Source organism: Acidithiobacillus albertensis, from assembly GCF_001931655.1.
GTDB lineage: Bacteria > Pseudomonadota > Gammaproteobacteria > Acidithiobacillales > Acidithiobacillaceae > Acidithiobacillus > Acidithiobacillus thiooxidans.
This window is the reverse complement of record NZ_MOAD01000001.1, coordinates 789,701-832,258: the sequence shown is the minus strand read 5'-3', so window position 1 is coordinate 832,258 and position 42,558 is coordinate 789,701. Positions and strand designations below refer to the sequence as shown.

Genomic DNA, 42,558 nt, shown 5'->3' with positions numbered 1-42,558 from the left:
CGTGAAAGTCACATGATCCACCAACCACGGCGGAACCAATCCTAACGCGAGAGAAAACAGCTCTTCAGGGACCATCAGCTAACTCCAATTCAGGGCACGACCGCTCCACAGCATTCTACCCCCTACCCACTCAATCTGACGAAGAGCCAGAAATGGCTGGAGAAATGTCTTTTTTTGACCGGCAACCACGTAGCGCTCGCATTCTCGCCAAAAGCGAAGACACCCAGGTTCTGGTCCTGACTCGCGCCCGTTATCAGCGCCTGAAAGTAGAGAAACCTTATATCACGGTCAACATTCTGGAACAGGCTATCATCAGTCTGGATCACCTGTTTCGTAATCTTTCCCAGAATTATACGGATTTTTCTACCTACATTTACGGCAAGGGCAAGCACTAGGCTCCACTACGCCGCTGCAGCAGGTGATGAATGCGCTGCAATCTTTCGAGGGGGTCCTGCAGCAGAAGCAGATCCTGCTTTTCCTCTGGAGAAGCCGGTAGTGCCTGAGCGAGCACCATACCAGCAGTACTGGCATCCAGGTCCCGGGCCGCTTCTTCACCCAGCAACTCCTTCAAAATGGCGCGCAGGGTATCGTCTTCCCGGCGCATGGGCACTACCGGCTCCTCCGCCCAGTAGTGCACCGAGGCCATAGCCAGAGCCCCCTCATAATGCCAGTCCTGAATGCTGAAGCGTCGCTGCCCCTCCACCTGAATTTCCAGAATCCCTGGCTCACCACCCCAATCCACTATCCGCGCCAGTGTTCCTACCCGTTCCGGCTCCGCATGACCATCTCCCCGAGAGTGCGTCAAACAAATTCCAAAACCATGATCATGGCGCAGGGAGCTGCTGACCATGTCCAGATAACGGGGTTCAAACACTCTCAATCCGACTAAGGCCTTGGGAAAAAGTACGGTTCGGAGTAAAAATAGGGGTATTGTATGCGTATCCGTCACTATGCTGTTCCTCTCACGAGTATTCATGAATCCCAGCCTGAAACCATCCTCCACGTTCTCACTATATGTACATCTGCCTTGGTGTAAAGCCAAGTGTCCTTATTGTGACTTCAATTCACATGCGGCAGACCATATTCCTACAGAGCGTTATGCCCGCGCCCTGATTGCTGATCTGGATCGGGAACTGCCACGCATCTGGGGACGACGTCTGCACAGTATTTTCATTGGCGGAGGCACTCCCAGCCTGTTTCCACCGGAAATCATCAACCAGCTGCTTTCCGACATCCGGGCCCGCCTGCAACCCCTGTCTGCCATGGAGGTGACCCTGGAGGCTAATCCCGGTGCCATTGAAGCCGCAGCATTTGCCGATTTTCGTGCGGCCGGGGTTACCCGTCTGTCTCTGGGGATCCAGTCTTTCAATAATGTGCACCTGCAACGCCTGGGACGCATTCATGATGCATCTGCCGCCCATCGGGCCGTAGAAAAAGCCATTGCTGCGCAATTTACCAGCTTTAATCTGGATCTCATGTTTGCCCTGCCCGGCCAGAGCACGGCTGAAGCCCTGGCAGACCTGGACGCGGCCTTACAATATCAGCCTCCCCATTTATCCCTTTACCAGCTCACCCTGGAAGCCGGCACTCCCTTCGCCAGCCATCCTCCAGCCCATCTCCCTGACGAGGATACCGCAGCGGATATGGAAAATATTTTGCGCAGTGAACTGGACCATCACGGTTTGGCTCGCTACGAAATCTCCGCGCACGCCCGCCCCGGACAGCAATGCCAGCATAACCGCAATTACTGGCTATATGGAGACTATCTGGGAATTGGCGCCGGAGCCCATGGCAAAATCACCCAGGCGGAAGGCATCTGGCGTAGCCGCAAACCCAGCCGACCCGAGAGTTATATGATCGACGCGCTCAGTGATATGGAAACCCTGGGAGAATACACCCCGGTTCCACCAGCAGAACGCCCCTTTGAATTCATGCTGAATGCCCTGCGGCTCACCGAAGGTTTTTCAAACCGTCTGTTTACTGAATGCACCGGCCTGGACAGTCTGCTGATTGAACCACAGATTCGCCGTGCCCGCCGCGAGGGTTTACTGTATGACGATACTGAAATAATCCGGCCCACCGCCCGGGGAATGAACTTTTACAATGAATTGTGTGCCCGCTTCATTCCCTGAATGGGCGATACTATTCCCGACCCATCGTATCAGCTTCATGACCGGTAATGGAACCGTCCTTGAACAAATATTCACGCAACTCTTTATCCAGACGCGGCATTTTACGGCGCAACCACTCCAGAACCATGGCCGCGTGCTCAATTTCTTCATCCCGATTGTGTTCCAGCACTTTTTTGAGCTGGAGATCATTGCAGGCATCCGCGCGCTGCTGGTACCAGTCTACCGCCTCAAATTCTTCCATCAGCGAGGATATCGCCCGATGAATGTCCAGCGTATCACTGGACAGCGACTCCAAAGGCTCGTGCATTGTTTCATGTGCCATCTTGAGATCCTTTAACGATGAAATATCCTCACAAGCATAGCTCAAAGCGTTCACTAAACCCAAGTGACACCAGACCGGGAGAAATTCGCCATGAATTGGCAAGACTCCTGTCCAAAGCAGGACTGTGCTCGCGGAGCATGGCCGCCGATTGGATTCGGGCCGGCAAGGTAACCGTCAACGGGCAGATCATTTACGAGCCGGAAGCCCGTTTTTCACTTCGCGATGCCCGGATTTCCGTGGCGGGACAACGCCTGACCGGACAGGCTCGCAAGGTGCTGATGCTGCATAAACCCCGGGGCGTTGTCAGTACCCGCGCCGATGAAAGAGGACGGCCCACCGTTTATGATTTACTGCCCTCCGACCATTGGCTGGCACCCATAGGACGTCTGGATCAGGCCAGCTCCGGGTTATTGTTATTCAGTAACGATCCGGAATGGGCCCAGATTCTGCTGAATCCAGATCAGCACGTCAGCAAAACCTACCACGTGCAAATCCGCCCTCCTCTTCCTGCCGAAGTTTTTCGGCACATTGCCCAGTACTCCAGCCTGGACGGCAAGCCATGCCTGCCCATGCAAATTCGTGAGCTGCGCTGCGGAGGAAAAACCCAATGGCTGGAAATTGTCCTTCAGGAAGGGCGTAACCGGCAGATTCGTCGCCTGCTGCAAGGCGCCGATGCGGAAGTGTTACGTTTAGTTCGCGTGGCTATCGGTGATCTGCCTTTGGGCAATCTGGCCAGCGGGCAGTGGCGCTGGCTGAGCCCGGAGGAAGAAAGACTTCTGGAACCCTGAACCGTCTATATTAGATATTTATGATATTGACAGGCCCATAATATCCGTGTATGTTAGTTATACCTTATTTACTGATGGAGAACGGTCATGGAAATGGAACAGGAATTTGAATTGATTGCGCTGGTTTACCAACTGGAAGAAGCCGGTTACTGCTTTGCCAACGTTTCTGATGAAGAACTGCACCAGGCATTCATGAACAATCAGGATCTGCGGGATCTGGCGGTTCCCCGTGCCGCCTGATCATTTTTATCCTCCACAACCGGCCCTTTATGGCCGGTTTTTTTTGGTCTGAACAACGGCGTATATCAAAACAGCCCTGCGCCCGGTTTTGAGGTCTTCCCTGCTGCTTAACCGCTCTATCAGCTGCTCTTGCGAGCAAGCATGTTCCTCTCTATACTGACCGAACGGTCGGTATCTGACAGATTATCATTCCCCATCAAGGAGCCCAACTGGTGGCGCAAGAGCAGTCTACATCCCGTCTGGTCATCACCGTGGCGGTCATGCTTGCAGTAGTGATGCAGGTTCTGGATCTCACCATTGTCAATGTGGCACTGACCTATATGCGTGGCTCCCTGCAGGCTAATAGTGATCAGATCACCTGGGTGCTCACCGCTTATATGGTGGCCAACGTCATTGTACTCCCCCTTACCGGCCTTCTGGTGGAACGTTACGGACAACGCAACATCATGCTTTGGAGTGTGGTGGGATTCGTGATTTCTTCGGCACTATGCGGACAATCCCACAGTCTTACCGAGATTGTCCTCTGGCGCTTTCTTCAGGGCATTTTCGGGGCGTCCCTGGCACCTGTCGGGCAAACCATCATGCTCGGAGCCTATCCGGCCAATAAACGTGGTCAGGCCATGGCGATTCTCGGTATGGGCATCATGCTGGGACCGATTCTTGGACCGACTCTGGGTGGTTATCTGACGGACACGCTCAGTTGGCGCTGGGTGTTTTACGTCAACATTCCCTTTGGGATTCTCGCCTTTTTACTGATGCAAAGTGTGCCGGACGGCGGCAAAAGCGCCAACCCCCGGCCCGTGGACTGGACTGGATTTGCGCTGATGGCCCTGGGTTTGGGGTCTCTGCAAGGCATTCTCAGCCTCGGGGATCAAGATGACTGGTTCAGTTCACAAACCATCATCATCCTGACTTTGATTACCATCCTCGGGCTGCTCTTTTTTGTGTGGCGTTCCCTGAGTGTCAAGCATCCGGTTGTCGACTTGCGGCTCCTCAAAGACCGCAATCTGGCTATTGGCAGCATGGGAATCGGTATATTTGGACTAGCGTTGTTTGGCACCATGGTGATTTTGCCCATCATGCTGGAGACCTTGATGCACTATGAGGCCTTTACGGCCGGACTGGCTATGGCGCCTCAAGGAATCGGCGCAATGCTGGCGATGATGCTGGCTGGCCGTCTACTCGGCAAGGGCATCAATCCCCGCGATATTGTGCTGGTCGGTATTGTAATTGGCGCTTTTGGAACTTATCTCACCACACTCTACAACCTCAATATCAATATAGACTGGGTGATCTGGCCCAGCTTTATTCGCGGCATAGGTTTTGGTCTGGTGACCATTCCCCTGTTTACCCTGGCTTTTACAACCCTCAAGAAATCACAGCAGGCAGAGGGGTCGGGAATTTTCAATTTGATGAGAACCCTCGGTGGCAGTGTCGGCATCGCTATTGTGTCTACCGTCATGAGCCAGGAAACACAAGTGGGCTGGAACCAGATGAGTAAGTTCATCAACCCCTTCAATCCGGCGTTTCACCAATATCTGGCAGCGGCTGGGATGAACCAGAATCCGACTACCTGGCAGATTCTGGGTAATGTTGTTCTGTATAATCAGGCCAACATGCGCGGCACCCTCGATGCATTTGTGCTGGTATTTTACGGTTTTCTGGTGATGATTCCGCTGATTTTATTTCTCAAGAAGCCAGCTCCAGAAAAGGGAGAAAATACTCCGCCACCCGTACAGGAGTAACCCTGAAACGGTGGTGGGCCGGGAAGCTTTTTGCTCCAACGTCCCTTGCCTGTTGTTCTACGGCTCATCCTGCTGTCAGGAGAGAACTCGCCCTGCGGGCTCAGACAACTCTCCTGACGGGCGCAGGATTTCACCAAGAACAACAACGGCTCGAAACAAAAGTCGCGGCAAAGCTTCCCGGCCCACCGCTGTTTCAGGGTGCCGAGGTTTTTTCCAGATGGGGTACGGCAGGCAGCCAGAGCGTTCTGGCAAAACCCCAGTCGAGCAATTTGAGACTTTGCCAGGAGGCCTTCCAGAAACCACGGTTTTCATCGGTAAATGAAGGGACGCCCAGAATCACGGCAATGAGTTGCACCCCATTTTGGGTGCCCGTAGCCACCAGGCAATGACCAGCAGCGTCGGTATAACCGCTTTTCATGCCGGTGATGAAAGGCACACGACCTACCAGCAAGTTAGGATTAGGACTGGTAATGCCTGCGTAAGTGAAATTTTCATGATTGAAAAAATGCATATATTGCGGAAAATCCGTCATGATTCGCCTGGTGAGAATAGCAATATCATAAGGACTGGCGGTGTTATTGGGATGGGGAAGGCCGTCCGGATCATAATAGGTTGTCGATAACATACCGATTTTACGCGCCGTCTGGTTCATTTCACGCACGAAAGCCGGGACGCTGCCGGCCACCAGATGCGCAGCTTCCACAGCAGCGTCGTTTCCCGAAGGAACTGTCATCCCCAAAATCATCTGGGCTACTGAAAAGCGCAATCCGGGATGCATGAACATGCTGGAACCACCGGTTTCCAATGCTGCCTGGCAGGGTACAAACTCCTGGTGCAAATGCAATCCACCGGTGTGAATGTCCTTGAACAGCAGATACAAGGTCATGAGCTTGGTAATACTGGCAATTGCATAGGGTTGGTAAGCATTTTTAGCGGCGATGATGGCACCGGTTTGCGCATTCATCAGAATATAGGCGCGGGCATCAATGGGCGGCAGGCCGCTGCTGTTGGTATCGGCGCGGGTAGTAGAAATACCCAAAATGAGCGTCCATCCCAGTATAAACAGGCCCAGGAACCATAAATGAAGCCTGTAGGAACGATACGTGATCGGTGCAGTATTTGCAGAAGGATGCGGCAGCATGGGTTAGCCCTCCCCATTAACGGGATGCAAGGTTAAAGCAATTTCTCAGGATAGTTTCATATTAGGCTATTTTTTCTGAAATGCCTATATGTACGCAGTTGCTTGGAAGCGGAGCATTCCCAGCAACTGGAAGACACTCCTCAAAACTTATAGACTGGTCGGTATGAACTTACACGCGTCCCTTTCTTATGCCACCCTCATCCACTTTCCCCTCCTCTGGGCCATCGCCGGATTCATTATTCTCCTGGCTTTTTACGTCCGGGCAGTGATCGGATTTGGTTCCGGGCTGATTTCCGTGGCCTTGCTCACGCTCATCTTTCCCATCAAGGAAGTCGTGCCAGTCGTATTGCTTCTGGATCTGCTCGGTTCAGTATTACTGGGTGCCTATGATTTTCGGGAAATGCGCTGGCCGGAGTTACGCTGGCTGATCCCCGGCAGCATCATTGGTCTGGCAATCGGTTCTTTCATACTTGCTGATACCAATGCCCAGAATCTGACCCGATTCCTCGGTGTATTCATTCTCGCCTACGTGGTGTACGCCCTTGCCATGAAGCCCGATCGTCTGCCGCGCATCAGTCTGCCCTGGGGCACGCCGCTCGGAATATTTGGGGGAGTCGTGGGCAGCCTCTACGGTGGGGGTGGACCGCCTATCGTCGCCTACCTGCAAATGCGGCATCTGGACAAACGCGCTTTTCGCGCCACTTTTCAGGGGATTGCGCTCACAGACAATGTGTTGCGCGGGTTCATGTATGTAGCCCTGGCGCTGTTGACCTGGCAGCTGGCCATAGGTTTTTTAATGTTGATTCCGCCAGTTTTGCTGGGTCTCTGGGCGGGTAATCGTTTACACCTACGTATCAACCAACGCGCTTTTTTATTGGGAACACTGGGATTACTGACCGTAGTTGGCCTGAAATACCTTATTTAACGCATCGAGCGACAAGGAGAGCATATGACTTTACGCAGCATGGAAGAACTCAGGCAGCAGGCTCAGGGCGCACAATCCCTGAATATTGCTTTCATAGGTGTCGTCAATGGACTGTTCAGCGCCCTGCACCAATTGCAGAAGGCTGATTCCCGACATCTCGCTCAGCAAGCGGGCATGGACGAAGGATACGTCACCCGCTGGTGCGATGCTGCTTATGCTTTTGGCTGGCTGGAACTGAATTCCGACGATCAGTGGCAACTCAGCGCAGATGGCGACAGCATGCGCCCCGAGGCTCCGGGTAGCCGCATGGCAACAGCTATTGGTTCGGTCCTGTCGGCACATATGGCTGAACGCGCCGCAGGACTGATGCGCACGGGCGAACGTCCGGGTGAAAAAGTACTGGCGGAACGGGAAACCATTCTGCCCTGGTTTGGGCTGATGCTGGAAAACAATTTCCGCAAGACTTTTGAAGAAAAAATCTGCCCGCAGGTTCCCATATTTGCCGAAGTAGATGCCCGGGGTGGTCTTGCTGTGGATCTGGGTTGCGGAAATGGCTGGTATTTACGGGCACTGGCACAGCGCTGCAACCATTTGCGGGGCCTTGGTCTGGATGGTTTTGCGGAAAATGTGCGGCAGGCGCAGGAAATAGCTCAACAGGAGGGCCTTAGTGACCGTCTGCACTTTTCGGAGGGCGATATCCATGCGTTTTCTCTGCCAGAACCGGCAGATCTGATTGCCATGAATCGTGCCCTTCACCATGTCTGGGAAAAACGTGGGGCCATTTTTGACAAACTGCGTAGCAATCTCAAAGCAGAAGGCGCCGTAGTCATTTGGGAACCCGCATGGCCAGATGATCATCGTCGCCTGCGCGAAGCACCCTTGCGGGGCATGGCTTACCAGAATCTCACCGAGCATGTCCAAGGGAATCATTTCCTGCATCCTGAGGAAATCGCCAGCGCCTTAAAAGAAGCCGGACTAAGGCCAGAAATCTTCCCGTTTGGTAGCGATGTAATGGTGGTGGGGCGCTGCTGAGCAGCAAAAACTGACACCTAGCCCTGCCAGCCGTTTACAAGCATTGCATTCCGCGAGGCTTCTCTTTATCCTTTGCGCTCATGGGGCGGTAGCTCAGCTGGGAGAGCGTCGCGTTCGCAATGCGAAGGTCGGGAGTTCGATCCTCCTCCGCTCCACCAAATAAAACAAAAGGTTACAAACTAGAAATAACCTCTATTTGCTTTCGTGATGCAGTTATGATGCACTTGAGTGCATCAAAAATTGATCGTAACAGGTTGATCATGGCATCATTCACTCCCAGAAAAGACTCGGATGGGCACCTGATCGGGTATCAGGTGCATATTCGGAAGAAAGGATTCCCCACACAAACGGCCACATTCAGAACCAAGGCCGAAGCACAAAAGTGGGCCAGCGTCATAGAATCAGAGATGGTTCGCGGGGTTTTTGTGTCCCGTGCTGAGGCAGAGAAAACGACTTTAGCCGAGGCCCTTGATCGCTACGCCACAGAAGTTTCGGCCCATAAAAAAGGGTTCAACCGGGAATTATCCGTCATCAAACAGTTGAAGGTCTCAGCCCTTGGCAAAATGACCATGGCAGGCATCCAGGGTAAAGATGTTGCCAAGTACCGGGATTTGGCCTTGGCCGAGGGGTTAAGCCCGATCACCATCAAAAGACGACTTTCTGTACTTTCTCACCTGTTTACCATAGCCACCAAAGAATGGGGCATGGGCGGACTGATCAACCCGGTTCCACTGGTATCTATCCCCAAAAAAAATAACGCCCGGGATCGCCGACTGACAGACTTTGAGGAAGAATGTCTGATCAAAGAAAGTGAAGCCTATGGTTCACACTTATCCAACATCATCCAGTTCGCCCTAGAGACAGGCATGCGTCGGAGTGAAATCGCTTCCATGGACTGGAAGCATCTGTATCTGCAAAAAATGACGCTGCATATCCCGGATTCCAAAAACGGCCAGGCAAGGACCGTCCCATTATCACCAAAGGCGATTCAGATTCTCTCCTCCCTGCCCCGGCAGATCAGCGGGTCAGTTTGGGGAATGCGTGCGGACAGCATCACCCAGGCCTTTGAACGAGCCCGCAAACGCGCCGGCATTGAAGACTTACGCTTCCATGATCTAAGACATGAAGCCACCAGCCGCTTCTTCGAGCAAGGTTTCAACATCATGGAGGTAGCATCCATTACCGGCCACAAGACCTTACAAATGCTCAAACGGTATACACACCTGAAGGCTGAGGACTTGGCGAAGAAAATGCGTACATAGCGTATGAGGGTGTAACATCATGGAACAGACTTTATGCTCAAAAAGTTCTCCAAAGATTACCCCCTCAGATCAGGTGATCAAGATAGGATTATTTCCATTGATCCGCACAAAAAAACCTTCAGGGGGGACACAGATAAAAATAAAGCAGGAGATTTTTATGTCCTTAGCCGACCAGACAGAACTTGGGCAACCATTGGTCTTGAAGATATGGTGACTTCAAACGGCGACCCCATAGACTTGAGGGCCCCAATAAAATCTGGGGTGCTCCCTACTCAGGTTCACGCTTATTGGAACGGTTTGGTGTTATGAGAGACCGATCGTGGATCCCGTCTTTTCATACCACCAATTTCGCCAACCGCCCCATGGACGCCTTGCCATGGGCCAGATTGATCACCGGGATCCCCCAGCGATCAGCCAGCGCAATGGCCTGCCCGGTCCCGCCCGTTGTTCGTGATCGGGCAGATTCCGACTCACACCCGTCCGGCGTCCAGCAAACGACAAAGTTCACTGGAGACCGCAGATCAGCGCCGAGCACCTGATGGCTGTTCCGGGCCATTAGCGATCGTGCCTTGTCGTTCATTCGATTCCCGGCAGGATGGACGATTTCTGCGACACGAAAGGCCTCACTACTTGGAAGCGGAATACAAAAGTCTCCTTGCCGGTCGCGGAATCCCGGCCAGGGCAAGTAGATTTCCTTTTTGCCCGTACATCCCGCCTCAAAAGCGGAATCCGCACCGGACGCGCCGCCGGAAAGTAGCGTGTATTCCAGCTCAGACAGCCGGTGCGCGATCTTGCGCATAACCAGCAAGACCTGTTCCGGTGTACTGCGGGAACCGATGCCGGCATAACGCAGGGATGGGATTGCCCGCGCACGCAATCGCTTCTGCACGCCGCCATCCAGCATTTCCGCGATGACCGTCGCATGGCAGGGCAAGGGCGCGCAATGACAGGAAAGCGGCTGATCGGGCTGGATACCCAGCAGTGCTGTGCAGACTACTGGATCGTGCTCTGCGATGCGGGCAGCAAGCCAGTGGCGGTATCGTTCGATGACCTCATCCCGGCTACCGTCCGGCCCAATGGCATAGGGATTACCCAAAGGCGATGGGCGAGCCACATACGCGGCCTGTCGGCAATCGTCAGACTGGATGTTCAGGATGGGGTGACTCACTCGGAAAAGACAGATTAAGTTTGCGATCCGGGCGGCGGCGGTGTATTGACCACAAAAACCGTTTTACCATGTTGCGTCACATAATCTTGCTGATGATACTGGCAAACTTTTCCATGCGGACAGAACGGAAAGTGTGGTACGTACTGTTGTATTACAGGTTTGTTGACTCTCTTTTTGACAGGGGGCGGTAACGTGGTGGGATTGGGATGCGATGGATGCGTTGGCCTGCAAATGTAACCTTCAGGGCATACAAAGCTGGTCATTTCCATCTGGTAATGATGACCTGAACGTGTATAGGCATTATTGGATGCATTGCCAACACCGTCCGATACAGCGCCTCCCGTAACATCAGCGGTTGTACCGTTACTGGCGTAAGGATTATTGGCGCAGCCGGCAAGGCCCATTGAAGCAATCATGGTGACGTAAATCAGTATCATTTTTCTATTCACGAGATTTTCCTTCTTGGTTAAACAGCGTTGAAAATAATTCGGATTGGTGTCCGGCGGTAATCCCTGGCGATCGTTTGGTTTGAGCCCAGGCGCCGTCACACCAGATTTTACAGGCACTCACGATACCCCGCCATCTACCACACACTCCGGCGCCGGATTGTCTATAACACTAATCACGTTGATTGACTGGCTGGCCGCAAACAAGTCTAACCGCGCTTATTAGCCATTAAAATCTGTGGATTAAGAGGTAACCGTTGCTTGATGGTTGCTTGACTATCGGCAAGACCAGCAACGGTTACTCACCATGCGGAAAGAAGTCTGCGCTTCAGGAAGATGCAGAAGCAGTCTTCTGTGCAGGCCCGAAATGCGTCACCTGCATCACTTTCCAGTGATCTTTGGATGATTCACCTAATATGGCGGAAATGGTAAAGATATCCTTACGAATCCTGTCCGCATCTGCAGAATCACTTTTCAGCGCATTCTTCAACAACGGACTGTTTTTACCCAGGCGCATCACCCCTTTCAAACCGATATCGGCGGTCACGGCAACCGTTTTCATGGAGTATTTTGAATTAAAATGCGGAGTAGTTGCAGAAACAATCTTCGTAATGTCGAAATGCCCGATACACAACGAACCGCGATCAACATCCCCCATCAAGAACTCCGCCACTTGATGCTGAACAAAACGCACATCCTTGTTCGTTGTGACAACAGGCAGCATCGTCTTATTTTTATTAGTTGTTCCGGTAAAAAGATTACCGCTCTGGTAATGACAAGTGTAGGGAGACCCGAATTTAACATAGCCTTTCTTGCGTAACTCATCCATCAACTGCATGTGATCTTTAGGCACATCCTGAGCCATGGAAAATTCATAACCTTTGGGCGTTTGTTTCTGGCATTCATGCGCAATATAGGCATCCCCCGCCATGTTGCTGCTACTACTGACTGGCAAACAAAGACCGGTCCCACCCATAGCACTGGTCATCTTTTGATCGACCGTTTTCTGCAGAGCGGCCCGGTACTCCGAATGATCAGAATTCGTAGCACATCCCGTCATGGAAATCACTGCGGCAGCCAATATGATTTTATACGTCGTTTTCACGGTTACTTCCTCCTGTGGTGGAAAAATTCATAGCCCTAAATTTTTATCGTGGCCACGAAGCCGAACCTGCAATTGCCCTTTAGATTCACTAAGAGTAATGACTTTATTCGACCTGAGAGCTGTAGGGCAGGGACTTGATGTAGCCGACCATATAGTCCCAATCTGGCTTGCCGACAGAGGTAACCGGTAGGCTAATTAGCGAGTCGGGCATACGGATTGGCCGCCATTTTCGACCAAAGCCCCAACGGTACTTGTCCGCACGAATTACGGTAGCCAGAAACAGTCCCAGTTCAGGCGTGAGACGGACCCGCTTATCCTTGAGATACAGCGGGTTTACGTCGTGGGTACAGGTAAATGGTGCGGGCTGGTAGAAGGCTTCTCCAACCGAGCCATTGTTTGAGACGGTGATGCATTCACCGGGGAATATCTTGCGATTAAGCGGTTCGTCGGGGTTAATTGAGCCATCCTTTGAGAATTTTCTTAGGTTTTCGTGCGCAATGTACGCAGTAACCCCGTTGTTGTATTCGGTGGCGCCAATGAATGGAATGCCGCCCTCTCTGGATGAAGTTGGCGGCTTCTTGTTGTAGTAGCCCTTTTTGATTTCGAAGATTTTGTCGTATCGGAACGCTAACCAGTGCGTGGTGGAAAGTTCGGCTGCACCCCCCGCATGCTGGGGACATGAAGCCCCGTCGAACTTGAGCACACTCGTCGAGTTGGTCCACTCTGGTCTATCCATAGGCTCAGGCAATACCAGGTCTTTTAGGGTCCTATTGGCTTGACGGCCAAAGCCGAACCGAAACCGGTTGGCCGTAATGCATAGCACCCACCACAGCTTTTCCTGCTCCGTCATCGGCTTTCTTGGAGTCAACACCATGATATGGAATCCGCTGTAAAACGGGAATGGTTGCAGAAATGCCACGCCCGCCCCACCTTGTCCATTGAGAGCCACGGTGATGGTGCCTGCCGGCGCGGGCTCCAGCCCTGGAATAGGTTTTACCTGAGCCGTTACACCATTATTCCGTGCGGCGCGTCCTACAAAGTTGATGGCTTCGGGGGTTGCAGATTGCTCCAGCCTATTGAGTTCCAGACTGTGTCCATAACTCAGGGTGAACAGGTCGTTAATCTTCGGCATCCACTGTCTCCCCCGGTTCCTGATGGGTCCCTTGGCCAAAGAGCTTAAATAGGGCATAGCTCTGCACAACCTTCTCGAAGTCAGCCTGCGTTAAGCTGGAGTAGTCCGTTTCCATGTAGGCTTCAGCGCACCACTCGTCCGCCACGCTAACTGACTGCATTACACTTTCACCCGCATGAACTTCCCGGTTTCGATACATGGCTACCCAATGGTCTCGAATGGCGGGCCATCGCTCATCCTGGTCAATTCGGCCCTTATGTTTTGTCTTAATAAAGCCGTCATCGCGCCAATAACCAAACCAAGTTTTTTTGTCCGATTTGGCGTGCGCCTTCCCAGCAAACCAAACCATGACACAGGTCACCACACCGACTGGATAGAACAATTCCTGCGGCATAGACATAACGGCGTCCAGAGTGTGATGTTTCAACATCTCATCCCGAACAGGATTGGGTTTGATTGCTGCGGACATCGGTACAATCGCAATGCCGATTGATCCTGACTCCAGGCAGTCCAGCATCTGCTTCACGAAATAGAGTTCGTGAAGCTCCGCGTCGCTTTTGGATTGGGCGTAGGGGGGATTGAGCATCCCGACATTCGGTTTCATCTTCTTGACGGCCTTGATAACCGCATCGTCGAAGCAACTGGCTTGATGCAGGTTCGCCTTGCCATCGCCACGCAAAATCATATTGCTGGCAGCAAGAGCGAACATCTTGGGGTTATTCTCAATACCAATCAGGCGATTCTTCTTAATGTCGGTACGCTCTTCTTCTGTGACCGCCTTTTTCAACATATGCTGCATCGCCGAAATAAGAAATCCGCCGGTGCCGGCACAAATATCAAGCACCTTTGATTCCGGACCAACATTCGCTATCAAAGAGAACAGTTCAGCCACATGTCGGGGCGTCAGGACAATGCCCAATGCCTTCTTATCGCCTGCTGTGTACTTCAGGAATTCGCCATAGAACTGCCCAACGACATCAAAGTCATGGTAGACGTTGATGTAAGGCCAAACGTTGTCACAGATGCGGGTGATGATTTCCTTGAATACGCCGTCCGGGTACTCTTTTGCTGTCTTGCTATCTGGCTTACCCAGGTTGGGATGTACGGCAATCGTGGAGTACGGTTGCAGCATCGTGTCCTTCTTGGCCTTGGGGATGTCAGCCTTGTCCAACTCCTTCTTGATAGCCCCCAGCCACGCTTCCTGAACATCTTCAGCCGACAAGGCTGCAAAGGTCTTCAGAAATGCAGAGTTCATCAAGGCAATCAGGGTGCCGCTCACCAGCAGCGGTTTGTCTTCTTCAGAGATTTTGGCTTTCGTCCAAATCAGCTCATGCAGATCTTTGGAGAATGCCAACAGGTCAGAGTGGCGCTTCTTGGCCACATCCGGGTCGAAGGACGCAAGTCGGTAGTAGTCATCAAACGGGATAAGAGCGTCTACGACTACCCCTGATTCGTTTGCCAGGTCTTTGACTTCATTGGTCCCCGCCGGAATCAGGAAATTCGATATCTTCATTGAACTGGCGGTAGTGCCGCTCACCGCAATGGCAACCACCGTGTAGTGCTTTGCCAGGTGTTCTGCATAATGCAAAACACCATCTACCGCATATTCGACTGGCTTGTCTCTGTCGGGGCTCTCGTGCTTTTTGACGTCCTTTTTGCACTCCACCACGATGATGAAGCCCGCATCCTTTTTGTCAGTGATGATGAACTCTGGATATCCGGATTTACCGCTGGCCTTCTTGCTGGCCTTAGACAGCAGGCCTTTGACCTTGGCTATCTCGGACTTTTGCTCTTCTATTGTGATGCCGTTATCATGTTCCCTGTAACCCAGCGTCGCCAGCTTGTCGCGCACTAAGTTCTCGGTTATTCGCTCTGTCATTACACACTCCATTCCGATTTTTACAAGTTACAGAATCAGCACACATAAGGGGGCCTCAATAGCTGCTTTAATCGATCATACAAGGCCCCGGAAGAAAGATGCCAGCGCCGCACAATAAAATCCTGATGCGCTGTTTTGCGCGAGTCCTGCGGGAAATAGGCGATTTCCGGTATTTCACGGGGAAGCTTTTCCGAGTAATCATTCAGTCGCAACAAGAGACCCTTTTTCTGCCATTGCTCCAGGTCGTCAGAAAAGAAACACAACAGATCGAGAACGTATCCTCCACGTTGCACTACCGCCCAGTTCCCGGCGTCGAACGCGGCCAGGAAAGCGTCCATCAGCCATGCCAGATCATCGGCAGGGTCCGCGTGACGCAGGAAATATCCCAACACGGGTTCCATGTCCCGTAGCGCTGCATTTTCAGGCGGGGCAGAAAGTACGGAATAGCTGAGGTGCAAATCAACAGGCGCATCCTCTGCATACCCGTTTTGAAGCACTCCTAAATGATGCAATCCATACAGTGCCGCCAAACGGGCATAACGATCACTTTCGCCCATTTTAATGCTTAGACCTCCCTTATCCACCACTTCCAGGACATCCATCATATATGCGATGTTGCATTCTCCCGCTGATACACCAGTCCAGGACTTACCACCACTTCGTCATCGGATAACTGCAACAAAGAAATCGCACCATCACGACCTACTGTCGCGACGCGGAAGAACCGTATGATCAAATTATCGTCATATACCAAAAATTTGTATATTGGCTGGCTCTCATATTTTCCGATAATCGGGCCTTTTTGAACTATACTCCGCATTCTGTCTCCGGATATCCTTTGCATGACTGATTTATTGTCCCTTTAGTCTTCCTCAGCCACCACTTCCAGAACCTCCAGAACATCCGCAACATCATCCTGCAAAGGATGATAATGCCGACCCGCTTTCTGAAAAAGACGGGACAGCAGGCCATGCGACAGGCTCACCGTCATTTCAGGCATCACATCCCCTGTTTCGGCAAGCGCCCTGGCCGCGCTGGACACCCCCGATGCATTGGCAGCTTCCCATTCCATTCCATGCGTTTCGGTCCCGGCTGTGGGCTTCGGCACCCGCCCAGAAGGCTGACGTGCGACAGAAACCGCATCGGCAGCCACTGCAGACAATGTGCCGGAGAATTCGGGTTCACTCTCTTCTTCATCCTCATCCAGATAATGATCTGCCACACTCTCATCCGGATCCGGCGTAGGCAATACTTCCTCTCCCTCGGAATCAAGAGGACTCGAAACTTCTGGGGCCGTTGTGTCGTCCTGGTAAGCAGCCCGTAGTGCCTGCTCTGAAGACATGCCCGACTTCAGATTCTGGAATGCCAGGCGCTTGGCCGCATCATTGGACGATACCCAATCCTGCGCTTCGCGCAATTGTTCCATGCTCAAATCGGATCGATCCTGCAAACCCAAACCATTGCGTAGCGTCCAGATTTCTTCTGCTTCATCAATGACCGTCCGCTTCAGTTCAATGCCTGCGCTGACGCGCTCTTTCAGGTCCACAAAAATCGCTCGTTTACCCTCGGTGTCGCGCCACCAGCCCATGAGCCGGACGAGCTCATTCTGACCAACGGCATTCACATCTATTTCCAGGTGCTCGATCAATGCCCGGGCATCGGGATGCACTTTGCTCAACATCTGGTTCACCCAGGTCCGCGAACGTCCCAGACGACGACCTAACTCTTCCTGGCTGACCTTTTGGGTCTCAATCAATGATTGAAGTGCATAAGCGGTATCCAGCGGGCTCATATCAGCCCGCGCCAGATTCTCGACCATCTGCATTTCCAGTCGATCAACATCAGACTGAGGTTCTACCAGAACAGCAGGGATACGGCTCAAATCGTAGCCAGGACGTTCGCATTTCTTCCCAGTAGAGAGCGCATGCCGGGATGCCCGCCAGCGTCTCTCGCCAGTCACAATCTGGAATCCACCATCCAGTCGCCTGACCGTGATGGGTTGAATCACACCATGACGCAAAATGCTTTCCGCCAGCAGTTCCAAATCTTCGTCTGCTTCATCGGATAAACGACGGGGTTGATTGGGATCGGGTGTAATTTCATCCAACTTCAAAAAAAGGCCGGACGGCAGGTTTTCAGACAGATTTCGTCCCCCGCTTTTCTTTCCGGCAGAAGATGTTCCAGATCCATTTTGCCCTTCAGCGTCTTCCTGAAGCGCAAATGCCAAAGACTCCATCACATCATCCTTCTTGATCTTCGCCACCTTCAACCTCCTTATTCATCAAATTTTCGACTATTCTGACACAAACTCTGCGCCAAACACTCGCGCCGGGATCTCTGGGTGCATATTGCCACACCGCCTTTCCTTCGCGCAGCGCATCAGGTGCCAGCACCCGATCCGTAAAGACCTCTGGCAACACACTGTCTTTATGGACAGTTTTTCGTAACATTTCGATCATGCGTGACTGGTTGGCACTTGTCATCTTGTATTTATTGATCAAGATGGTCATATCCAGTGGCACACCGGAATTCAGGACCATTTGACGATCACGAATAGCACCGACCATCCCCTGAACCGCCAGGGTATCCGGTATCACCGGTATGACCAGTACCCCGCCCAACAACATGGGGGCCAGTTGTAGCACCCCGGGTGCGGGGGGCACATCGAAAACAATCAGATCAAATGAGAACTCACGCAACCGATCCATCGCCATGCGGGCTTCCCGCATGCCTTCAGGGTTCACCGTTCCCTGTCCGGGAACAGCCACTGCATGTTCACTACCCGGCAGAATAAAAAAATCAAAGTCGCCATATTTTCTGAATTCCATCTCGGAATCTTCATCCCAAAGATCGGTCACCGCAATATCCAGGTCAGATGATTTGCGTACTTTTCTGGTTACTATAGTCGTAGCATTGCATTGACTATCCATGTCCACCAGGAGTGTTTTTAGTCCCATTTCGGCAGCACACGCGGCCAAATGTAGGGCAATGGTAGTTTTCCCCACCCCACCCTTTCGATTCATCACGGTAATCGCTTTCACACTTTTGATCCCCCACTTCTCTGGGCCTGCAGCTTTGCACGCCTTTCACGTTCATAGGCTGGCGGATAAACATACCAGGTCCACCAATACAGGATGGTATAGGTAACCGATGACATGCTGATATCCGCACTCTGTGCAATCCGTGTTAGATCGGCCCCTTGCTCGGGAGTCACACGCATGTTGATTTGCATCCATCCGGTAGCTTGGCGCCCCGCACTTTCCGTAAGTGTCTGGGATAGCCCTTTGGTCTGGCGCCACTTCAGACCCGTTTCCCAAGGCTTTTCACGCAAAAACTTTTCAGTCATTTCGATATAACTCTGACGCAAGTTCTGATTCAGAGCAAAAGCCAACGCCTTGGCATACATGTGCATTTTAACGGGCACACGCGTCGGAATCTCATCAAACGTCTGCCCTTTTACGATGATTTTTCGCATACAAAACCTCTTCCTGAATTTGGTTATGGTATAGCATAACACATGACGTAATGGTATACCCTGTTTTCGGAAAACATTCAGACGACATGACGGGATCGCTTTCGACACAACGACTCGACCGCAAAAGCTTCTGACCAGGTCGGATGGCTTGTGCGCTGCAATAGGTCTTTGGCATGCGGACAGTATCTTGCGTACCAGTGCAGCGTCGTCAGCGCACCTTCTGAAACCTGTTCTTTGTCTGTGCGCATTTCCCAGGCAATACCCCAGACGATGCACAAAAAACCCAAGGCGAATCCAAGAGCAATCCAGTATTCAGGGATCGGGTACCCATGGCCGCGCAAACTGGCAATGGCCACAGCAAGTCCCCAGACACCCAGTCCCGACTCAGCAGTTATCGTGCCTTTATGATAAATGTGCATTCTGACCTCATTCTGAAAATTTCATCATGTTTTTCATATAGATCCCTCTAAGCGCTTCGAGAAATACAAAAAAACAGGACATCCCCTACTTGTGAGATCAAAAGGCCGGTAACAATCCCTTATGATTATTTGAATTCTTGGCAAAGGAAAATGAAAACTAGGCACCATGACGACCATTGCGCAAATCAGAAGGAGCGAGAGAATCATGCCCACCGCTTCGATCAACGTCAGGATGATAGCCAACAACCTGACTTTAACCATCTTAATCCCCCTTTTTCAGCCAGAATTGGCTTCCAGGAATCACCCACCACGGACGCACTTTTTCCAGGATATTGTTTTCCGAAACCGGTCCGTAATAACTCGAATCGAAGGCATAATTACCAGGGGCATAGAGCCAAACCTGTCCCTGTTTCAGATGATAAGTACCAAATGGATAGTGTAGAATCCGATGATGATGCCCGGGTGTCCATCTATCGACATGACTATTTGGCAATAATCGACCATCTACCCAGACACCCTGCCGCTTAAGAACCACCGTCTGGCCGGGTAAAGCCACCACATTCTTGATCCAGGGCTCGTTTTTCGGAAACCAATGATACTTCAATCCCTCTGCGACCGCTGGATGGTCCTGCGGACCCGGGATTTCAACTTCTACCAGTTCCCCATCGTGAAGCGGGAAAGGGGTCCCAAGCAACTGATAAAAACCAACCGGCTGGCAAGTGGAATCAGTAACCACCAGCCTTTCAAAGTGCCCGAAAAGCATGCCCACGCCAACCAGAACGATGAATCCTACCAGTGACCAGTATATCCATTCGATCCTACGCAAAGAGAACATGTGAAACCTCATTGGATCTCTGCCATGTAAATATAGGGATAACTTCCGTATTTGTTGATCTCAAAAGTCATCTCTCCGTAACATTTTGGCGCCATCCAACGATAATCCTTAATGCTATTTCGTTGACCTACAGAGTTATAATCAAATCCTGCAGCCGTATGAATGGGCAAAATGGCTATGCAAAGTGCCGGAAGATTCTTATTCCGAAAAAATTGTCGAATCCTTTCAAGTCGAACAGGTCCAATCCCGGGAATGGATAGGATCTGCTCGTTCGTCATGAGCGCCAAGTCTCCTATCGTGTTACACCCTCGCATTGCCATGCTTGTACGAATGCATACAGATAGATTCATGGAGCGAAAAACGGAATCTAAATCTTGCGGGTCCGTGTAAGCTTTACGAATTAAACTCTGATAAGCATCGAACAAGTTATCAGCAGCCTTTAAGGCTACCTGATAAGCTGTCCTTGAAATATGGTATCCATGGCGCATAGTGTCCACGACATCACGGCATTGCTGTGCCAGGTCTCGAAATTTCTCCATTTGGACTTCCATGGCCTGCAAATCCAATCGCATGGCAGCCATTTTCAGATCAACCGATTCACAAGAAAGCGGCGTAAGTTGTTCGTGTAAGGCGGAAAACACAGAAATCATCACAGACATGTCGCTTTCATCGACGGTGCCGCCAGTCGATTCAACCAGCTTTATTTTAGCCAAAATTCGTGCTAAATCTGTGCGCACCGATTGGATAGTATCCTTAACTTCAGTCGGTTGTGACGTTTTCTGCACAGGGAAAGATTTTGGAATGGTCGGCGTTCCATTGATGTTCCCGGAATATGACCATCCCCCCTGATTTGCCTGCTTCTGTATATCTGAAAACCTTTTTTCGGCCTCTGAACAGTTGTCCATAAAATCGTCAATATCTCTCGAAATCTGCATATCCGATCTGTCCTCGGACATCGTCATACTTGTCAGTCGATCCATTGTGGCGGGGGATGGTGGCAGATAGTCCGATATTTGACGATCAGGAAAGGAAAAGACTTTTTGACTGGAATTCACAAAGTCATTAAGTTCTTTCACTACGTCACCAACCTCGGAATTTTGCGACTCGGAGTCCAGTAAACGCTCCATCTCTTCCAACTCGCTATCGCTCAATGAGTCATTTTCCGATTTACCCATGTCAATCTCATGGGATAACTCGGAAAATGTATTCGGCCTGGAGATCACCTTCCCGTCCTGTTCATTTACAGGGACATTTCCGACTTTCTGTTCGTCATCCCCACCGGCTGCAGAATGTCCTGGCACCCCCAACAAATGACACATCCAATTTTTCACAAAAGCCCCTTTGCCGCCATTGGCCTTTCCGGACAACATACATCAACCCCAAACACTATCAGGTATGGTATAGCCCATGACGGGCAAAGGTTTGCTTAGTGCCTTTTAAGACCTCTATCAAAACCGTTCAGGCCCGATAATCCCGCTTCTTCCGAACCGTAACCGGGATAGTCTTCGACGGTTCAGGTTGTGTCTGCCGGGGCTGCACCAATGCACCGCCATCAGGAAGATCAAGATCCTTGGGATACCAGAATTTCCGGGTTTCACAGCGTTCCTGTTCAGGCTGCGACGAACTGACCACGTCTTGTTGTGATTTCGGATAACGATTTGCTTTAGCCCTGGCGCGATTCCCAAACTGGGGCGCTACCGAACGGGTTTCGCGCTTAATCATAATTCCGCGCCCTCGCCCAGTCCCGATTGAATTGCGCCTGAAGTTTGGAAATATCAGAACCGTTCAGCAGCAATCCAACCTCTCGGTTGATCTCTAGCGATGTCTGGGTCAGGTTCTCGCTACCGATATAAGCCAATGAATTTCCTAATACTAATTTGGCGTGCAAATATATCGGTTTCACCGGTAGTAGCCTGACCTGTACGCCATGTGCTTCCAGAAATCGCACATCTTGGCGATCTTGGGTATTGATATTGGCTGGCATGATTACCCGCGCCAATCGGCCTTTTTCGGCAATCGCATCAAGCGTCGGCGCATAAGGTCCGATCTCCTCATCTTCAATAGCAATCGGTCCCGGCTGGTCGATGACCTGAATAATCTGATGCACCGAAGTACCGGGCGATAGCACCAGATCACGATGTGTCCATGCAGGTGCGTGCCGATTCTGCCAATCCGCATTAAAAACAGCGTTGACTGCCTTAACCACGGTTGGATTTTTCGTGACATAGAGGTAATTCCTTGCATTATGAAAATCGGACCAGGCAAAATTCGGGTTACCGATCTCAGCTTCATGGCCTGACGCCAGATATTTTGCATGATAAAAAGCCCAGTGACTGCCGTGACTGGTGAATCGATAAGGGGCCAGGTGCAGCACAGCACCCGTCGCCTTGATCTCCCGTTCTTCCTTTCTCACCTGCCAGGATTTCATGCCATAAGGCTTGCCCTCAATAATGACCCGCACCTCTACCCCTCGCGCTTTAGCGGCACGGATGGCGCGGAGAATGGGGCGGTCCGTCATATAGTAGACACCGACATTCAATTCGTGACGAGCGGACTGAATCACCTGCAAAATGGGCGATACGCCCGCGTTTGGTTCGATAAATAAAGACACTTAAATCTCCTCCCTGAAATTGAATATTCCATGCTTATCCGGTTGTCTCCCAAACCCACTACCGGTAGTGGGTTTGAAAATCGATGAAATCGCGGCAACACTGGTACGGCGATCCTCGCCAAGCCTTTTTAGGCAAAGCCAGTCGGTCATCGTAGGGTAGTTTTTAGGGGCTTTCACAGAACCCCATATTTAGTAGCATTGGGAGACAACCGGATAAGCACGGAATATTCTACACAGAATATATCAACTTCCTATCGAATAAAATGATGACCTGATCGTAACGATAGAGATCATTTGATGTTCAGCGCTCTGACACTGTTTCAGCCAATAACGCCTGCATCGCGGTTGTAAAGGATTTTTTATGCAACTCGCATAAGTTATCAACTGCTTGAAGAATGTCACCAACAGTCACATCTACGAATCTTTTTTGGATAGCCAAAGTCATAGCAAAGCTTTCCATGAGTGGTTTATTACAGGAAAAAACAATATCTTTATTAGGTTTTTGCCAATAATAGAACGGCACCGAACAATGATCTTTCGGAAGTTCGCCTACATCAGCAAACTCCCCAACAAATGGTGGCAGTCCATTGACCCTATACTTCTGATGTAAGGCATTAACAAAAACAGGAAAAAAAGTTACGTTACTGTCTTTCATAATCCACCCTCTTTGTCATAATTCCGTTTTCTTTACGAGACATGGTGTACCTCATTATTTCAAAATACCTTTCATAAAAACACGAAACAAACGAAAAACATGCTGGAGTTCTAAAATCAAGACCCAGACCAGCAGCGATCCTATTGCAGCGGGAATCACAAGCCAGATCCAGGCGAAAAACGAAAGGTCAGCGGGCATTTGTTCTTTCCCTGGCAGCAATAGCTTTTTGACACTTTTTACAGGTGATTTTGTTCTTGTAGTCATTCAGTTCGTAGGCTTCTAGTAGCTATCCATGAGCTATCACGGGCACAATTAGTCCACACTCGGTTTTAATTCCATCGCCACTTGCCCCATGCCAACGGCTCATGCGCTCGTTGAAATTTTTCATGCCGCCAAGTCGCCAGCGTACCGCGAAATCCTGTTTTTCCATCATTCTCTCTTCCTTAGTCTTTTTAACCCACTCGGATCCTTCATTTTCACATTCATCTGACGGTGTGGTTCCATGCTTCTTTTCAGCTGTCGATAAGGATATTTTCTGCGCTTCAACGGGTTCTGTTTTCAGGGTATTCGTAATTTGGTGTTTACGAGGCATCAACCTGGCCACAGGCTTCTCTGACCACGTTTGTGTATTTGTCCAAAACCGGACTAGCCCAGATCGCGAGGCGATTTGTGTATGGTATCATTCCCGCCGGTATCCAGCGCCTCTGCGAGCAGCCGAAGATCCACCCCATAGTTGATTTCTGTTTGGTCTTCATCAGACTCCAAGGGCAGAGCCATCCCCATGTGGTAGAAAGCGGTGGTGCCCAGCGACTCTCGTCGAAATTTCGGTCGCTGCAGGGTTTTCTTGTGGGTGCCCCGGGTGAACAGAATCTTCGCCCGCAGTACCTCAAAGCTGTAGCCCCGGCCCATGCGGTTGGTGACGCGGATCAGGCTGTTCAGGCTCTCAGTAAAGGCGTTGGTGACCTGCTGGTCGAAGTAGGCCAGGATGTAAGGCTCCCAGTTCTGCCAAGCCGTGAGAATGGGTTGAAAGGCGCTCTGGCACTCGGGTGGGACGGATGCCGCCCAGACGATGTATCGTTGGTGGGCGTCCTTTTTGTTGTCAGCATCGTAGACACCGTAAAAACCCTCTTTGAGTCGCCATGCCTCGCCCAACTCCGGTATGCTCCGCAGCCAGCCATCGAGTATCAGGCGCTCACTGTCGTCCAGATCTTTTTCGCGCTTGCGGAAGAGATAGGCATCTTTCTTGACCCCTGCGGCCCTCCGACGTAAACGATCAGCATCTTTGGAGCGAGACAACGAGCGGCGAAGTTCATCCATAGACTGGTTGGCCATGCGTAGAACATGGAACTTGTCCACCACGACAGACGCATCAGGCAGCACTTCATGAACTGCATCTCGGTAGGGCCGCCACATATCCATGGCGACTGTGCGGATGCGATCCCTTTGCTTCAGGGCAGCGAGATACCGCAGAATGCTCCGCTTGCCGCGATCTGGTAGTAGATCAATGGCGGTATTTTCCCGCAGATTGGTAATCACGGCGCGGGGGCGACGCAGCAGATGGATTTCGTCGATACCCATCCATTCCGGCGTCTCGAAGTGGTGAGTCTGCTCCAGCGCCTCAATATAATCGTGGGCGATGTTGCGAATGGTGCCTTCCGTAACGCCGATTTCTTCGGCGACACTGGTAAACGTATAGTTGAGCGAACGAGGGCCGATCCAATGGGCCAGTCGCTCCGTCATGCGGCGCTTTCCGTCCACTGCAGGCAGCGATTCCATAAAGGTTTTGCCGCAGCCCCGGCATTTGAAGCGCCGGGCGTCAATATAGAGACCCACCCGTTTCCCGTGCATGGGCAGGTCATGGACCAGTAGTTCTGAACGGCCATAACCTACGCACTGGACACCCTGACATGCTGGGCAGACCGCCGTCGGTGCCAGAGTTTCGATCTGTATATGATAATCGTGTCCTGTTTCCCGTAGGGTGCGTATCGCGTAACCAGGTAGCCGAATGATATTGGCCGAGGCATCGGGGGGTGATTCTAATGAGGCTGGGTTCTCGCCCATGGGGTGCCCTCGCCGTGAACTACTGCCCGTCACCATGGATGTCAGCCGTGAACCCGATAGGGCGAGACCTGGACGGAGGAGTGTGGGTCAACTCCCGGATGGCGTTGATCAACCCGGCGATGGCCTGATCGTGGGTGGATACGGTGCGCTCCAGCGCGTCTAGTTTCTCGGCCAGTTCCTGGTGGGTTGCCAGTATTTCGCGCAACTGGACAAAGGCCCGCACCACGAAAACGCTCATCTCGATGGCCTTGGCGGAGTTGAGCACTGTGGCCGCCATGATAGCCCCATGTTCGGTAAAGGCGTAGGGCAGATACCGGCGGCCACCACGCCCGGTGTTTGAGGTCGCGAATTGCGACCTCAAAGCCGCATACTCCTCATCGTCCAGTTGGAACATGAAGTCCGACGGGAAACGGTCCGAATTGCGCTTGACCTGCTCATTGAGCCGTTTGGTGGTGACCCCGTAGAGTTCCGCCAGGTCAGCATCGAGCATGACGCGCAGCCCACGTATGCGGTAAATCCGCTGTGCAAGGGCTTCTACCTGCATGGGTTCGGCTACGGTCATTTCGTTCTCGTACACAGGAGATTACGAGGTCAATGATAGATGTTTATGGGGTGGCCGTCTATTTTTCTACGCGGCGAGATTTTGCAAGAGCTTTTCCATGCCGACCCGTCCAAGCTCCATGAGTTGTTCCCGGTCCGTCCTGGGCATCCGGGCGTCCAGCATGTTCAGGTTTCCGGTGTCCACCGGAAGAAAGCGCACCCACGGCGCGGCATGCCGGTCCAGGTATTCCTGCCCACGCAGCAGATCGCGCACGCTCAGCGATGCCAGGGCGAAAAGCGTCGGTTCGTTCCCGTGAAGCCTGGGTGGTTCTCCCGTCAAGTAGACGCCGACAGAAGGAACCTCGCTATCTTTGGGAAGCACGTCGCCCGGTATGTCGTCGGTCAGACCGCCATCCACATAGAGCCTCCCATCGACCCGCTTGGGTGGATAGACAAAAGGCAACGAGGACGACGCTCTGGCTGCCTTTGCGACAGGCAGTTCCGGCGTTTCCGCTCGACAGAAAACGGTGCGTTGCCCACGCAGCAAGTCCGTAGCGCAGACGAAAAGCTCCAGGTCAAGGTCGGCAAAGGATTGTCCTTGTGTGTGCCGGGTCAGAAAAGCATCGAGGGCTGCGGTCGCGCAGATACCCCGCCGGGTCAGGAGACGCCAGCCGTTGGTCCAGGAGTCGAAATTCATGAACGGTTGCCAGTCGGTATCCAGGACGAGGTTCACCAAAGACGGAATGTCTCGATGCACCGCGTAAAGGACGGCCACGATAGCGCCACCCGACGTACCACTCAAAGCAGAGACACGGTACCCGGCGGCTTCGATGGCCTGCAATGCCCCCAAATGCACGGGCAGCAGAAAACCGGAGCCGCTCAGCGCTACCTGGATCGGCTTTTTGGACCCCGCAACCGGATGGTTCACAACGCCGTGGTCCTTGGCAATGCCGGCCATCGATTGCTACGCATCTGTTCCACCAAGGTGCGCGCCCGTTCCCCGGTCTGCTGGTACCAAAGACTCTGAACCATGGCATCCGCAGCGCCGGCGTAGTCACCCTGCTGCAAGGCCTGGAGCATCTCGTGAAAATCCAGCAATCCCTGAATCCCCAAATTGAACGTCATGTTCACCAGCACCGCAAAGCGCACCACGGACAGTTGGCTCTCCGCCCAGGGCAAATGCTCGCGCACTTCGTGCCAAGCTCGCGCGACGTCCCGTTCCAAAAGAACGCGCGCTTCCTCTTCGGATATCCCTTGGGCGATCAGATTGCGGCCATAGCCAATGGTGGGGTTACCCTGAACCGTATAGCCGGGGACGATCTCATGCCCTGTTGCATCGTCGTAGACGAAGCGGCGATAGGATTCTTGAGATTGGAGTTGAGAAAGTAGCCTAATCACTATTGACCACCAGAACTGTCGGCAACAGGGGCGTATCGAGTAATCGCCAACCATTTGGTGTCCATGGCCCTTATTAGCTTGAACCCAGTTTTGCCGCAGACTTTGCGGCGATAGCGTTTACGATCGATCTGGATGAGGACACGCATGCCGTGCATGGATGTATCTGCGCATGTCTGAAGTGGGCAGCCACGGCGATTAAGCGCACTATAGCGGGTGGGGCAAGCAGTAGAAATTTGTCGCCTTTCGCCGCGACCTGGTAATGATCACCGAGATCCTGGACGTGGCGGATAGGGAGTTTAGGAAGCTGCAGAATTTCAGTCATGAGCGTCTATCCAACCGGGAACAGATCATGAACAGCCAGCCACAACACAACGACAGACAACAACACACCGGGAACAAGGCCGGAATAGTTCATGCTTTTTGCAAAGATGACTATTTGTCTGAAAATATGAGGTTTGTAACACTGAGAGATACTGCGGTTACGGCAAACGGCCGTTGTGCAAATAAAGCTGCTTTTTTCCAGCTTTTTCCGGTACATAACGTTCCCACAGAAACCCATAGTCACCTGCACAGTCCATGCAGACAACAATGGCACCGCATTCACCACAAAAGATTCAAGATTTTTGCTTCCGGTTGGTACCCATAACATTGGCGGCATCACTGAGAGGATACAAAAAACGATGGATAACGGTGTTAACGGACCAAAAAGAAAAGACACAAATGCTACAGCGTAGAGCCGTTTTGATAGCGCCCATACCCATGTAAAGAAAAATGCAGGATATGAAAAGCCGTATTTAACTTCGATATCGCTTTGACCACGGTTTTCTACCCTTTTGTAGATTGCGTACCAAGTCACAATGCCGTATCACCTCGTAGTTTATTTTGATGCATCAGAAGCTACAACGTGAATACTGAATTATTTTCCTATAACAAACGCACCACCTTTGTATCCGGCACTCCAAAGCGGTTCGTCTGCCTTGAATCTTTGCAAGAATGTTCCCGGATGCAACGCAAGCACAGCGGCATTTCCAAGAATCGCTATCAACTCAGGTATCCCTTCTGAACGCTCATAGACTCCAACTCCATAATTTGCGGCGCACACATACTGCGTATAATTTATGTTTGGCTTGTTCGGTATTGGCCGCTGATAATCGAAAGTTCCACCGTGCCACAACGCTGGAAATATAGCCCACCAAGGTGCGTGAGATGCATACCACGACTCCAATCTGAAGCTGGCATAAGGAGGAGCATAGAATGCTTGATGTAGGACCGGGTCATAATATAGTTGTGAACCAGGAAGCAATCTGTTCGTAACAAGTAGTCCGGCATAATCGGAATAATTTGATGGATTGTTATCGGAGTAGGTGTATTTATTGTCCAATATGGTTAGATTTACTGGGTCCCTACTAATCCACCGCCCCGCCTCCGGATCGTAAACCCGGAACACCGCCAGATACAGCCCACTCTGCTCGTGGAAGAACAAGCCGGCATACCGGTAATCCGAGGCCTTGCCGATGAATGGCGGCAGCCTCGTCTCGGTCACCCCATAGGGCGTGTAACTCATCCGCGCCTTAACGACGTGATCCTCCCCAACCGTCTCCCGCACGGAACCCAAGCGATCCCGCACATAGTACAGCTTGCGGCTGCCGTGGATCTCACCTTGCTTGTAATACCAGGTGGCCTCCGCCCCGGTCTGCCCGCGCAACAACTCGGTTCCATCCCACAGGAAAGTCGTGGTCTCGCTGACCGTACCGTTTGTCTCCGTCATGATCGCCCGGCGATTCAGGCCATCGTATTGGAATTGACTATGCTTCTCGGGCTGATCCATATAAGCGATAGCCACAAGGCGGTTCTCAGCGTCCCAGGTATAGGTGCGAACCCCATCGCTGGTCAGATTCCCATTGGCATCGTAGGAATACGATCGGTCGTTTCGCTCCACGATCTCGTTCACGTCGTTGTAGCTGGCTGTCCAAGAGCCTTCGGGGGCCTGCATCGAAGTGATATTGTCCGCTGGGTCGTAGCGATAATTCGTTACTCCACCAGGGTACGCGGCTTCATTGGTCAGGCGTCCAGCCGCGTCATATTGGTAGGACTTGTATTGCGGAATGAGTTGCCCCCCGATGTCCGTCGCCTGCACCACCCGGTCCTCCGGATCGCTCTGGTACAGAAAATCCATGACCTGCAAGGGAAAGAGCGCGTTGTGGTGAATCGCCCGCAGTTGCCGGGATTCGTTGAGCGGCCCATAGCGGAAATAGGTGTCCAGGACTCCGCCAATGGAAAGCAGCGCCGTGGGCAGGTCACTCTGCCCGGCGTACTCGTACTGGAAACTGCCTAAGGGGTTAGTGATCGAGAGAAGCCGGCCAATCAAGTCGTATTCCGTGCTCTCCACCACGTCGCCGACACGGCGACTGACCTTGCGGCCCAGGGAGTCGTACTCCCAGTCGATAGCACCGTGGGGGGTCGTTTCCTGCCCCACCTGCCCTGCCCCAAACTCGCCGACGGAATTGTAGGCGTAAAAGGTCGTGCCGATCCCATCGGTACGGCTCTTGATGCGGGGGTAATCCTCACCGTAAGTGAATGACACGTTGGGGGTGTCCACCAGAGTATCGGTATAGGCGATCTCGCTCACCCGCTCATCGATGGTGTAGGTGAGGGTTTTGACTTGGCCCATGGCGTCGGTCACGGTGGCCAATTGCCCCGTGGCCGGATCATAGGTATAGGTTTCCTTGGTGCCATTGGCGTAAATTTTCGCCGTCACACGATTTTGGATGTCGCGCTCCCAGGTGGTGACGTTACCGGCCGGATCAGTCAGCGTGGTGAGATAACCCGCTTCGTTATAACCGTAACGGGTGACGCGACCCACGGGATCGGTGACGGCGATGAGGCGACGCACCGCATCGTAGGCGTACCGAGTGGTCTCGCCCAGACGGTTGGTCTGGCTCACGAGATCCAGCTTGTCGTAGCCGTAGGTCCGCGTCGTGCCATCGGGATAACGCACCTCGGTCAGCCGATTGAGCGCATCGTACTGGAATCCCAAGGTGTAGCCCTCGGCATCGGTGACGCTGGCGACACGGCCATAGGCATCATAGGCAAAGCGGAGGGCGGTCACGGCGTTGGCGTTGACGACTTCCGTCAGGTAGCCCTGGGTATCGTAGCGGTAGGTCGTGACTTGTCCCAGGGCATTGGTAACCGTCAGGGGCTGGCCGGCATCGTTGTAGGTAAAGGTGGTCTGCTGGCCGGCGGCATCGGTGATGGTCAGGGGCAAGTGGCGATGGTCGTAGGTCGCCTGAAAAAGCACGTCCTGGCCACTAGCGGTTTTCTGGGCCACCTCGATGAGATCGACGCCATTCGGCGCGTAGGTAAAAAAGGTTTCGCGTCCGGCAGGATCGGTGAAGCTCGTGATGTGCCCATAAGCTCCGTAACCAATCTGGGTGAGCTGGGTGGTTCCGTCCTCCAGTACCCGCCCGATGATCGAGGGAAGATTCAGGGTACCCGTCGCCCCGCCCCAAACCTGGCCGGGGTAGTTGTACCACACCCGGCGGGTGAGCGGATCTTTCTGGCTTTCTATCACATCCGAAGAAAGGCTGGTGTTGGGTTCCCAATGCAGCCAGTGGTAGAGGTGCGCATTGGCGTAATCCACCCCGCCGTGGGCGTAGGCGTGGGCGTCCCAAAAGAACGAATTGCGGTCCATGAGATAGGCATTGAACAGGTTCATCCCCGACGGGGCGATAGGATCGCTGAACTCGATGGGCGCGTTCTGGGTGAATTTGAGATAAGACGTCTCTCCCAGGGGATCAGTCATCTCCAGCCAGAGGGTGGTGCCATCTTCTCCGTACTGGAACGTGCTCTTACCATAAGGCGTCGTCAGGGCCTCGATGAAATCGCCACTGTCGTAGGCGAAACCTGACACCATACCCATGACATCGGTTATGGATACGAGCCGCCCGGTATCGTCGTAGGCGATCCGCGCCGAGCGCCCGAAAGGATCGGTAACTGCCGTAACGAGGAGAGGGTTTTTGGGGTCACCATAGGTGAAGGCGGTCTTCTGACCCAGGGCATCTGTGATCTCCGTCAAACGGAGTTCGCCATCGTAACTGAGACTTACGGTGTTGCCAGAGGCGTCGCGCAACTCTGACAGCAACACATACCGGGTACCGCTCGTTGCCCCGTTACTCTGGGCGTAGATCTGTTGACTCCCGTCGGCCTTGGTGAGCACGTAACGTACCGGGGTCTCGCTCACCAATTGCAGGACCGCGCCATTGTCGGTTTGGGGCGTGAACTGGCCGGTCGCGCTGTCGTAGCCACTGTAATATTGGGTGCCACCGCCGGGAATCGCGCGGCTCACATTGTTGCCAGGATCGCCGGGGATGTCCTGAATCCACGCCAGCCAGTTGCTGTTCCACTTGGGACCAAAATTGAAAAAGGGGAAATTGGCCGGCTGACTGTCTTCCCGCTGCGCGTAGGTCATCTCCAGAGCAATAGCCGGTCCCTTGGGCGGGGTGTACCCCAAAGGGATGTCTTCCATCACCAGGGACACCGTGGCGGCGTAAGCAGTGTAGGTCGCCATACCGGTACACTTCTGGGGCTTGGTGGGTACCTTTGTGGACTCTTTCTTGTTCGCCCCGGGCTGCTGCCCCGACACATACCCGCGCCCGAAAGTGGCAGTCTTCTCCTCAGGGGTGGCCGCACGGAATCCCGGCGCGACGGTTGATGCCAAAAAGAACCCACTGCCTTCGCTATCTAGCGTATCCTCCGCAATCCAGCGGTCATTGGGGAACACGCTGTCCCGAAGAAGATAGCGACCGTCCCGATAATCCAGGAGCGTGGCAAAGTGGCCCACCTTCCAATGCACAACAGCGGGCGTGGTAACCGGCGTTTTCGCATCCTCCCGATGCACCGCCTGCAAGACGATGCCAACCTCTGTCGCCAATTGCTCCAGATCCAGAAGGTTCAGCCCATCGATACCGGAGCGGGCACTTTCCAAGGTTTTCAGGATCGGCAGGGCCGGTGATGGTTCTTTCGCCAGCAACACTCCCTTGAGGGCGGCTGCACCGCAACGGTGCGCCACACCCGTCTGATTACGCAGACTCCACAACGCGATTCGTGCCGCCGTGCGGGCCTCGGTAGCGGCTCCCCGCATCGAACGGGTATCCGCAATCCGCAGCCAGCGGTCGAGCGCCGTCACATCCCCCAGTCTGGCGGACAGCCTGAGCAATTCGCCTAACGTCCGGTCCACCAAGGACCTCATCTGCGTCTCCTGCACATCCTGACCGGCGAGAAACGCTTGTTCGAGCCAACGGAGCGCAACGGAAAAACACGCCTGTTCCACCGCAAGGATGCCCAGGTTCGCTTGCACGGCTATTGCCCATGCGGAATCCGGGTGCTGCCCAACAAACGTTTCCAGCGCCGCAAACGAATCAGGCCGCCCGCTGCGTTCCCATGCAGTGATGGCGGCCTGAAGTTCGGAGGCTTCCGCTTCCCCCGGTTCTCCTTGAGGGATCAGGGGTTCCGGAAAGGGGTGATGACCCTCGTTGAGCAGTGCGGCATTCGGATGGCTGGGCATATAAGCTTCTCCTTACGTTAACCTTGTCAATGACTTGAGTGAAAGATAGACGATCCTCAGAAAAATGCAAATGAACTTTTTGTGACAGTCAACCAAGACATCGTTAACCGGCGATCATGGATGGACTTGCCGAGCATTGGGGAAACATAAGAATCGTCAAAAACAAGATATTGCACAGTCATTCCAAAGCGGAGATGACCAACGAACAAGCTTTAGCCAAAAATCAAAAATTATGAATACGTCGAATACGCTTGCCATGCTTGGTACATGAATTCCCAAATAGATGTAATGGGCTAGTAATAGCGATCAAATACCGATTTGCCCCTGTTGACTTTTTGCCGATGAACACAAGCTTTCCGTGGGGAGCAATTGCATATATCTCAATTTGATGAAAACCACCTTGGGCCACCATCATATAATTACCTGATATCGTCATGGTATCACAGCCACGCAAAATCTTGGAAGGAAGACTCTGAACCAAACGGTATCCACCGTCATTTGTCACATGATAAACATTCAATGCCCCGTTGGTGCTTATAGTGTAGACAATTCTTCCGCCGCAAATGATTTTAGCACCCTTTACATTTGCCGCTCTTAGTGATCTAGACTGTATTTGGTTGCCCGTCTGTAAAGAAATTCCTGAAAGTAATACTTTGCGGTTCGTAATGGATGACACCAACCAGAGCATTCGGCCTTTATTAACGGGACGACTATAACTCGAACGATAGGCTTTTCTTGCTAAGCTTCGCAATGGCAAAAGAATATGGTCATCACCGATGGCAGAGGTTAAAAACAATTGTGGGCCACTCTTTAGATAAACAAGTCGCATTCCTGAAATTGCCATATTATGGATATCGAATTTTTTAACAGCGCAAGGCTTGCCCAGCCTGAACTCGATACGATAGATTGTAGATCCCAAAAGTGATGACGAGAAAATGTAGCGACGAAATGGAACCAAGAACCATGGAGAGTAAGGAACATTCTCTGACACCAAAGACGCAATAGAAGAGTTCGATACTAAAAATTGCGCAACAGTCCGTGCTGCCGCATTACTTACAAAAACCTGGTTTCCTGCTACTGCGACATTTTGCGGGTTACCACGCACCCATCTGGAAATAGCATTTAACGTCACTGTTCCAGAACGATGGATTTCAAAAGATTGCACCTGATATTGACCCAACCCGTTGCCAAATAAGCAGGTAAAATAACTTAGACTTTCTTGATTTTGGCTCGCAACTGCGCTAGAGAGAATGCTAGCCGCCAATAGAATACCAATGGTCGCGGCGATTCGGTGATTCTTACCGGCCATTTCTGATATGAATGAAATGACCAATTAGTCCAAAAATACAAGACAACCCACCAAACAGGGATAATATTGACACCCCAGTTGATATTCCGACGAGTAGAGATGTGAATCCGGCAATTACAAGGAATGTCCGAAAGCTGCAACTGTTTGTATAGAAGCACAGTTGCGTAAGCAACCTTCCGATAGCTTGAAATACCAAAATGAGCGGGTTGTCCAAGTTCTTTTACCCTACCCCAAGAAGTGCTATCTCGATAGCGTCCTCCCAATCTGCAGTAGCTACTGTGATGCAGGTCTGATATTCCTCGTTGCCATTCACAACACCAAGCCAGTTGCTAACTTCTTCGTAACCTATCTTCAAAACCGCCTTGATGAAGGCTGATGATGTTGCTTCTGGTGTGAGCAAATCCAGCAACGGCTTGGTGGCCCCCAATGCCTCTGAACATTTAACAATGGATTGCAGAACCGTATTCACATCAACGATTACCTGACTGTTAATCTGGCTTGGTGTTTGGCCGAGCCTGTTTCCGTACAAACTGGTCAAAATCTCGTTGTAAACTGTTTGCTCTTCTGTTGTGACACTCATGAAACATTCTCCTTTTAAAATACATTCAGCATTTTACACGTTTTCCGCACAACGCTCAGTTGTCGCAATACTTCTGGATAAACTCCTGATGCATCACTATCTAGCTACACGGGCTCCACAAGACCATGCAAGTTTCTGATCAGAGTTACCTCGCATCAGATCGTCTGCGCCTCGCGGCCGCCCCGCTTATCCACTGTTCCATCGGAGATTTCAGCATCCCCCGGTCCTCCTTGAGGGATCAGGAGTTCCGGAAAGGGATGGTGAGCCTCGTTGAGCAGTGCGGCATTCGGATGGCTGGGCATATAAGCTTCTCCTTACGTTAACCTTGTCAATGACTTGAGTGAAAGATAGACGATCCTCAGAAAAATGCAAATGAACTTTTTGTGACAGTCAGGGGCTGCAGTTCACGTCCTGTTCGACATGGACCATCCACTGCACTCAGAAAAACGCTCAGACAATACACAGGATTTTACGATTTTGAACATTGGACACGCGCTCGCCCATACACAAGTTATTGCGACTTTGGAACGTGGACATCTCCCGGAAAATCTGGGGCCATACACAACAAATTACGAATACCCTGTTTTCAAAGCCATATCCCTCCTGGTTGATAGGTAGGTAGCTTTAATTTGAAACCGTCACTCGGTCCATAAATGGATTCAAATTCGCCCAAAAGATCGTGCAACTTGCTGTTACCTAAATCTACATCCACGTTCATATCATGGAGCTTCACGAAGATAGGGGCGCATGATTCGCACACGACCCAGGACGCCAGAGGAACCTCATCGCCGTAAATGCGTTCTTCAATGTCATTGGCACAATCTCGCCAACGCTCCACCTGGATATATTTCGCACCGCGCCGGACCATATCACCGCATGAACAGCATCGTTTGCCTCTATTCTTGTCATAGGGCAAAAGACGCATGTTGGCACTCCACCACCACGCCGCCCCGTCGCATTCTATGGCACAAGAAATAGTCATTGTTCTCTCCTTTTACTGATCACAAAGACCATAAGATGAAGCGCAGGTCGGCAGATTTAGATCACCATCAGCAAACAGGTCCAACGTGCCATTTTCGCCCTTGGCCCAAGCCACCCGCGCATGGATGTTCAGATCCGAAAAAATGGCGCGTCGGTCTTTAAGATCGCTGGCATCACACATAAACGTCGAATATCCGCGCTTCGATGCTTGACCAACCAGGTGTTCCCATTCAGACAGTCTTGTTATTTCTTCCGGATACCGAAACGACACCTGGGCCAAATCACTCTTGTTGCTATTGATACAGACGCACCCGACACGGCTTTGACCCTGGCTATACAATGGATTCAATGGGCAACCTTGACCGCGCACAAAATCGACGGTTTGTTGTGCGGTCCAGTCCACCAAAGGCCGAAAAGCCCAAAGTTTGGGGCCAATGCGCTCTATTTTTTTTGCATATCGACGATTGGGTGATTCATCACGGCGGATACCTTGCCAGGAAACAACATGCAAACCTTTGTCAATGAGTTGTAGCTGATAGGCTACGGCCATATTTCTTTTCAGTTCCTCGGTGCAGAATTGTGCCTTTCTTGATGGAAAACGGCCCTTCCATAAGCACAAATCCAAAAATGGATTACCAGTAGGATGCAGCACATTTAACGCTCGTCGTTTGGCTTTATTGGACCAGCGTACTTTTCGACCGCCACCGATTTTCCGCGTTTTCTGGACAAGCTCTTGGGTCGAAACGCCAACACGCCTAACAGTGCGATACAAGATGTTTCCATGCTGGTCGCGCTTAGGCACTGGATTTCCATTTGCATCAAACACCGGAGCGGTTTTGTATTCACGCCGGGTGCGTTGATCTTGGGCGACAAACCGCCGTTTAGCGATAATCTCACGACTAAAATCCGCTTTGAGTCGTGTTATCTGTATGCCCAGATGCCTTTCCAGCTCATCCAGATGTTTGTAAGTTATCGGAATTTCATTGCCGGTATCACAAAATATCGCCTGGATATTTTCTCTGGGTAAGCGATTCAAAGCGATCAGCAAAGTGGCCGTGCTGTCTTTGCCACCAGACACGCTGATTACATGAATCGTTTTCACGCCACCATCCTTTTTCCGCTTGCATCCGTGTAATTCGCACGGATCAATGCGATGGCGGGCGGCGGAGAAACGCTGTTTCCACACATACGCACCTGTGCGGATTTTGAAAACTTCCGTCCATCGTGGCCATGATCAATGATGTAGGTATCCGGAAAGCCTTGGGCACGATATAGCTCACGCGGCTGCAGCATCCGTAACCCTATATCAACAATGACATACGGGGTGCCTTCAACATGAACTGTCACCAAAGCCAAACGGTCTTTGGTCGTTATCGTAGCCATGGGGTCATGCAAATCCCCCCACTGGCCACCCTCACCGTAATAACGAATCAGGAAAGCGGCCACACGAAGCGCACCGGCTTCATCGTCCGGGGACAGGGCACATTCCACCAAAGCACTTTTCCCGCCGCCACCTGCTGTAACCGTACCAAGTGGCGCATCGGCCTCATGACCAACGCTGCAGCCGAATTGCCGAGACAAAAAGGCACCGACAACGCCATGATGCTGCCCGCCGGCACTGATCGTCATCAATGGGTCTTCCATATCCCGCGCATCGCAGTGGCCACGCAGATGCGTTAGGTGTGCCATAACGAATTGTTGCTGACTTCCTGTATTCGTAATCGTACTCGCAGGCCTCCGCAGGTCATGCCCAGGAGTGGTGTTAAATCCACCGTTCATTTGCGCCAGGTACGCACTGGCTACTGCATGTTTGGTTCCGCCCGCGACCACCGTTCCCAGCGGGGCATCCAGATCCAGAGAGCGCGGCGCTTGCCCTGCCCGTTCGCCGTATCCAGTTTGAACTAGGACCGGAGAAGCGACCGCAAAAGCCCCGCCTTTTGGATAGGCCGTTATCGTGCGTAACGGCTCCTGGGCAGGCTGACAGGCATCCCGCCCGTTATAATGCGCGATTGGCACAATAAAGGGGTTTGCACTCTCCAGCACATATTTTTTCAGGCCTCGCGCAATGCGCCGCAACGTGGCATCCGCCAGAGGCTTTCCCCGATCAAAGATAGACGGGCACGGAACCGACCAGTCAATACATTCGGCGGCTGACCGCCAGCGTTTTTTACCTTTGGTTTTGACCTTGGTATGGGTAGGCTCCGGCCAGTGAATAGGCTTCCCATCACAGCGAGCCACCATAAAAAGTCGCTCTCGCGTTGTCGGTGCGCCGAAGTCAGCGGCACAAAGGATTTTCCATTCTACGGCATAGCCCATATCACGAAGCTGAGACACAAAAGCCTGCCAGGTCCGACCAATCCTTTTTTTGTCTGGCACCAGATATTGCTGTCTGATCGGGACCACTTCACCTGGTTCGGCTATTGTTCCGTCCAGTTTCAGTACACGGCCAGTAGCCTTGTCGCGCTTGGCAACCAATGGCCCCCATTGGAGGATCTGCTTCACATTCTCCAGCGTGATAACGCGGGGCTTTACTTGACCTGCCCAGCGTTTACCCACCCAGGAAAGCGCCCGCGTTTTGCGATCTCTTGGCTGGCCGCCGGACGCCTGAGAGTGGTGCGTACAATCAGGACTCAGGTGCAACAGTCCTACGGCACGGCCATCACTCGCCTCTCTCGGATCTACCTCGAAAACATCACCAATATAATGTCTCGTCTGGGGATGGTTGACCTCGTGCATGGAGAGGGCATCTGCATTATGGTTTACCGCCACATCCACATAACGGCCAATAGCCTGTTCAATCGCCGTGGACATGCCGCCACCACCGGCGAACAGATCGACGGTAATTTCTTCGTTAATTCCAAGTATGAATTGCGAATTCAGCATTAATTATTTCTCATGTTCTTTTAGAAAAAAGGCCCGCCCATCAGACGGGCAATAGCCGCATAACAACCGCTTACCACACTTTCAAAACCGTTATTTCTCTTTTTTCTTCTGTTTTTCACTCCAACCCACCAGAAACGAGCCAACCAACCATTCAAAAGGTCTGGCGATGATCCAAAGGCCCGTCTCCAATACCCACAAAAGCCTTTCTGCTGACTTGCGCACCCATGGGCGCTCAAACTGCCGAATGTACCAGGCATCCAGAGCGCTAACTTTGTTGGTCATACAGCGTACTATCTTGATGGCATCAACCCTCATTAAACGCCACATCCATCACACGTTATAAACATCATACACAAAAAATTGGTTATGGTATACTATGTTTTCGGAAAACATACACACGCAAGCAAAGGTTCAATGACCACCATCCCTGTGCGCGTAGGGATGTTCCAGGTATTGGATCACATCCGTTTTCAGGTGTGAGAATCGAACGATTAGGAAATTCCTAATAGTTGCCCTTTCCTTTCGTCCCCGCATACGCGGGGCAACTGGTTTACTTCGACAAACGCGCCTGCACCCACTGCGCGTCTGCTTTCAGGTTTCTCGACAGATCCGCACGGGTAATGCGGATTCCGATCAGCCGATTGGCTGCCTGCGCAAAAGAGGCTTTCATGTGCATTTGTGCCGCCGTATTTTGCAGCGCAAAGTCCAGCCCCTGCACACGGGGCGTAATCTTCGATACCGGCGCACCATGGGCCAGTGCATGGCTCAAACTATGAGCGGCCAGCGCTTCCTGGTGCAACTGCGCCTTGACGGGCAGATGGCTGACGGGGCCGCCCGCGAAAGCCAATGCGGGGGTAGCGACCAAAATAAAGACGGCTAAGAGTGATTTCTTCATCATTTCAGGTTTCCTTTTGCAAAGTTCGTACAACTGGGTATAGGCAGGCAACAATCACCTTTCATTCCTTTGTTCTACAAGACCCCGTGCTAAACACAGGGTCGTTTTTTCGTCCGCACACACTGACCGGCGCATTCACAAGTTCACCGCCCTCAACACGGGAACCCCTAAAAAACGTGCCCAGGCATCCACGGATACCCGCTGAATGGCGGGAATACTGGTCCCCCTGGCCCACCAGACATCGGCGGGTGCCAATAAAACCTGTACGCCTGAATGCCAGAGCCCCAGCGCGGGCCATACCAGCAACTGTTCATAACAAATGAGATACCCCACACGCACCCCGTCCACCGTAGCCAGTTCGGGGTTTCCGAAAACATGCATCCGAAAACTGTTCCGGGGTGCCCATGGGTGCCACATCGAAAACGGTACCGGAATCCTGTCCGGTAATATCTTTTCTTTCCCATCATGCATCTGTATGAGTGCGTCCACATACTTCTGCCGACCAGACGGAACATCCGCACCCAACAAAACGGTCGTGGATGGATGATTGGCCGTGTACTGCAAGACGGGTTGCCAGATAGCGCGGGTACCGGGTAACCACGGTCCCGCAATGCCCTCCGGCAAGAGCACCACCCGATCACCGCTTTCCAGATCCTTCAAGACTTGCGGAACCAGACGCAGGGAGGTCGTCACATAGGATAGGTTCGACAGCTCACCATAATCCGTATCGATAGACACCCAGCCGGCGGGCAATGCACGACTGGCCGGGCGAACAGGCACACCCCATACGCCCAAAACAAAGGGTGTCCAAAGATAAGCAGACAGACACATAGCGGCCACAAAAAAAGCGGTCATCTTGTTTTCTTCCCAGCGACCCAGCCCGTAGATCAGCATCAGCACAACAAGAATGCCTCCCCATCCAGTAGGCAACGCCCCAATCCATGGACTTGTCCAGCCAATGATGCCCAGTGGCGGGATGATCGTGGAGAAGATGGACGTGATCATTGTGGCCGTCAATGCACCAAGCCCACCCCCACGGAAATACAAATACAGATAAGGGTATGCCAGATAAGGCAGCGCAAAAAGACAGGAAGACCCCATCCAGAATCCTATCCCGAGCCACAACCCGGCATGCGGAAAAAACACATCCGTGCCATGAATCAGCCCGTTGGTCGTCGCCAGGTGGTATCCCAGCATGACCAGGAACGGCGCCAACCAATACCGACGGTTCACCACCGGTAAAAGCAACAGCGCAAAAGGCGCCAACCATATCGCATGCGGCCATGCCGAAAAGCCTACGATTGATCCCAGGAGGAGATAAGAGAAAACGCGCTTTAGATTTAGAGCGCGTTCTGTCATGGGTTTGTCCTTATCCATTTTGCCTCCAAAACCAATGCAGCCGCCACGCGTCGCGCCTCATTGGAAAATTCGGTTTTTAGAATCTCGTCAGCCAATACAGACAGTCTGGATCCTGTCGATGTGCACTGAACACGCATCCACTGTAATTGCACGCGGATATCATTCACGAATTCCTTTGGGAATAGTGTTCCATCCGTGTTCAACCAATTCTCGATAAATTGCCACTCAGGGCGCATGCCGCTTTACCATCGCCCTGGTACATTCAATCTCATGCAAGGCATCACGTAAGGCCGCCCGCAGCTCGTCGTTCAGCCCAGGCAATAATCGTGGATCGGTTGATCTTGCTCGCAGAAGGGATCGCCAATAGGTTATACGCACTCCAAGCGGTAATATTTGACTCATATATGCTTTCCTTCAGACAGCTGGACTCCGGACACACGCGGCCACCATTGTTGATGGTCCAAGCGCATGTTCCACACACGACACTTGGATTTCATAGCCAACCATCTGGCCCCTGGCGCATCTGGCCGATCCAGAATATCCACCCCAATGCCTTGCGGAAACACGACAACGACTTTGTCATCACGCAATATCTGTAAGAGCTTTCTTAACCCCATGAATGACCCTGCATCTAACGGGATCATCTCATGCCCCCCGTAATGTTTTCCGAAAACATTCAGCAACCGACGCCAGACTGGATGCAGGGCATAATCCGGATCCACCGGGAAGACTGCAGGACCAACCCCTTGTCGGTATAATTCCCGCGCAACCGCCAAACCATCCAGCAAGGAGGTATGCGGTCGCACCAGTATCAACAACCCCGGCATCGGGCTTCCCCTTGGGTCACTTCAACAAAGGATTTTCCCTGGGATAAAACACGCATCGCCCGCGTTTTCGCTACATAGAGAAGACGCTTTTCTTCATCACCCTTGAGGCGCTTGGGATTGAACAGATCATCGGAAAGATGAACAGAATCGAACTCCATCCCTTTACCCGCATGGGCGGTGATCGCAACCCGTTGACAGGATTTCCAAACGTCCTTGTCCTGGTCCAGGTCTTGCGCCTGCCCCATCGCTGTTTCCAGAACATCCGCTCCATACTGACCCACCAGGTCCAGCCAGGTTTTCAGATCACTACCGGATTCCGTCTGAGCATGCTCCATGAGATCATTGACCGACTGAAAAAGTGCGAACTGCCCTGAAGGCCGACCCGCTTCCGTAGATCGATAATCCCGCAAAAAAGACTTAATCCCACGTAGTCCACTGACGCCGACGCGAACCCCCTCTTTGAGCCCATCCAGCGTCGCAGAAACCACTTGTCCATTCGTCCGTGAGATAACCGCTCTGGTCCCTGGCGGAACATCAGCGCTCCTTTCAACCCGTGATCTTTTTGAAGGCAGCACATTCAACAGGTATTTCGACCCCAAAGCGGCCAAGACTTCATTGGCGTCATCCGCCACAGCCTGTCCAAAACGGAAACTGGTTGTCAGAGGCGTTTCGGATAAATCCAAAGAGGCCATGGCATTCTCAGCCCCCCGCCAACTATAGATTTGCTGATGCGCATCCCCCACATAAAAGACGGGCAAAGATTGCGCCGTGGTCAACATCAACATCAAATGATCCGCATCCTGCGCCTCATCGAACAAAATATATTCGTAGCCAAAGCGGCTGGATGACA

Annotated in this window: 46 protein-coding genes and 1 tRNA gene; 10 read left to right on the top strand and 37 right to left on the bottom strand. The window is 52.2% G+C overall.

Going from position 1 to position 42,558, the window contains the following annotated elements:
* Positions 1-152 precede the first annotated feature (152 nt).
* Complete coding sequence (locus tag BLW97_RS04385; RefSeq protein WP_242947693.1) at positions 153-395, top strand: cyclic nucleotide-binding domain-containing protein; 243 nt, start codon at positions 153-155, stop codon at positions 393-395.
* On the opposite strand, the gene BLW97_RS04380 is transcribed toward BLW97_RS04385, so the two are convergent.
* Positions 392-949, bottom strand: coding sequence for an LON peptidase substrate-binding domain-containing protein (locus tag BLW97_RS04380; RefSeq protein WP_031572373.1), 558 nt, complete (start codon positions 947-949; stop codon positions 392-394). The two genes, BLW97_RS04385 and BLW97_RS04380, sit on opposite strands and share 4 nt — an antisense overlap.
* Before the next feature lie 25 nt (positions 950-974).
* Here BLW97_RS04380 and hemW point away from each other — a divergent pair, with 25 nt between their 5' ends.
* Positions 975-2,132 (top strand): radical SAM family heme chaperone HemW, encoded by a 1,158-nt coding sequence (gene hemW, locus BLW97_RS04375; RefSeq protein WP_075322454.1) that lies wholly within the window; start codon positions 975-977, stop codon positions 2,130-2,132.
* 10 nt (positions 2,133-2,142) lie between these two features.
* Here hemW and BLW97_RS04370 read toward each other — a convergent pair whose 3' ends face one another.
* Positions 2,143-2,454 carry an encapsulin-associated ferritin-like protein gene (locus BLW97_RS04370; RefSeq protein ID WP_024894220.1) on the bottom strand — a complete coding sequence of 104 codons (312 nt, stop codon included), beginning with the start codon at positions 2,452-2,454 and terminating at the stop codon, positions 2,143-2,145.
* A 17-nt stretch (positions 2,455-2,471) separates the two neighbouring features.
* Between BLW97_RS04370 and BLW97_RS04365 the strand changes: the two genes are divergently transcribed.
* The 3 genes from BLW97_RS04365 to BLW97_RS04360 all read left to right on the top strand — a co-directional run bounded on the left by BLW97_RS04365 (position 2,472) and on the right by BLW97_RS04360 (position 5,227).
* Positions 2,472-3,242 (top strand): pseudouridine synthase, encoded by a 771-nt coding sequence (locus tag BLW97_RS04365; protein ID WP_075322453.1) that lies wholly within the window; start codon positions 2,472-2,474, stop codon positions 3,240-3,242.
* 87 nt (positions 3,243-3,329) lie between these two features.
* Complete coding sequence (locus BLW97_RS19605; RefSeq protein WP_010643000.1) at positions 3,330-3,482, top strand: hypothetical protein; 153 nt, start codon at positions 3,330-3,332, stop codon at positions 3,480-3,482.
* A gap of 212 nt (positions 3,483-3,694) precedes the next feature.
* Complete coding sequence (locus BLW97_RS04360) at positions 3,695-5,227, top strand: DHA2 family efflux MFS transporter permease subunit (RefSeq protein ID WP_075322452.1); 1,533 nt, start codon at positions 3,695-3,697, stop codon at positions 5,225-5,227.
* Between the two features lie 193 nt (positions 5,228-5,420).
* Here BLW97_RS04360 and BLW97_RS04355 read toward each other — a convergent pair whose 3' ends face one another.
* Positions 5,421-6,368 carry a D-alanyl-D-alanine carboxypeptidase family protein gene (locus BLW97_RS04355; RefSeq protein ID WP_024894223.1) on the bottom strand — a complete coding sequence of 316 codons (948 nt, stop codon included), beginning with the start codon at positions 6,366-6,368 and terminating at the stop codon, positions 5,421-5,423.
* A gap of 163 nt (positions 6,369-6,531) precedes the next feature.
* Here BLW97_RS04355 and BLW97_RS04350 point away from each other — a divergent pair, with 163 nt between their 5' ends.
* The 5 genes from BLW97_RS04350 to BLW97_RS04330 all read left to right on the top strand — a co-directional run bounded on the left by BLW97_RS04350 (position 6,532) and on the right by BLW97_RS04330 (position 9,896).
* Positions 6,532-7,293: a sulfite exporter TauE/SafE family protein gene (locus BLW97_RS04350; protein WP_024894224.1), complete on the top strand. Its 762-nt coding sequence runs from the start codon at positions 6,532-6,534 to the stop codon at positions 7,291-7,293.
* Between the two features lie 24 nt (positions 7,294-7,317).
* A complete protein-coding gene (locus BLW97_RS04345; protein WP_010636973.1) occupies positions 7,318-8,325 on the top strand; it encodes a class I SAM-dependent methyltransferase in 1,008 nt (335 codons plus the stop codon).
* 82 nt (positions 8,326-8,407) lie between these two features.
* Positions 8,408-8,483: transfer RNA gene (locus BLW97_RS04340), tRNA-Ala, on the top strand.
* Between the two features lie 102 nt (positions 8,484-8,585).
* Positions 8,586-9,587, top strand: a complete 1,002-nt coding sequence (locus tag BLW97_RS04335; RefSeq protein ID WP_075323562.1) for a site-specific integrase — start codon at positions 8,586-8,588, stop codon at positions 9,585-9,587.
* A gap of 33 nt (positions 9,588-9,620) precedes the next feature.
* A complete protein-coding gene (locus tag BLW97_RS04330; RefSeq protein WP_075322451.1) occupies positions 9,621-9,896 on the top strand; it encodes a hypothetical protein in 276 nt (91 codons plus the stop codon).
* A gap of 25 nt (positions 9,897-9,921) precedes the next feature.
* Here BLW97_RS04330 and BLW97_RS04325 read toward each other — a convergent pair whose 3' ends face one another.
* From BLW97_RS04325 to BLW97_RS04160, 34 genes are all read right to left on the bottom strand, one after another.
* Positions 9,922-10,755, bottom strand: coding sequence for a DUF4326 domain-containing protein (locus BLW97_RS04325; RefSeq protein WP_077218220.1), 834 nt, complete (start codon positions 10,753-10,755; stop codon positions 9,922-9,924).
* A 14-nt stretch (positions 10,756-10,769) separates the two neighbouring features.
* The gene (locus BLW97_RS04315) at positions 10,770-11,321 is read right to left on the bottom strand and encodes a hypothetical protein (protein ID WP_075322450.1); all 552 of its coding nucleotides are present in this window, start codon (positions 11,319-11,321) and stop codon (positions 10,770-10,772) included.
* A gap of 208 nt (positions 11,322-11,529) precedes the next feature.
* Complete coding sequence (locus BLW97_RS04310) at positions 11,530-12,306, bottom strand: hypothetical protein (RefSeq protein ID WP_075322449.1); 777 nt, start codon at positions 12,304-12,306, stop codon at positions 11,530-11,532.
* A gap of 103 nt (positions 12,307-12,409) precedes the next feature.
* Positions 12,410-13,438, bottom strand: coding sequence for a restriction endonuclease subunit S (locus BLW97_RS04305; protein ID WP_075322448.1), 1,029 nt, complete (start codon positions 13,436-13,438; stop codon positions 12,410-12,412).
* Positions 13,425-15,317 carry an HsdM family class I SAM-dependent methyltransferase gene (locus BLW97_RS04300; protein WP_075322447.1) on the bottom strand — a complete coding sequence of 631 codons (1,893 nt, stop codon included), beginning with the start codon at positions 15,315-15,317 and terminating at the stop codon, positions 13,425-13,427. The genes BLW97_RS04305 and BLW97_RS04300 overlap by 14 nt, the downstream gene beginning before the upstream one ends.
* A gap of 35 nt (positions 15,318-15,352) precedes the next feature.
* Positions 15,353-15,922 (bottom strand): hypothetical protein, encoded by a 570-nt coding sequence (locus tag BLW97_RS04295; protein ID WP_075322446.1) that lies wholly within the window; start codon positions 15,920-15,922, stop codon positions 15,353-15,355.
* A gap of 257 nt (positions 15,923-16,179) precedes the next feature.
* Positions 16,180-17,580 (bottom strand): ParB/RepB/Spo0J family partition protein, encoded by a 1,401-nt coding sequence (locus BLW97_RS04285; RefSeq protein WP_075322444.1) that lies wholly within the window; start codon positions 17,578-17,580, stop codon positions 16,180-16,182.
* Positions 17,558-18,358, bottom strand: coding sequence for a ParA family protein (locus BLW97_RS04280; RefSeq protein WP_077218216.1), 801 nt, complete (start codon positions 18,356-18,358; stop codon positions 17,558-17,560). The genes BLW97_RS04285 and BLW97_RS04280 overlap by 23 nt, the downstream gene beginning before the upstream one ends.
* Positions 18,355-18,792, bottom strand: coding sequence for a hypothetical protein (locus BLW97_RS04275; protein WP_075322443.1), 438 nt, complete (start codon positions 18,790-18,792; stop codon positions 18,355-18,357). Before BLW97_RS04275 ends, BLW97_RS04280 begins: the two co-directional genes overlap by 4 nt.
* 77 nt (positions 18,793-18,869) lie before the next feature.
* Positions 18,870-19,211, bottom strand: coding sequence for a hypothetical protein (locus tag BLW97_RS04270; protein WP_075322442.1), 342 nt, complete (start codon positions 19,209-19,211; stop codon positions 18,870-18,872).
* 262 nt (positions 19,212-19,473) lie between these two features.
* Positions 19,474-20,046, bottom strand: a complete 573-nt coding sequence (locus tag BLW97_RS04260; protein ID WP_242947691.1) for a S26 family signal peptidase — start codon at positions 20,044-20,046, stop codon at positions 19,474-19,476.
* A gap of 8 nt (positions 20,047-20,054) precedes the next feature.
* Complete coding sequence (locus BLW97_RS04255; protein ID WP_075322440.1) at positions 20,055-21,416, bottom strand: DNA-directed RNA polymerase subunit alpha C-terminal domain-containing protein; 1,362 nt, start codon at positions 21,414-21,416, stop codon at positions 20,055-20,057.
* An 88-nt stretch (positions 21,417-21,504) separates the two neighbouring features.
* Positions 21,505-21,768 (bottom strand): hypothetical protein, encoded by a 264-nt coding sequence (locus tag BLW97_RS04250; RefSeq protein WP_075322439.1) that lies wholly within the window; start codon positions 21,766-21,768, stop codon positions 21,505-21,507.
* Positions 21,761-22,657, bottom strand: coding sequence for a phospholipase D-like domain-containing protein (locus BLW97_RS04245; protein WP_075322438.1), 897 nt, complete (start codon positions 22,655-22,657; stop codon positions 21,761-21,763). Before BLW97_RS04245 ends, BLW97_RS04250 begins: the two co-directional genes overlap by 8 nt.
* A 301-nt stretch (positions 22,658-22,958) precedes the next feature.
* A complete protein-coding gene (locus tag BLW97_RS04240) occupies positions 22,959-23,312 on the bottom strand; it encodes a hypothetical protein (RefSeq protein ID WP_075322437.1) in 354 nt (117 codons plus the stop codon).
* A 54-nt stretch (positions 23,313-23,366) separates the two neighbouring features.
* Positions 23,367-23,576 carry a hypothetical protein gene (locus BLW97_RS18975; protein WP_143214844.1) on the bottom strand — a complete coding sequence of 70 codons (210 nt, stop codon included), beginning with the start codon at positions 23,574-23,576 and terminating at the stop codon, positions 23,367-23,369.
* Positions 23,577-23,598: 22 nt separating this feature from the next.
* Entirely contained in the window at positions 23,599-23,907 is a 309-nt protein-coding gene (locus BLW97_RS18970; RefSeq protein ID WP_207650548.1) for a hypothetical protein, read from the bottom strand.
* 50 nt (positions 23,908-23,957) lie between these two features.
* Positions 23,958-25,373: an ISL3 family transposase gene (locus BLW97_RS04235; protein WP_010637458.1), complete on the bottom strand. Its 1,416-nt coding sequence runs from the start codon at positions 25,371-25,373 to the stop codon at positions 23,958-23,960.
* A gap of 19 nt (positions 25,374-25,392) precedes the next feature.
* Positions 25,393-25,935 (bottom strand): ORF6N domain-containing protein, encoded by a 543-nt coding sequence (locus BLW97_RS04230; RefSeq protein ID WP_010637454.1) that lies wholly within the window; start codon positions 25,933-25,935, stop codon positions 25,393-25,395.
* Positions 25,936-26,001: 66 nt separating this feature from the next.
* Positions 26,002-26,871, bottom strand: a complete 870-nt coding sequence (locus BLW97_RS04225) for a patatin-like phospholipase family protein (protein WP_010637453.1) — start codon at positions 26,869-26,871, stop codon at positions 26,002-26,004.
* On the bottom strand, positions 26,838-27,311 hold the full coding sequence (locus BLW97_RS04220; RefSeq protein WP_158025118.1) for a glycoside hydrolase family protein: 474 nt from the start codon (positions 27,309-27,311) through the stop codon (positions 26,838-26,840). Before BLW97_RS04220 ends, BLW97_RS04225 begins: the two co-directional genes overlap by 34 nt.
* A gap of 328 nt (positions 27,312-27,639) precedes the next feature.
* A complete protein-coding gene (locus tag BLW97_RS18965; RefSeq protein WP_158025116.1) occupies positions 27,640-28,167 on the bottom strand; it encodes a DUF2628 domain-containing protein in 528 nt (175 codons plus the stop codon).
* A 60-nt stretch (positions 28,168-28,227) separates the two neighbouring features.
* Entirely contained in the window at positions 28,228-32,874 is a 4,647-nt protein-coding gene (locus tag BLW97_RS04210; protein WP_010637450.1) for an RHS repeat-associated core domain-containing protein, read from the bottom strand.
* 223 nt (positions 32,875-33,097) lie between these two features.
* The gene (locus tag BLW97_RS18960; protein WP_141565700.1) at positions 33,098-34,183 is read right to left on the bottom strand and encodes a hypothetical protein; all 1,086 of its coding nucleotides are present in this window, start codon (positions 34,181-34,183) and stop codon (positions 33,098-33,100) included.
* Positions 34,184-34,403: 220 nt separating this feature from the next.
* Positions 34,404-34,763, bottom strand: a complete 360-nt coding sequence (locus tag BLW97_RS04205) for a hypothetical protein (RefSeq protein WP_075322435.1) — start codon at positions 34,761-34,763, stop codon at positions 34,404-34,406.
* Between the two features lie 155 nt (positions 34,764-34,918).
* Positions 34,919-35,065: a hypothetical protein gene (locus BLW97_RS19370; protein WP_158025114.1), complete on the bottom strand. Its 147-nt coding sequence runs from the start codon at positions 35,063-35,065 to the stop codon at positions 34,919-34,921.
* A gap of 284 nt (positions 35,066-35,349) precedes the next feature.
* Entirely contained in the window at positions 35,350-35,745 is a 396-nt protein-coding gene (locus BLW97_RS04200; protein ID WP_075322434.1) for a hypothetical protein, read from the bottom strand.
* Between the two features lie 12 nt (positions 35,746-35,757).
* Positions 35,758-36,846: a phosphoadenosine phosphosulfate reductase domain-containing protein gene (locus tag BLW97_RS04195; protein ID WP_075322433.1), complete on the bottom strand. Its 1,089-nt coding sequence runs from the start codon at positions 36,844-36,846 to the stop codon at positions 35,758-35,760.
* Complete coding sequence (locus BLW97_RS04190; RefSeq protein WP_075322432.1) at positions 36,843-38,627, bottom strand: DNA cytosine methyltransferase; 1,785 nt, start codon at positions 38,625-38,627, stop codon at positions 36,843-36,845. Before BLW97_RS04190 ends, BLW97_RS04195 begins: the two co-directional genes overlap by 4 nt.
* 90 nt (positions 38,628-38,717) lie before the next feature.
* The gene (locus tag BLW97_RS04185) at positions 38,718-38,942 is read right to left on the bottom strand and encodes a hypothetical protein (RefSeq protein ID WP_075322431.1); all 225 of its coding nucleotides are present in this window, start codon (positions 38,940-38,942) and stop codon (positions 38,718-38,720) included.
* A 235-nt stretch (positions 38,943-39,177) separates the two neighbouring features.
* Positions 39,178-39,525, bottom strand: coding sequence for a hypothetical protein (locus BLW97_RS04180; protein WP_075322430.1), 348 nt, complete (start codon positions 39,523-39,525; stop codon positions 39,178-39,180).
* 132 nt (positions 39,526-39,657) lie between these two features.
* On the bottom strand, positions 39,658-40,899 hold the full coding sequence (locus BLW97_RS04175; protein ID WP_143214841.1) for a carbon-nitrogen hydrolase family protein: 1,242 nt from the start codon (positions 40,897-40,899) through the stop codon (positions 39,658-39,660).
* A 380-nt stretch (positions 40,900-41,279) separates the two neighbouring features.
* A complete protein-coding gene (locus BLW97_RS04165) occupies positions 41,280-41,708 on the bottom strand; it encodes a lysophospholipid acyltransferase family protein (RefSeq protein WP_075322427.1) in 429 nt (142 codons plus the stop codon).
* Positions 41,693-42,558: UvrD-helicase domain-containing protein (locus BLW97_RS04160; protein ID WP_158025112.1), on the bottom strand; the 866-nt coding region annotated here is incomplete at its 5' end. The genes BLW97_RS04160 and BLW97_RS04165, both read right to left, overlap by 16 nt.

What these genes read in the sequence shown, in the direction of transcription:
- BLW97_RS04385 (WP_242947693.1), top strand. Translation starts at nt 153, where the DNA reads ATGGCTGGAGAAATGTCTTTTTTTGACCGGCAACCACGTAGCGCTCGC.
- hemW (WP_075322454.1), top strand. Translation starts at nt 975, where the DNA reads ATGAATCCCAGCCTGAAACCATCCTCCACGTTCTCACTATATGTACAT.
- BLW97_RS04370 (WP_024894220.1), bottom strand. Translation starts at nt 2,454, where the DNA reads ATGGCACATGAAACAATGCACGAGCCTTTGGAGTCGCTGTCCAGTGAT.
- BLW97_RS04365 (WP_075322453.1), top strand. Translation starts at nt 2,472, where the DNA reads ATGAAATATCCTCACAAGCATAGCTCAAAGCGTTCACTAAACCCAAGT.
- BLW97_RS19605 (WP_010643000.1), top strand. Translation starts at nt 3,330, where the DNA reads ATGGAAATGGAACAGGAATTTGAATTGATTGCGCTGGTTTACCAACTG.
- BLW97_RS04355 (WP_024894223.1), bottom strand. Translation starts at nt 6,368, where the DNA reads ATGCTGCCGCATCCTTCTGCAAATACTGCACCGATCACGTATCGTTCC.
- BLW97_RS04350 (WP_024894224.1), top strand. Translation starts at nt 6,532, where the DNA reads ATGAACTTACACGCGTCCCTTTCTTATGCCACCCTCATCCACTTTCCC.
- BLW97_RS04345 (WP_010636973.1), top strand. Translation starts at nt 7,318, where the DNA reads ATGACTTTACGCAGCATGGAAGAACTCAGGCAGCAGGCTCAGGGCGCA.
- BLW97_RS04335 (WP_075323562.1), top strand. Translation starts at nt 8,586, where the DNA reads ATGGCATCATTCACTCCCAGAAAAGACTCGGATGGGCACCTGATCGGG.
- BLW97_RS04330 (WP_075322451.1), top strand. Translation starts at nt 9,621, where the DNA reads ATGCTCAAAAAGTTCTCCAAAGATTACCCCCTCAGATCAGGTGATCAA.
- BLW97_RS04305 (WP_075322448.1), bottom strand. Translation starts at nt 13,438, where the DNA reads ATGCCGAAGATTAACGACCTGTTCACCCTGAGTTATGGACACAGTCTG.
- BLW97_RS04300 (WP_075322447.1), bottom strand. Translation starts at nt 15,317, where the DNA reads ATGACAGAGCGAATAACCGAGAACTTAGTGCGCGACAAGCTGGCGACG.
- BLW97_RS04295 (WP_075322446.1), bottom strand. Translation starts at nt 15,922, where the DNA reads ATGATGGATGTCCTGGAAGTGGTGGATAAGGGAGGTCTAAGCATTAAA.
- BLW97_RS04275 (WP_075322443.1), bottom strand. Translation starts at nt 18,792, where the DNA reads ATGCGAAAAATCATCGTAAAAGGGCAGACGTTTGATGAGATTCCGACG.
- BLW97_RS04270 (WP_075322442.1), bottom strand. Translation starts at nt 19,211, where the DNA reads ATGCACATTTATCATAAAGGCACGATAACTGCTGAGTCGGGACTGGGT.
- BLW97_RS04260 (WP_242947691.1), bottom strand. Translation starts at nt 20,046, where the DNA reads ATGTTCTCTTTGCGTAGGATCGAATGGATATACTGGTCACTGGTAGGA.
- BLW97_RS04255 (WP_075322440.1), bottom strand. Translation starts at nt 21,416, where the DNA reads ATGTTGTCCGGAAAGGCCAATGGCGGCAAAGGGGCTTTTGTGAAAAAT.
- BLW97_RS04250 (WP_075322439.1), bottom strand. Translation starts at nt 21,768, where the DNA reads ATGATTAAGCGCGAAACCCGTTCGGTAGCGCCCCAGTTTGGGAATCGC.
- BLW97_RS04240 (WP_075322437.1), bottom strand. Translation starts at nt 23,312, where the DNA reads ATGAAAGACAGTAACGTAACTTTTTTTCCTGTTTTTGTTAATGCCTTA.
- BLW97_RS18975 (WP_143214844.1), bottom strand. Translation starts at nt 23,576, where the DNA reads ATGACTACAAGAACAAAATCACCTGTAAAAAGTGTCAAAAAGCTATTG.
- BLW97_RS04235 (WP_010637458.1), bottom strand. Translation starts at nt 25,373, where the DNA reads ATGGGCGAGAACCCAGCCTCATTAGAATCACCCCCCGATGCCTCGGCC.
- BLW97_RS04230 (WP_010637454.1), bottom strand. Translation starts at nt 25,935, where the DNA reads ATGACCGTAGCCGAACCCATGCAGGTAGAAGCCCTTGCACAGCGGATT.
- BLW97_RS04225 (WP_010637453.1), bottom strand. Translation starts at nt 26,871, where the DNA reads ATGGCCGGCATTGCCAAGGACCACGGCGTTGTGAACCATCCGGTTGCG.
- BLW97_RS04210 (WP_010637450.1), bottom strand. Translation starts at nt 32,874, where the DNA reads ATGCCCAGCCATCCGAATGCCGCACTGCTCAACGAGGGTCATCACCCC.
- BLW97_RS18960 (WP_141565700.1), bottom strand. Translation starts at nt 34,183, where the DNA reads ATGGCCGGTAAGAATCACCGAATCGCCGCGACCATTGGTATTCTATTG.
- BLW97_RS04205 (WP_075322435.1), bottom strand. Translation starts at nt 34,763, where the DNA reads ATGAGTGTCACAACAGAAGAGCAAACAGTTTACAACGAGATTTTGACC.
- BLW97_RS19370 (WP_158025114.1), bottom strand. Translation starts at nt 35,065, where the DNA reads ATGCCCAGCCATCCGAATGCCGCACTGCTCAACGAGGCTCACCATCCC.
- BLW97_RS04200 (WP_075322434.1), bottom strand. Translation starts at nt 35,745, where the DNA reads ATGACTATTTCTTGTGCCATAGAATGCGACGGGGCGGCGTGGTGGTGG.
- BLW97_RS04190 (WP_075322432.1), bottom strand. Translation starts at nt 38,627, where the DNA reads ATGCTGAATTCGCAATTCATACTTGGAATTAACGAAGAAATTACCGTC.
- BLW97_RS04185 (WP_075322431.1), bottom strand. Translation starts at nt 38,942, where the DNA reads ATGAGGGTTGATGCCATCAAGATAGTACGCTGTATGACCAACAAAGTT.
- BLW97_RS04180 (WP_075322430.1), bottom strand. Translation starts at nt 39,525, where the DNA reads ATGATGAAGAAATCACTCTTAGCCGTCTTTATTTTGGTCGCTACCCCC.
- BLW97_RS04175 (WP_143214841.1), bottom strand. Translation starts at nt 40,899, where the DNA reads ATGGATAAGGACAAACCCATGACAGAACGCGCTCTAAATCTAAAGCGC.
- BLW97_RS04165 (WP_075322427.1), bottom strand. Translation starts at nt 41,708, where the DNA reads ATGCCGGGGTTGTTGATACTGGTGCGACCGCATACCTCCTTGCTGGAT.